Annotated in this window: 55 protein-coding genes, 1 tRNA gene, 1 pseudogene and 1 riboswitch (1 of these 58 running past the window's edge); of the genes and pseudogenes, 21 read left to right on the top strand and 36 right to left on the bottom strand. The window is 73.4% G+C overall.

The features are described from left to right. From IRY44_RS22710 to IRY44_RS22700, 3 genes are all read right to left on the bottom strand, one after another. Nucleotides 1-47, bottom strand: the beginning of a protein-coding gene (locus tag IRY44_RS22710; RefSeq protein ID WP_194802259.1) for a PIN domain nuclease. It extends 373 nt beyond the left edge of the window; the window shows 47 of its 420 coding nt (coding positions 1-47); its start codon is at nt 45-47; its stop codon lies beyond the left edge, outside the window. Beyond that, on the bottom strand, nt 44-253 hold the full coding sequence (locus IRY44_RS22705; protein ID WP_194802258.1) for a type II toxin-antitoxin system VapB family antitoxin: 210 nt from the start codon (nt 251-253) through the stop codon (nt 44-46). The genes IRY44_RS22710 and IRY44_RS22705 overlap by 4 nt, the downstream gene beginning before the upstream one ends. 88 nt (nt 254-341) lie before the next feature. After that, nucleotides 342-1,193, bottom strand: coding sequence for an alpha/beta hydrolase (locus tag IRY44_RS22700; protein WP_194802257.1), 852 nt, complete (start codon nt 1,191-1,193; stop codon nt 342-344). A 138-nt stretch (nt 1,194-1,331) separates the two neighbouring features. Here IRY44_RS22700 and IRY44_RS22695 point away from each other — a divergent pair, with 138 nt between their 5' ends. Continuing rightward, on the top strand, nt 1,332-2,075 hold the full coding sequence (locus IRY44_RS22695) for an SDR family NAD(P)-dependent oxidoreductase (protein ID WP_194802256.1): 744 nt from the start codon (nt 1,332-1,334) through the stop codon (nt 2,073-2,075). 42 nt (nt 2,076-2,117) lie between these two features. Here the strand turns inward: IRY44_RS22695 and IRY44_RS22690 are convergent, their stop codons facing one another. Then, complete coding sequence (locus IRY44_RS22690) at nt 2,118-3,008, bottom strand: L,D-transpeptidase (protein WP_194802255.1); 891 nt, start codon at nt 3,006-3,008, stop codon at nt 2,118-2,120. Between the two features lie 98 nt (nt 3,009-3,106). Further along, nucleotides 3,107-4,552 (bottom strand): alpha-amylase family protein, encoded by a 1,446-nt coding sequence (locus tag IRY44_RS22685; RefSeq protein WP_194802254.1) that lies wholly within the window; start codon nt 4,550-4,552, stop codon nt 3,107-3,109. 237 nt (nt 4,553-4,789) lie between these two features. On the opposite strand from IRY44_RS22685, the gene IRY44_RS22680 reads away from it, so the two are divergent. From IRY44_RS22680 to IRY44_RS22665, 4 genes are read left to right on the top strand one after another with little or no spacing between them, the layout of a single operon-like run. Further along, complete coding sequence (locus IRY44_RS22680; protein WP_281599983.1) at nt 4,790-6,481, top strand: hypothetical protein; 1,692 nt, start codon at nt 4,790-4,792, stop codon at nt 6,479-6,481. Further along, nucleotides 6,478-7,944, top strand: coding sequence for an NADH-quinone oxidoreductase subunit NuoF family protein (locus IRY44_RS22675; protein WP_194802253.1), 1,467 nt, complete (start codon nt 6,478-6,480; stop codon nt 7,942-7,944). Before IRY44_RS22680 ends, IRY44_RS22675 begins: the two co-directional genes overlap by 4 nt. Nucleotides 7,945-7,959: 15 nt before the next feature. Beyond that, entirely contained in the window at nt 7,960-8,547 is a 588-nt protein-coding gene (locus IRY44_RS22670) for a redoxin family protein (protein ID WP_194802252.1), read from the top strand. Beyond that, nucleotides 8,544-9,488 carry a cytochrome c biogenesis CcdA family protein gene (locus tag IRY44_RS22665; RefSeq protein WP_194802251.1) on the top strand — a complete coding sequence of 315 codons (945 nt, stop codon included), beginning with the start codon at nt 8,544-8,546 and terminating at the stop codon, nt 9,486-9,488. Before IRY44_RS22670 ends, IRY44_RS22665 begins: the two co-directional genes overlap by 4 nt. Here IRY44_RS22665 and serS read toward each other — a convergent pair. From serS to IRY44_RS22640, 5 genes are all read right to left on the bottom strand, one after another. Beyond that, nucleotides 9,475-10,758 carry a serine--tRNA ligase gene (gene serS / locus IRY44_RS22660; RefSeq protein WP_194802250.1) on the bottom strand — a complete coding sequence of 428 codons (1,284 nt, stop codon included), beginning with the start codon at nt 10,756-10,758 and terminating at the stop codon, nt 9,475-9,477. The two genes, IRY44_RS22665 and serS, sit on opposite strands and share 14 nt — an antisense overlap. A gap of 428 nt (nt 10,759-11,186) precedes the next feature. Beyond that, nucleotides 11,187-12,281 carry a MerR family transcriptional regulator gene (locus IRY44_RS22655; protein WP_194802249.1) on the bottom strand — a complete coding sequence of 365 codons (1,095 nt, stop codon included), beginning with the start codon at nt 12,279-12,281 and terminating at the stop codon, nt 11,187-11,189. Nucleotides 12,282-12,312: 31 nt separating this feature from the next. Beyond that, nucleotides 12,313-13,488, bottom strand: coding sequence for a trans-acting enoyl reductase family protein (locus IRY44_RS22650; RefSeq protein WP_194802248.1), 1,176 nt, complete (start codon nt 13,486-13,488; stop codon nt 12,313-12,315). A gap of 31 nt (nt 13,489-13,519) precedes the next feature. After that, on the bottom strand, nt 13,520-14,656 hold the full coding sequence (locus IRY44_RS22645; RefSeq protein WP_194802247.1) for an alcohol dehydrogenase catalytic domain-containing protein: 1,137 nt from the start codon (nt 14,654-14,656) through the stop codon (nt 13,520-13,522). Then, nucleotides 14,653-15,096, bottom strand: a complete 444-nt coding sequence (locus tag IRY44_RS22640) for a hypothetical protein (protein WP_194802246.1) — start codon at nt 15,094-15,096, stop codon at nt 14,653-14,655. The genes IRY44_RS22645 and IRY44_RS22640 overlap by 4 nt, the downstream gene beginning before the upstream one ends. A 152-nt stretch (nt 15,097-15,248) precedes the next feature. Between IRY44_RS22640 and IRY44_RS22635 the strand changes: the two genes are divergently transcribed. Beyond that, complete coding sequence (locus tag IRY44_RS22635) at nt 15,249-18,011, top strand: LuxR C-terminal-related transcriptional regulator (RefSeq protein WP_194802245.1); 2,763 nt, start codon at nt 15,249-15,251, stop codon at nt 18,009-18,011. Between the two features lie 3 nt (nt 18,012-18,014). Here IRY44_RS22635 and IRY44_RS22630 read toward each other — a convergent pair whose 3' ends face one another. The 4 genes from IRY44_RS22630 to IRY44_RS22615 form a co-directional block, all read right to left on the bottom strand. Continuing rightward, complete coding sequence (locus IRY44_RS22630) at nt 18,015-18,569, bottom strand: DsbA family protein (protein WP_194802244.1); 555 nt, start codon at nt 18,567-18,569, stop codon at nt 18,015-18,017. Continuing rightward, on the bottom strand, nt 18,566-19,063 hold the full coding sequence (locus IRY44_RS22625) for a redoxin domain-containing protein (protein ID WP_194802243.1): 498 nt from the start codon (nt 19,061-19,063) through the stop codon (nt 18,566-18,568). Before IRY44_RS22625 ends, IRY44_RS22630 begins: the two co-directional genes overlap by 4 nt. 59 nt (nt 19,064-19,122) lie before the next feature. Beyond that, nucleotides 19,123-19,797 (bottom strand): BON domain-containing protein, encoded by a 675-nt coding sequence (locus IRY44_RS22620; RefSeq protein ID WP_135241477.1) that lies wholly within the window; start codon nt 19,795-19,797, stop codon nt 19,123-19,125. Between the two features lie 159 nt (nt 19,798-19,956). Then, nucleotides 19,957-20,361: a hypothetical protein gene (locus IRY44_RS22615; RefSeq protein WP_194802242.1), complete on the bottom strand. Its 405-nt coding sequence runs from the start codon at nt 20,359-20,361 to the stop codon at nt 19,957-19,959. Nucleotides 20,362-20,780: 419 nt separating this feature from the next. On the opposite strand from IRY44_RS22615, the gene IRY44_RS22610 reads away from it, so the two are divergent. Beyond that, on the top strand, nt 20,781-21,140 hold the full coding sequence (locus tag IRY44_RS22610; protein WP_013475611.1) for an STAS domain-containing protein: 360 nt from the start codon (nt 20,781-20,783) through the stop codon (nt 21,138-21,140). A gap of 101 nt (nt 21,141-21,241) precedes the next feature. Beyond that, nucleotides 21,242-21,694 (top strand): SRPBCC family protein, encoded by a 453-nt coding sequence (locus IRY44_RS22605; protein WP_194802241.1) that lies wholly within the window; start codon nt 21,242-21,244, stop codon nt 21,692-21,694. A gap of 25 nt (nt 21,695-21,719) precedes the next feature. Here the strand turns inward: IRY44_RS22605 and IRY44_RS22600 are convergent, their stop codons facing one another. From IRY44_RS22600 to IRY44_RS22585, 4 genes are all read right to left on the bottom strand, one after another. Further along, complete coding sequence (locus IRY44_RS22600; RefSeq protein WP_194802240.1) at nt 21,720-22,799, bottom strand: hypothetical protein; 1,080 nt, start codon at nt 22,797-22,799, stop codon at nt 21,720-21,722. A gap of 4 nt (nt 22,800-22,803) precedes the next feature. Beyond that, nucleotides 22,804-22,934, bottom strand: a riboswitch (cyclic di-AMP (ydaO/yuaA leader). 144 nt (nt 22,935-23,078) lie between these two features. Next, the gene (locus tag IRY44_RS22595) at nt 23,079-23,993 is read right to left on the bottom strand and encodes a cation diffusion facilitator family transporter (RefSeq protein ID WP_194802239.1); all 915 of its coding nucleotides are present in this window, start codon (nt 23,991-23,993) and stop codon (nt 23,079-23,081) included. Between the two features lie 91 nt (nt 23,994-24,084). After that, on the bottom strand, nt 24,085-26,202 hold the full coding sequence (locus IRY44_RS22590) for an AAA family ATPase (RefSeq protein WP_194802238.1): 2,118 nt from the start codon (nt 26,200-26,202) through the stop codon (nt 24,085-24,087). Nucleotides 26,203-26,326: 124 nt separating this feature from the next. Next, nucleotides 26,327-27,241, bottom strand: coding sequence for an alpha/beta fold hydrolase (locus IRY44_RS22585; protein ID WP_194802237.1), 915 nt, complete (start codon nt 27,239-27,241; stop codon nt 26,327-26,329). Nucleotides 27,242-27,388: 147 nt separating this feature from the next. Here IRY44_RS22585 and IRY44_RS22580 point away from each other — a divergent pair, with 147 nt between their 5' ends. Further along, nucleotides 27,389-28,012 (top strand): carbonic anhydrase, encoded by a 624-nt coding sequence (locus IRY44_RS22580; protein ID WP_194802236.1) that lies wholly within the window; start codon nt 27,389-27,391, stop codon nt 28,010-28,012. Between the two features lie 37 nt (nt 28,013-28,049). On the opposite strand, the gene IRY44_RS22575 is transcribed toward IRY44_RS22580, so the two are convergent. Beyond that, complete coding sequence (locus IRY44_RS22575; RefSeq protein WP_013287842.1) at nt 28,050-28,379, bottom strand: hypothetical protein; 330 nt, start codon at nt 28,377-28,379, stop codon at nt 28,050-28,052. A 328-nt stretch (nt 28,380-28,707) separates the two neighbouring features. Here IRY44_RS22575 and IRY44_RS22570 point away from each other — a divergent pair, with 328 nt between their 5' ends. From IRY44_RS22570 to IRY44_RS22560, 3 genes are read left to right on the top strand one after another with little or no spacing between them, the layout of a single operon-like run. Next, the gene (locus tag IRY44_RS22570; RefSeq protein WP_194802235.1) at nt 28,708-29,199 is read left to right on the top strand and encodes a DUF3145 domain-containing protein; all 492 of its coding nucleotides are present in this window, start codon (nt 28,708-28,710) and stop codon (nt 29,197-29,199) included. A gap of 33 nt (nt 29,200-29,232) precedes the next feature. Then, nucleotides 29,233-30,957 carry a glycoside hydrolase family 3 protein gene (locus tag IRY44_RS22565; protein WP_194802234.1) on the top strand — a complete coding sequence of 575 codons (1,725 nt, stop codon included), beginning with the start codon at nt 29,233-29,235 and terminating at the stop codon, nt 30,955-30,957. A gap of 54 nt (nt 30,958-31,011) precedes the next feature. Continuing rightward, nucleotides 31,012-31,233 (top strand): hypothetical protein, encoded by a 222-nt coding sequence (locus tag IRY44_RS22560; protein WP_194802233.1) that lies wholly within the window; start codon nt 31,012-31,014, stop codon nt 31,231-31,233. 51 nt (nt 31,234-31,284) lie between these two features. Here IRY44_RS22560 and fabF read toward each other — a convergent pair whose 3' ends face one another. From fabF to IRY44_RS22535, 5 genes are all read right to left on the bottom strand, one after another. After that, complete coding sequence (gene fabF / locus IRY44_RS22555; RefSeq protein WP_135241466.1) at nt 31,285-32,511, bottom strand: beta-ketoacyl-ACP synthase II; 1,227 nt, start codon at nt 32,509-32,511, stop codon at nt 31,285-31,287. Nucleotides 32,512-32,513: 2 nt separating this feature from the next. Further along, complete coding sequence (locus tag IRY44_RS22550) at nt 32,514-32,753, bottom strand: acyl carrier protein (protein ID WP_007072348.1); 240 nt, start codon at nt 32,751-32,753, stop codon at nt 32,514-32,516. Between the two features lie 82 nt (nt 32,754-32,835). Continuing rightward, entirely contained in the window at nt 32,836-33,780 is a 945-nt protein-coding gene (locus IRY44_RS22545; protein WP_194802232.1) for a beta-ketoacyl-ACP synthase III, read from the bottom strand. Then, nucleotides 33,781-34,950 (bottom strand): acyltransferase domain-containing protein, encoded by a 1,170-nt coding sequence (locus tag IRY44_RS22540; protein ID WP_194802231.1) that lies wholly within the window; start codon nt 34,948-34,950, stop codon nt 33,781-33,783. A 97-nt stretch (nt 34,951-35,047) separates the two neighbouring features. Continuing rightward, the gene (locus IRY44_RS22535) at nt 35,048-36,322 is read right to left on the bottom strand and encodes a CdaR family transcriptional regulator (protein WP_269697424.1); all 1,275 of its coding nucleotides are present in this window, start codon (nt 36,320-36,322) and stop codon (nt 35,048-35,050) included. A 105-nt stretch (nt 36,323-36,427) separates the two neighbouring features. Here IRY44_RS22535 and IRY44_RS22530 point away from each other — a divergent pair, with 105 nt between their 5' ends. Further along, the gene (locus tag IRY44_RS22530; RefSeq protein ID WP_194802229.1) at nt 36,428-36,757 is read left to right on the top strand and encodes a hypothetical protein; all 330 of its coding nucleotides are present in this window, start codon (nt 36,428-36,430) and stop codon (nt 36,755-36,757) included. Nucleotides 36,758-36,775: 18 nt separating this feature from the next. On the opposite strand, the gene IRY44_RS22525 is transcribed toward IRY44_RS22530, so the two are convergent. Further along, a complete protein-coding gene (locus IRY44_RS22525; RefSeq protein ID WP_194802228.1) occupies nt 36,776-37,438 on the bottom strand; it encodes a hypothetical protein in 663 nt (220 codons plus the stop codon). A 213-nt stretch (nt 37,439-37,651) separates the two neighbouring features. On the opposite strand from IRY44_RS22525, the gene IRY44_RS22520 reads away from it, so the two are divergent. After that, a complete protein-coding gene (locus tag IRY44_RS22520) occupies nt 37,652-38,233 on the top strand; it encodes a copper resistance CopC family protein (protein ID WP_228532612.1) in 582 nt (193 codons plus the stop codon). Nucleotides 38,234-38,399: 166 nt separating this feature from the next. On the opposite strand, the gene gltX is transcribed toward IRY44_RS22520, so the two are convergent. The 3 genes from gltX to IRY44_RS22505 are packed head-to-tail and all read right to left on the bottom strand — an operon-like array spanning nt 38,400 to nt 42,446. After that, nucleotides 38,400-39,809 (bottom strand): glutamate--tRNA ligase, encoded by a 1,410-nt coding sequence (gene gltX, locus IRY44_RS22515; RefSeq protein ID WP_194802226.1) that lies wholly within the window; start codon nt 39,807-39,809, stop codon nt 38,400-38,402. Between the two features lie 49 nt (nt 39,810-39,858). Next, on the bottom strand, nt 39,859-41,136 hold the full coding sequence (locus IRY44_RS22510) for an MFS transporter (RefSeq protein ID WP_194802225.1): 1,278 nt from the start codon (nt 41,134-41,136) through the stop codon (nt 39,859-39,861). Then, nucleotides 41,133-42,446 (bottom strand): GH1 family beta-glucosidase, encoded by a 1,314-nt coding sequence (locus IRY44_RS22505; RefSeq protein ID WP_194802390.1) that lies wholly within the window; start codon nt 42,444-42,446, stop codon nt 41,133-41,135. The genes IRY44_RS22510 and IRY44_RS22505 overlap by 4 nt, the downstream gene beginning before the upstream one ends. A 201-nt stretch (nt 42,447-42,647) precedes the next feature. Here IRY44_RS22505 and IRY44_RS22500 point away from each other — a divergent pair, with 201 nt between their 5' ends. After that, a complete protein-coding gene (locus IRY44_RS22500; RefSeq protein ID WP_013287829.1) occupies nt 42,648-43,094 on the top strand; it encodes an SRPBCC domain-containing protein in 447 nt (148 codons plus the stop codon). A 132-nt stretch (nt 43,095-43,226) separates the two neighbouring features. On the opposite strand, the gene aceE is transcribed toward IRY44_RS22500, so the two are convergent. Next, nucleotides 43,227-45,971: a pyruvate dehydrogenase (acetyl-transferring), homodimeric type gene (gene aceE / locus IRY44_RS22495; RefSeq protein ID WP_194802224.1), complete on the bottom strand. Its 2,745-nt coding sequence runs from the start codon at nt 45,969-45,971 to the stop codon at nt 43,227-43,229. Between the two features lie 189 nt (nt 45,972-46,160). Here aceE and IRY44_RS22490 point away from each other — a divergent pair, with 189 nt between their 5' ends. From IRY44_RS22490 to IRY44_RS22465, 6 genes are all read left to right on the top strand, one after another. Further along, nucleotides 46,161-46,565, top strand: a complete 405-nt coding sequence (locus IRY44_RS22490) for a secondary thiamine-phosphate synthase enzyme YjbQ (RefSeq protein WP_194802223.1) — start codon at nt 46,161-46,163, stop codon at nt 46,563-46,565. 117 nt (nt 46,566-46,682) lie between these two features. Then, a complete protein-coding gene (locus tag IRY44_RS22485) occupies nt 46,683-47,153 on the top strand; it encodes a MarR family winged helix-turn-helix transcriptional regulator (protein ID WP_194802222.1) in 471 nt (156 codons plus the stop codon). Nucleotides 47,154-47,215: 62 nt separating this feature from the next. Further along, nucleotides 47,216-49,648, top strand: a complete 2,433-nt coding sequence (locus IRY44_RS22480) for a transketolase C-terminal domain-containing protein (RefSeq protein WP_370584990.1) — start codon at nt 47,216-47,218, stop codon at nt 49,646-49,648. Between the two features lie 110 nt (nt 49,649-49,758). Then, nucleotides 49,759-50,193 carry a DUF3052 domain-containing protein gene (locus IRY44_RS22475; protein WP_013287823.1) on the top strand — a complete coding sequence of 145 codons (435 nt, stop codon included), beginning with the start codon at nt 49,759-49,761 and terminating at the stop codon, nt 50,191-50,193. Between the two features lie 81 nt (nt 50,194-50,274). Continuing rightward, the gene (locus IRY44_RS22470; protein ID WP_194802220.1) at nt 50,275-50,742 is read left to right on the top strand and encodes a peroxiredoxin; all 468 of its coding nucleotides are present in this window, start codon (nt 50,275-50,277) and stop codon (nt 50,740-50,742) included. Between the two features lie 83 nt (nt 50,743-50,825). Next, nucleotides 50,826-50,900: transfer RNA gene (locus IRY44_RS22465), tRNA-Val, on the top strand. A 40-nt stretch (nt 50,901-50,940) separates the two neighbouring features. On the opposite strand, the pseudogene IRY44_RS31350 reads toward IRY44_RS22465, so the two are convergent. The 7 genes and pseudogenes from IRY44_RS31350 to IRY44_RS22435 form a co-directional block, all read right to left on the bottom strand. Further along, a pseudogene (locus IRY44_RS31350) lies at nt 50,941-51,120 on the bottom strand (hypothetical protein); the annotation flags it as partial. Nucleotides 51,121-51,554: 434 nt separating this feature from the next. Then, nucleotides 51,555-51,908 carry a hypothetical protein gene (locus tag IRY44_RS22460; protein WP_194802219.1) on the bottom strand — a complete coding sequence of 118 codons (354 nt, stop codon included), beginning with the start codon at nt 51,906-51,908 and terminating at the stop codon, nt 51,555-51,557. A 131-nt stretch (nt 51,909-52,039) separates the two neighbouring features. Beyond that, on the bottom strand, nt 52,040-52,843 hold the full coding sequence (locus IRY44_RS22455; RefSeq protein ID WP_228532611.1) for a hypothetical protein: 804 nt from the start codon (nt 52,841-52,843) through the stop codon (nt 52,040-52,042). A 101-nt stretch (nt 52,844-52,944) separates the two neighbouring features. Further along, nucleotides 52,945-53,151 (bottom strand): hypothetical protein, encoded by a 207-nt coding sequence (locus IRY44_RS22450; protein ID WP_194802218.1) that lies wholly within the window; start codon nt 53,149-53,151, stop codon nt 52,945-52,947. Nucleotides 53,152-53,196: 45 nt separating this feature from the next. Beyond that, nucleotides 53,197-53,709, bottom strand: coding sequence for a hypothetical protein (locus IRY44_RS22445; protein WP_194802217.1), 513 nt, complete (start codon nt 53,707-53,709; stop codon nt 53,197-53,199). Nucleotides 53,710-53,772: 63 nt separating this feature from the next. Next, nucleotides 53,773-54,330, bottom strand: a complete 558-nt coding sequence (locus tag IRY44_RS22440; RefSeq protein ID WP_269697417.1) for a hypothetical protein — start codon at nt 54,328-54,330, stop codon at nt 53,773-53,775. Between the two features lie 136 nt (nt 54,331-54,466). Further along, on the bottom strand, nt 54,467-55,225 hold the full coding sequence (locus IRY44_RS22435) for a DNA-binding transcriptional regulator (protein WP_194802216.1): 759 nt from the start codon (nt 55,223-55,225) through the stop codon (nt 54,467-54,469). Nucleotides 55,226-55,448: the final 223 nt, after the last annotated feature.

Genomic DNA, 55,448 nt, shown 5'->3' with positions numbered 1-55,448 from the left:
CACCGGGCCAGCGCCGACTTGTCGAGGAGGTAGCGCTCCCGCGTCATGCCGCTTCGGGCTTCGACGCCTGCCCCGGGTCGGTGAGGTCCGGCAGGCCGCCGCTCTTGAGCCAGTCGGCGAACTCCCGCCGTTTCTCCCGGTTGACCACTTCCTGAAGCGCGGCGTTGACGGTGGCCTTCTTGGTGCCGGTACCGAGGATCTCGGCGGCCTCGGCCAGGAGTTCATCGTCGACGTCGAGAATGGTGCGGGACATGGCATGCCTCCTCGTCCAGCGGGCGAACGAGGTGATGATATCAAGTTTTCGGTTTCTTGATATACGCATGCGGAGGTGTCGGGCTGGGTCAGCGCCGTCGCGGGGCCTCGGCGACCACCGTCGGGGAGAACTCGTTCGCCGCCTCGACCGCCCACTCCAGCGCGAAGTCCGCCTCCTCCTCCCAGCCCGGTTCGCCGCCGACGAAGTGCGACCGGCCGGGGAACTCCCGGTAGCCGGTGAGCGCCGTCGAACTCCGGTAGAGGTTGGCGATCGAGCTGGCCAAGGTTGCGGGCACCACGTGGTCCTCGCCGCCCGCGGTGATCAGCAGCGGGGCGCGGTCGCTGCGCTTCTTGTCGATCTCGGTGGCCGAGTTCGGGTCCAGGTTGGCGAACGCGGCCTCGAACAGCACGTGCCCGGCGCCCGGTACGGCGTACCGCTCCCAGGCCGCGTCGGACTGCTCCTGGCTGATGGTGTTGCCGAAGGCGTACCGGAAGTCCTCCGGGGTGAACGGCACGGCGCGGTGCCGGTTCGCCGGGTTGTGCAGGATCGAGTACCCGGAGCGCAGCGTGCTGGGCGGCAGCTTCAGCACACCCCGTACCGGCGCGGGGTGCACGGCGACCACCGCGGCGCCGAGGCGGCGGTCCGCCAGCAACTGGGCGATCAGGCCGCCGAACGAGTGGCCCATGATGATCGGCGGGCGCGGCAGGTCCCTGATGATCGCCGCGTAGTGGTCGGCGATGTCGGCGATGCGCTGCGCGGCGATCGGCGCGGGGTCGGCCCGCAGCTCCTCCACCTCGCGGTCCATCCCGGGCCAGGCGGGCGTGAGCACCTGGAAGCCGCGCGCTGAGTACCGCTGCGCCCAGTGCTCCCAGCTCCGCGAGGTCATCCAGAGCCCGTGGATGAGCACTATCGTGTCGACCCGTCCCGTCGGTGCGCTCATGTCCGCCTCCCCGTTTCGCCGCCGGCTGGCCCGCGCGTACCCGGCCTGGGGTGCCGGCAATCCTGTCTGATCGAACAGTCGGGGAACGGCCGGTGACCCGGGTGATCGCTGTCCTGAGTCGACTGTCAGGATGAGGACATGACGGTCAGACTTGCCGACAGGGTCGCCCTGGTGACGGGTGGGAGCCGGGGAATCGGCGCCGCCGTCGTGCGCCGGCTGGCCGAGGACGGCATCCACGTCGCGTTCACCTACCGCACCGCGGAGGACAGCGCGAAGTCCGTGGTGGCCGAGATCGAGGCGTACGGGCGGACCGGCCTGGCGATCAACGCGGACAGTACCGACGCGTCGGCCGTGGTCGGCGCCGTGGAGCGGACCGTCGCCGAGTTGGGGCGGCTGGACATCCTGGTCAACAACGCCGGCGTGTTCGCGGGCGGGCCGATCGAGTCGGTCAGCCTGGACGCCCTGGACCGGGCGATCGCGGTGAACGTGCGCGGGGTCTACCTCGCCACCCAGGCGGCGGTGCGCCACATGGGTGCGGGCGGGCGGATCGTCAACATCGGCAGCAGCTTCGCCAGTCGTGTCCCGGCGCCCGGGGTGAGCGCCTACGCGATGACCAAGAGCGCCGTGAACGGGCTGACCCGGGCGCTCGCCCGGGAACTCGGTCCGCGTGGGATCACCGTCAACCTGATCCTGCCCGGCTCGACCGACACCGACATGAACCCGGCGGACAGCGTCGGCGCGGACGGGCAGCGGTCGCACATCGCTCTCGGCCGGTACGCGGAGCCGGACGACGTGGCGGCTACTGTCAGTCACCTGGTGGGCGTCGGCGGACGGCACATCACCGGCGCGTCGATCGCGATCGACGGCGGCGCGACGGCCTGATCGGACCCCCAGGCCAACGGCCGGTTGCTGGGGTGAGTCCGGTCAGGGCAGGCGGTCGACCACCACGAAGGCGGTGCCCGGCTCGACCTCGGTCAGCAGTAGGCGCTGGGCGCTGCGGGTCAGCCGGATGCAGCCGTTCGTGACGTTCCTGCCGAGCGTCTCGTCGTTGTACCAGCTGTGCAGTCCGATGTGGGCGCCGCGCAGCCCGGTCGGCACCGCGCCGGGGTCGTCGGGGATCGCCCCGAGGGCGAAGATGTCGACGCCGCCGTAGACGGCCTGCGGGGGCGGGGTGCGGCCCAGCACGAACGTACGGCCCAGCGGGGTGAGCTGCCCGGACATGCCGAGGCTGACCGGCCAGGTGCGCATCGCGCGGCCGTCCCGGCTCCAGGTGAGGCGGTGGGTGCGCCGTTCCACCACGATCTGGTCGCGCAGCACCACTGTGGTCCAGCCACCCGACGGCAGCCAGGCGATGGTGCGGTTCGCCGACGGCAGCAGCACCGCCGTCCAGCCGGAGCGGCGGTCGACGATCGGCACGGTGAGCCGTACGCCGCTGATGGTCGGCGCGAGGAACGCCAGCGGGCGGCCGCCCGGTGCGTCGTAGGCGGCCACGTTTCGGTTCGGGCGCAGCCCCTCGCTCAGCGGGCGGGTGTCGGCCGGGTCCGGGTCGGGCGGGAAGCCGCGCGGCGCCGGGTCGTAGGTGACCACCGGCAGGTCGTCCGGCGGCGGCGCGGCGGGCGGCACCGACTCCACCGGCGACGGGCTCGGCGCGGCGGTCGTGGCAGGGGGTGCGGCGGCGGGTGGCGTCGCCTGGCGCGCGGGCGCGGCGGTGAGCGCGCGGCCGACCAGCAGCGCGGTGACGAGCAGCAGCGGTACGGCGAGCGCGGCGATCAGCCAGCCGGGAGGCCGACGTGTGGCGAACCGGTCGAACAGCACGAAACCGACTGTAACCGACCGGAAGCCCCCGTACCCGGTACTACGGGTACGAGGGCTTCGCGGCCCGGGTGGCTCAGCTCAGCTTCGCGCCGGTTGGATCAGCTCAGCTTCGCGCCGATGTGGAGGGCGATCCCGTCGTGCGCGGGGACGTTCGCGGCGAACCAGCCGGACGAGTCCACCGTGATCACCGGCCCGCTGCACGAGCCGTTGCTGAACGTGCCGTGGACGACGTCGCAGTAGCGGCCCGCCGGCAGCCCGGTGTAGTACGAGCGGCCGTTCACCGCGCTGTCCTCGTCGTTTATGGTCAGATATCCCTTGCCGGTACGGCTGAACGCGATGTGCTGGTAGCCGTTGTCGTACCAGTTGGAGACCCCGGCGCCCTCGGTGGCGTTGCGGAAGCCGACCATGTTGGCGATCACCGGCCAGCGGTGCTCGCACTCCCAGCCCGAGTAGCAGGTGACGTTGGTGATCCGGTTGCTGCCGTCGGCGGGCGGGCCCTGGTCCCGGCCGCTGTAGGTGAAGCTCGACATGACCGCCGGGGTGCCGTACGGCCAGGCGAGCATGAACGCGTTGGCGAGCGCGTACGTGCCACGGTTGCGGTAGGTCAGCACGCCGCCATCACGCTGCGTGTCGTGGTTGTCGGTGAAGACCACCGCCTTCGCGCTCGACAGGTAGCCCCAGGACTCGCCGAAGTTCTTCAGGTACGCGAGCCGCTCGTTGTTGAACATCCGGGCCAGGTCCTTGCCGTACCGGAACTCGTGCACGTCGCCGTTGCCGGTGTACTCGGTCGGCTGGATCGGCTCACCGGCGCCGTAGATGACCTCCTGCACCAGGTACGCGCTGCGGTTCAGCTTGGCCTTGATCGCGGCGATGTCGGCGGCCGGCATGTGCTTGCTGCCGTCCAGCCGGAAGCCGTCGACGCCGAGCGAGAGCAGGTCGTTGAGGTACGCGGCCAGCCGGCCGCGCACGTAGTCCGACTCCGTCTTGAGGTCGGCGAGGTTGACCAGCTCGCAGTTCTGCACCTCGTACCGGTCGTTGTAGTTGGCGATGTCGTTGTTGCCGTTGCGGCCGCAGTAGTGGAAGTCCTGCGCCGAGTAGACGCCCGGGTAGTTGTAGTGGCCGTACGACGAGCCGGCCCAGCCGGTGCCGCCGTTCTCCTGGCCGGACATGTGGTTGACCACGGCGTCGACGATCACCTTGACGCCCGCGGCGTGGCAGGTGTTCACCATGGACTGGAACTGCGCCCGGGTGCCCTTGCGGGACTCGATCCGATAGCTGACCGGCTGGTACGACACCCACCACGGGCTGCTGTTGACGTGCTCCTGCGGCGGGGACACCTGAACGTAGCCGTAGCCCTTCGGGCCCAGGGTGCTGGTGCACTCGGCGGCGACCGAGGTCCAGTTCCACTCGAAGAGCTGGACGATGACCTTCTTGGCGCCGGGGGTGGCGGCGGCGGCCGGGGGTGCCGCCGCGGTGAGGGGAACGAGCAGGCTCGCGGCCAGGCTCAGGGCGAGCGCCGCGGCGCGGCATCGGCGTCGATGCATCAGGACTCCTGCGGGGTGCGGGGGATGCGGGGGAGTGGAGCCTGTATCAGTGCCGGCTTCTTGCAACCGGACTGAAATTTTGCGGCAAGGTTACGAGCCTGTTGCAAAGTCTGTCAACGCATGGGCATCCGTCGTTGCGTCAGGCGCTACACGCGCGTCCGGTCCGGACGGTTCGAGAAACCGGCCGAGAAATTCGCCACCGGAGGTGATCCGTCCGCGCCGTCCCTCCGTACCTGAGTGGGGAGCAGGGTCGGCCGGTGGGGGCGCCGCCGCGAGACGATCGAGGAGCAGATGGCCCGGGCACAGCAGAACGAGAAGGCGACGACCGTCCGGACCACCAGCACCAGCCGTGGTGCCCGGACGATGTCGAAGTCCGCGATGGTGGCGCTGACCGCCTCCGCGCTCGGCCTCGCGTGGGCGGGTGTGGAGCTGGCCGGCGCCGGCGGCGTCATGTACTCGTACGGATTCTTCTTCACCGAGTTCTTCGCCGGGGTGGTCGCCCTGGTCTCGCTCAGCATCACCGTGATGCTGGGCCTGCTCGCCACCGACCGCCTGGTGCTGCTCATCCGGCACCGCGTGCTGCTCCAGTCGGCACACCGCGCCACCGGCGTGCTCGGCGTGGCCGGGCTGGTCTTCCACGTCATCACCAAGGTCGCGATCGGCCGGGCCGGACCGACCGACGCGGTGGTGCCGTTCCTCAGCGGCAGCGGCCTCTACGTCGGACTGGGCACCGTCGCCGCGCTGCTGATGGTGGGCGTGCTCTGGACCGGGCTGGTCCGGGTCCGGTTCGCCGGCGTCGGTCCGAAGTGGTTCTGGCGCGGACTGCACTCGATGGCGTACGTGTCCTGGCCGTTCGCGCTCGTACACGGCCTCAACGCCGGCCGGCCCGCCGCCGGCTGGGTGGTGCTGAGCTACCTCGCCTGCGTGGTGCTCGTGGTGATGGCGTTGCTGGTGCGCGTCTCGGTCCACCTCGGCAAGCGCAGCCGCGAGCAGCACCAGGCCGTCGCGCTCAACAAGGCGATGGCCGGCAAGGGCGAGGAGCGTACCGGCGTGTTCGCCGCGCTCACCCGCAAGAAGGCCGCCGACAAGGAGGACAAGGGCGCCGGCCGGGGCCGCTGGGCCGAGGCGAGCGCCACCTGGACCGCCCCGGCCGGCACCGCCCGGCGGCGCGACCCGGAGCGGTTCGCCGTACCCGTGGTGCCGGAACCCGGGTCGCTGCGCGAACCGGTCCGCGCAGCAGCCGCCCGCCGCCGCGACGAGGAGCGCGAGCCCGTCGCCCGCGCCCGCGACGAGGAGGTGGCGCCGGCCCGCCGGACCGGCGGCGAACGGCCCCGCCGCCGTCGCCGCGACGACGAGGAACGCGTGACCCGCCGCTCCCGGACCGAGGAGCGGGTGAGCCGCCGCTCCCGCGACGACGAGGACCTGGTGGCCCGGTACTCCGCGCCGCCGGAGAGCGGCGGCCGGCACTCGGCGCCGCCGGACACCGGCGGCCGCCACTCCGCACCCCCGGACAGCGGCCGGTACGCCACCGCCGCCGAGGTGGCCCGCTACTCCGCGCCGCCGCGCGCCACCGACGAGCCGGAGGAGCCGTGGGACAGCCCGCGCCGCTGGGAGACCCGCACGGTCTCCGGTGAGCCGATCTCGGCCGGCCCCATCTCCGGCACCCCGGTCACGGCCGAACCGCTCAGCGGATCCGGCCGCCGCTACCGGGACGAGGAGGACGTGCCGGAGGAGCCGGACTACTGGCGCCCGCCGGCCCGCTACGCCGCCGACGAGGCGTTCGTCGACGACACCCCGACGCTCGTCGACCTCGCCTCCCGCCGGGCGATGCGCGCGGGCAAGGAGAGCCGGTCCAGCCGTCGCAAGCGGGCCGACGCGGACGCGGTCGACGGCGCGTACTGGGCCGGGCTGCGGGGTGAGGCGCGGTGACGCGTACGACCGTCCCGCCGGTCGCCTGTGTCGGCGAGCCCCGCCTGACCGCCGGGTTCGCCGAGTTCGGCCGGCTCGACCTGCTCGCCCACGAGGAGGTGCACGGCCCGATCGGCCCGATGGAACCGGCCGCGCTGCTGCGGCTCGCCGAAGCCATCGACCTCAAGGGCAAGGGCGGCGCGGGTTTCCCGTTCGCCCGCAAGCTGCGCGCCGTGCTGGAGTCCTGCGAGCGGCAGGACCTCGGCGCCGTGGTGGTGGTGAACGCCACCGAGGGGGAGCCGGCGAGCTGGAAGGACAAGGTGCTGCTCACCCGCGCCCCGCACCTCATCCTGGACGGCGCCGCGCTCGCCGCGTTCGCGCTCGACGCCGAGGAGATCGTGATCGGGGTCGCCGACGACGACGTGGGCCGGCCCTCGCTGACCGAGGCGCTGCGGGAACGGCGGATGCCGGTGCCCACCACGATCGTCACCGTGCCGCACCGGTTCATCTCCGGTGAGGGCGGCGCGCTCGTCAACGGCATCAACGGCCTGCCGCACATCCCGCCCGGCACGAAGAAGCGCTCCAGCGACTCCGGCGTCGGCGGGCTGCCCACGCTGCTGTCGAACGCCGAGACGTACTCCCAGCTCGCCGTCGCCGCCCGGATCGGCCCGTACGAGTACGCCGCGCTCGGCACCGACGACGAGCCGGGCACCGTGCTGCTCACCGTCACCGGGTCGGCGAAGCGTCCGGCCGTGGTGGAGTGCGCCGCCGGCACCCCGCTGCGCGAGATCCTCGACCTGTGCGAGGTGCCGCCCGGCCCGGGCATCCTGATGGGCGGCTACCACGGCAAGTGGATCACCGCGGCGGCCGCCGAGCGGGCCGAGGTGTCCCGCAAGGGGCTCACCGCCGTGGGTGGCACGCTCGGCGCCGGCATCATCGTGCCGCTCGGTGCCGACACCTGCCCGCTCGGCGAGGCCGCGCAGGTGGTGCGCTACCTCGCGGGCGAGTCCGCCGGGCAGTGCGGCCCGTGCAAGATGGGCCTGCCCGACCTGGCCCGCTCGGTCGACCTCGCGGTCTCCGGCAGCGCACCGGTCGAACTGGTCCGGGCCGCGGCCGGCGACGTCAAGGGACGCGGCGCGTGCAGCCACCCGGACGGCACCGCCCGGTTCGCACTGTCCGCGATGGAGGTGTTCGCCGACGACCTGCGGCTGCACGCCACCGGCGAGGGCTGCGGAAAACGGGTCAAGGGCATGATGGGCCTGCCCGGCGCGCCCGACGCCAACCCGCAGAAGCTCACCCTGGACTGGTCGCGCTGCGACGGTCACGGACTCTGCGCGCACGTGGTGCCGGACTTCATCCGGCTCGACGGCAACGGCTACCCGGCGTTCCCGCCCACCCCGGTGCCGACGTGGCTGCGTGAGGGCGCGCTCAAGGCGGTAAAGGTCTGTCCCGAACTCGCGCTCCGCCTCGTCCGGGCCGAGTAGAACCAGGAGCCGCCGATGCGTACCGCCGTTCGTGTCACAGCCGCCGCCCTGCTGGCCGCCACGCTCGCCGCCGTGACCGCCTGCGCCGCCGGGCCTGAGCCCGGCGCGCGGGACGCAGCGGTCGCCCCGGCGCCCCCGGCCGCCGCCTCCCCGTCCGGGTCGGCATCCGCACCGGCGTCCGCGTCACCGGCCGTGGTGCCGGCCGCGCTGTCGTTCACCGGCAAGACCCTCGACGGTACGGCGTTCGACGCCGCCGCCCTGGCCGGGCGGCCGGTAGTGCTCTGGTTCTGGGCGCCCTGGTGCGCCACCTGCGCCAGCCAGGCGTGGACGGTGGCCGAGATCGCCCCCGCCTACCGCGACACCGTCCCCATCGTCGGCGTCGCCGGACTCGGCGAGCAGAAGGCCATGAAGTCGTTCGTCAGCGAGTTCGACCTGGCCGGCACGACACAGATCGACGACCGGGCGGGCGCGCTGTGGCGCCGGTTCAAGGTGGCCGAGCAGAGCACGTTCGTCGTCCTGGACCGCACCGGCCGGGTCGTCCACCAGGGATTCCTGGACGGCGAGGCGTTGACCCGGCAGGTCGAGACGCTGGCCCGGGGATGACCGGCGCGCTGCTGCTCGCCCTGACCGCGGGCATGCTCGGCGCGGTCAACCCGTGCGGCTTCGCGATGCTGCCCGCGTACCTGTCGTTGCTGGTGGCCGGCCCCGACGGCGGGCGCGGCACGGTCGGCCGCGCGCTCACCGCGACGGCCGGGCTCACTCTCGGGTACGTGCTGGTGTTCGGCGCGTTCGGGCTGGCCCTGGCACCGGCGGCGGACTGGCTGCGGCCCCGGTTGCCGTGGCTGACGCTGACGCTCGGCGTGCTGCTGGCACTGGCCGGATGCTGGCTGCTCACCGGCCGGCGGCTGCCCGCGCCGCGCCCGTTGCGCGTCGCGCCCCGGCTCACCCGCACCTGGCCGTCCACGGTGCTCTTCGGTGCGGCGTACGCGCTCACGTCGCTGACCTGCGCGATCGCGCCGTTCCTGGCGATCGTGGTGACCAGCCTGCGGGCCGGGTCGCCGCTGCGCGGGCTGGCGCTGTTCGGGGCGTACGCGCTGGGGATGGCGCTCGTGGTCGGCGTGGCCGCGCTCGCCGTGGCGCTGCTGCGCGGCCGGGTCGTGGCGCTGCTGCGCGGCGCGGGCGCGTGGGTGCCGCGGCTGAGCGGCCTGGTGCTGCTGGTCGCGGGCGGCTACGTCGCCTGGTACGGCTGGTACGAGGTACGCCTCGCCCAGGGCCGCTACGACGCCTTCACCGACCCGGTCATCCGCACCGCCGCCCGCATCCAGCAGTCGTTGGTGAGCGCCGTCGACACGCTGGGCCCCGCCGTCCTCGCGGCGCTGCTCCTGCTCCTCCTCGCCGCCCTCACCCGCCCCCGCCCCCGCCCTCGCTCCCGCGATCTTGCAGTTGGCGCCCGGGCAGAAGGGGTGAAGCGGACTTCTCGCGGGCCGGAAGTGCAAGATCGCGGGGGAGCGGCGGGGGCGGGGGAGCGGGTCAGCGCGCGGTGAGGCGGTCGGTGCCGAGCTTGTCGCGGAGGACCTCCGGGACCACCACCGAGCCGTCGGGCTGCTGGCACTGCTCCAGGATGGCCGGGAACAGGCGGCTGGTGGCCAGCGCCGAACCGTTGAGCGTGTGCACGAAACGGGTCTGCTTCGCGCCCGGCTCGCGGTAGCGGATCGCCGCCCGGCGCGCCTGGTAGTCGCCGGCCCAGGAGACCGACGACACCTCCTTGTACTTGCCGGTGCTCGGCATCCACACCTCGACGTCGAGCGTCTTCTTCATCGAGGCGCTCGCGTCACCGGCGGCGAGCAGGCTGGTCTGGAAGTGCAGACCGAGCTTGCCGACCAGGCCCTCGACGTGCCCGACCATCGCCTCCAGCGCCTCGCCCGCCTGCTCCGGCAGCGTGAACTGGAAGATCTCCACCTTGTTGAACTGGTGGCCGCGTACGGTGCCCCGCTCGTCGGAGTGCGAACCGGCCGCCTCGCGCCGGTAGCACGGCGTGTACGCGAACGCCTTCAACGGCAGCTTCGGCGTCTCCAGGATCTCGTCCTGGTACGCGCCGAGGATCGCCGTCTCCGCCGTGGGCAGCAGGAACTGGCCGCGCGAGGACGACTGCTTGTCGATGTGGTAGACGTCGTCGTGGAACTTCGGGAACTGCCCGGCGGCGAAACCGGCGCTGTCCAGCAGCAGGTGCGGCGGGAGCAGGAACTCGTAGCCGGCCTGGATGTTCTGCTCGATCAACCAGTTCACCAGCGCCCACTCCAGCCGGGCGCCGAGACCGGTGTACATCCAGAAGCCCGAGCCGCCGAGCTTCACGCCCCGCTCGTGGTCGACCAGGCCGAGCGCACGGCTCAGCTCCACGTGGTCGCGTACCTTCTCGATGGCCGGCGCCGCACCGAACGTCCGCACCACCCGGTTGGCCTCCTTGCCCCCGGCGACCACGTCGTCGGCGGGCAGGTTGGGCAGCTCGCTCATCGCCGAGCGGAGCCGGGACTGCACCTCGTCGAGCTGGGACTCCAGCTCCGCGAGCTGCTTGCGCTCGGCCTCCGGGGCGACCGGCTGCGGCGTGCCGCCGGACCGTTTCGCCTCCGCGTACGCGCGCGCCTCGGCCTTGCGGCGCTGCCGCTCGGCGTCGATCTCCGTGATCAGGGCGCGTCGTTCCTGGTCGAGCCGCTGGATGTCGTCCAGCGCCCGGGTGACCTCGGCGGGATCCAGACGCTTCGCCAGCGCGGTCGCCACCGCCTCGCGATCCTTCCGGATCAACTCCATGTCGAGCATGCTGCTCGTACGCCTCCGTCCAGGCAGTCAGGTGGGACCTCCAGATGCTACCGTCGCGCCCCCGCCGCCCTGGCCCGGCCCGCGCAGCCCGCCGCCGCGAGGCCCTTTCCGGTGACGGTGTGTGGTGGTTCAGCCGTCGACGGGGCGTGCTCACGTTCCGTGATGGTGCTCCGGTGCCCGTGCGGCCTCGCTGCGGATCGCCAGCCCGCTGACCTGGTCAACCTCGCGGCTCCGCTCTCCGGCGGACATGCCTCTCCGGCGACTTTGCTCTGCAGCCACCGACGCGGCGTTCGACGGAGCGTCAGCGTCGCGCGGATGGCTGCAGAGCAAAGTGCGCAAGGGGTGAAGCACGCGGGAGGGCAGCGGCGTCACGCACGGTCACGGATCGCTGTCGCTATGCGGGTGCCGGCACCGGTGAGCGCGCACCGTCAGAGGCGTACCGGCATCAGGACCGAGAAGGCGTGCGCGTCGTCGGGCCGCCGCACGGCCAGCGGGGCGATCGGGCCGTCCAGCTCCAGCACGAGCTGGCCGTCGCCGGACCCCAGGGCGTCCAGCAGGTACTCCCGGTTGACCGCCACGCGAAGCGCATCCGCGCCGCCGCCCGCGCCGTTCGGGTCGACCAGGCGCAGCTCGCCGCGGCCGTCCAGACCGAGCGCCACCACCTCGTGCTCGGCGCCCTCGTGCGCGCGGTGACAGACCGGGACGCCGTCGGCGGTGAGCGCCGCCCGCAGCGCCGCGCCGTCGAACGGGATCCGGTACGCGGGTACGTCGCCGAGCTGCGCCCGCAGCAGCCGCCGGTAGTCGGGGAAGTCGTACGGCAGCGGCACCGCGGTGAGCGGCCGGCCCGCCACCGTGACGGTCACCCGGTCGGTGGCGACGACGACGTCGGCGGATTCGGCGCCGTCGGCGTCCAGCAGCGCGCGGAGGTCGTCCACAAATGCGACCGGCAGCAGCGCGCTCACCGGCGGGCCGTCGACGGTGCCGCCGACCCGGGCCACTGCCAGCCGGTGCCGGTCGGTGGCGACCAGCCGGACACCGTCCGGCTCGACCTCTACGAGCACGCCGGACAGGACCGGCAGGCCGGGGTCGGCGCCGACGGCGAAGCGTACGGCGTCCACGGCGGCGGCGAGGTCGGTGCGGGACAGCACGAGGCGGGTGGTCACGATGGTCTCCTCCGGGTCGATCAGGCTACGGATCCGGGAGAGTTCGCGACGCGCGTCGGCCAGGCCGTCCTCCAGGCGGCGCAGGTGCGCGTCCAGCAGCCGGTGCACCTCGGCCGGCCGGTGCCGGTTCCGCAGCGCCTCGGCGATGCCAGTCAGCGGCATCCCGACCCGGCGCAGCCCGGCCACCAGGCGGGCCGGGCCCACCTGCTCCTCGGTGTACCAGCGGTAGCCGGTCACCGGGTCCACCCGGGCGGGGGCCAGCACCCCGGAACGGTCGTAGAACCGCAGTGCGCTGACCGTCAACCCGCTGGCCCGGGCCAGTTCGCCGATGCTGCGAAGCTCGCTCTCCACAGCCGTCATCCTGTGACCTCAAGCGGGTCGAGGGTCAACCTCACGCCGGCAGCGTGCGGAACGTGATGCCCGCTCGTACCAGCCGGTCCAGCAGCGCGTCACCCATAGCCGCAACCGGCGTGACCTGCCCGGCGGTCTCCGGCAGGTCGTCGAAGGCCAGGCAGAGTGCCGACTCGGCCAGCATCTTGGCCGTCTCGTCGTAACCCGGGTCGCCGCCGGCCACCTCGGTCACCACCCGCCGGCCGCCGCCGGTGCCCACGAACCGCACCCGGAACCACGACCTGGCCCGCTGCTCGGCGGTCGGCCCCTGCCCGGAGGCGAGCCGCCCGAGCAGCCACCGCCGCGTCGGCGCCACCTTCACCAGCCCCACCACACCGGCCAGCCCGACGCCCGCGACCAGCACCGTGGGCAGCCGCTTCATCGCCGCGAAGTGCCGGTAGCGGAAGTCCGGGCCGTACTCCGGGCGGGCCGCCGCGGATCGGCGGACCACCTGCGGGTCGATGGTGGGCAGCGGCACCGCCCACTGGCCGAACTCGCGTACCCGGCCGACCTTGCCCGGGACCGCGCGGACCCGGCGTCCGTCCGGGCCGGGCTCCATCGCCCGGCGGGCCCGCGCCGCGCGGCTCATCTCACCGGTACGGGAGAACGCGGTGAGCGCCGAGTGGTACGTCCCGGCGGAGAACCGGCCACCGGCCCGGACGTACCCGTCCACGGCGATCGGCCCGTCGGCCGGCAGTTGCTTGACCGTGTACCAGACGCCCAGGTCGTGCGGGATCGAGTCGAAGCCGCAGGCGTGCACCAGGCGTGCCCCGGTGCGCACCGCCTCGGCGTGGTGCCGCACGTACATCCGGTCCACGAACTCCGGCTCGCCGGTGATGTCGAGGTAGTCGGTGCCGGCCGCGGCGCATGCGGCGACCAGCGGCTCGCCGTGGTGCACGTACGGGCCGACGGTCGTGGCGACCACCCGGGCGCTCTGCGCCACCGCGCGCAGCGACGCCGGGTCGGTCACGTCGGCGGTGAGCAGCGGCAGCTCGGCCAGGGCCGGGTCGATCGCGGCCAGCCGGTCCCGTACCGCTGCGAGCTTGTCCGGGTTACGCCCGGCGAGGGCCCAGCGCAGCCGGTCCGGCGCGTGCCGGGCCAGGTATTCGGCGGTCAGCCCGCCGGTGAAGCCGGTGGCGCCGAACAGGACGAGGTCGTACGGACGGTCTGCGCGCATCCGCCGAGTGTGCCATCCACGGCGCTCACCTTCACGGTGTGAAGACCACCCGGACGCAGCCGTCGGCCCGGTCCCGGAACAACGCGTACCCCTCGGCGCCGCGCTCCAGCGGCATCCGGTGCGTGGCCAGGTGCTCGGTGACCAGCTCGTCGCGGGCCATCCGTTCCAGCAGCGCCGGGATCGCGGCACCGCCCCGGCGCCGGGCGGCGCGGACGGTGAGCCCCTTGTCGGCGAACGCGCCGAGCGGGACCCGGTCCACGAAACCGGGCCGGGCGCCGAGCACCACCACCACGCCGCCCTTACGGCAGGCGTGCACCGCGTCGCGCAGCGCCGCCCCGCCGTCCGGCTCGGCCACCGGCCACCGGCCCGGCGCGGCCGGCACCCCGGAGGCGTCGACGCACACGTCCGGGCCCCGGCCGCCGCTGCGTTCGCGCAGCTCGGCGAGCACGTCCACGTACCTGTGGTTGAGCGCCTCCACGCCGTCGTGCCCGGTGACCATCCGCAGCCGGTCGTCCCGGTCGTCGACCACCACCACCCGGTCCGCGCCCCGGGCCACCGCCGCGTCGGCGGTGAGCTGACCGACCGCGCCCGCACCCCACACCGCCACCACGTCGCCGGGGGCGACCTCGCCCAGCTCGGCGCCGTACCAGCCGGCCGGCGCGGCGTCGGCGGCGAACACCGCCCGCTCGTCGCTCACCGACTCCGGCACGGCGAACGCGCCCACATCGGCGTACGGCACCCGCACGTACTCGGCGTGACCACCGGGGAAGCCGCCCAGCCGGGCCGGGCGGCCGTAACCCCCGGCGGGCGGCTGCCCCCACTCCGGCTCGGCCGCCACGCCGCTCGTACCGTTGTCGCAGCACGCCGGCAGCCCCTGCCGGCAGAACCAGCACGCACCGCAGGCGACCGCCGCGCCCACCACCACCCGGTCGGCGACCCGGTGCCGGCGTACCTCCGGCCCGACCTCGACCACGTCGCCGAGGAACTCGCGTCCGAGCACCTCTCCGGCGGACGCCTCGGGCACCTGCCCATCGAGAAGCGGCAGGTCCGCGCCGCACGTCGTGCTGCGCCGGACCCGGACGATCATGTCCTGGGCGTTGCGCAGCTCCGGATCCGGGACGCGGCGCACCTCCACCAGGCCGGTACCGGCCCAGCACAGCGCCCTCACGTCGCGATCCCCGGCCGGTCCAGCGGCGAACGGTCCGCCCGCAGCACCTCGCCGGTCTCCAGCAGCTGCTTGGTCTGCCGCAGCACGTGGCGCAGGAACCGGCCCGGGTCGTCGCCGACCAGGTGGGCGGCGAACCCCGGGAGCGTGCACTCCCCGCCCAGCGGGCGGACCGCCAGCTCCGTACCGCGCCCGCCGGGAGCCGGACGGGCCCACAGCTCGACCGCGCCTTCGAGGCGGCGCAGCGGCTCGGGCCACCGCCCGGCCGGGAGCACCTGCTCGGGCGCCCCGGCGATCGTCACCACCTGCCACCGGCCCGGCCGTGGATCGGCGCCGGACCGCCGTACCCGGCGGCGGGCCAGCACCCGCGCGCCCGCCGGAGCCAGCACCCGTGCCCCCGCCAGCGCCAGCGCGCCCGCCGCGAGCCGTCTGCTCCGCGCCACCTGACCTCCCGCCGTCCCGAGGGCGCCGACACCCGGCCGCCGCTCCGCGTGCCTACAGGGTGCGCGGCGCCCGGGTGAGCGGGGTTCGCCCGGAAGGGGTGAACCGGCGCGGTGCGGGTAACCGCTGCCCGCACCGACGGGGGGAGGGACGCATGCCGGAGGAGGCAGACCAGGTCGTCACCGCACCGAGCGGCACAAGCGACATCACCGGTACGCCCGATCTGCTCACCACCGGCCTCGATTCGCCCGATGTCGCCGGTGGTGCGCTGCCGGGTGGCCCGCCGCTGCTGGCGTCCCGGTTGACGCCGCCCGTGCCGCCGGAGCCGGTCCTGCTGCGTCCGCGGCTGCTCGACCGGCTGGAACAGGGCGCGTCCGGCCCGGTGACGCTCGTCTGCGCGCCGGCCGGCTGGGGCAAGACGACGCTGCTGTCGACGTGGGCGCAGGGGGAGCGGGCCGGGCCGGCCCCGGCCTGGGTGACGGTGGCCGAGGGGGAGACCACCCGGCGGCTCTGGGGCTACCTCGCGGCGGCCCTGCGCACCGCCGCCGCCGACGACCCGGACGACGGGCCGCCGCCGGTGCCGGACGGGCCGCCCCGGCCCGAGCAGCTCGAAACGCTCGCCGCCGCGCTCGCCGCCCGGGAGCGGCCCGTGCTGCTGGTCCTGGACGACCTGCACCGGGTCACCGACCCGGCCGCCCTGACCGGGCTGGAGTTCCTGCTCCGGCACTCCGACGGCCGGTTGCGGCTGGTGGCCGGCGGGCGTGGCGAACCACCGCTGGCGCTGCACCGCTGGCGGCTGGCCGGTGAGCTGACCGTGATCGGCGCCGACGACCTGGCGTTCACCGCCGACGAGGTGGCCGACCTGCTCGTCGCGCACGGCGTGGCCGTACCCGCCCCGGCCGTGGCCCGCCTGGCCGAGCGCACCACCGGCTGGCCGGCCGGGCTGCGCTTCGCCGCGCTCGCGCTCGGCGACGCCGCCGACCCGGCCCGCGCGGTGGAACGGTTCGCCGGTGACCAGCCGGACGTCGCCGCGTACCTGCGGGACGAGGTGCTGGCCCCGCTGGAACCGGCGACCCGCGACGTCCTGCGCCGGGTGGCGGTGGCCGTCGCGGTCCACGCCGACCTGGCCGCCGCGCTGACCGGGCGGCCCGACGCCGGGCACCTGCTCGCCGAGGCGGCCCGGGAGGGCGGTTTCCTGCACCGGGACGGCGGCAGCCCGCAGTGGTACCGGCCGCACCCGCTGCTGGCCGACGTGTTGCGCGACGAGCTGGACCGGCTGCCCGCCGACGAGGTGCGGGAGCTGCACCGGCGCGCCGCCGGGTGGTACGGCACCCATGACCGTCCGGCCGAGGCACTGCGGCACGCGCTTCTCGCCGGTGCGTGGGCCGACGCCACCGACCTGCTCGTCACCCGCTGGCCCGAGCTGGCACCGGACGAACCGGCCGCCGTACCCGCCCCACCCGAGCCGCCCGCCGAGGCGATCCGCCGGGATCCGGAGCTGGCGCTGGCCGCCGCCGCCGAGCGGGCGTACGCCGGGGATCGGGCCGCCGCCGACGTGCAGCTGCGGCGTGCGCTGGCCGCCGCCGCCGACCTGCCCGCGCCGCGCCGCGACCGGTTCGGCCGGCTGGCCGCCGCCGTGGAGCTGAGCCTCGCCCGGCTCGGCGGCGACCACGAGGAGGTACGCCGGGCCGCCGACCGCCTGCTCGCCACTGCGTCCGGCCCGCCCGCCGACGCGGGAGCCGATCCGCGCGCCGGGGCGGCCGAGCGGGACGACGTGCGCGCGGTGGCCGGTGCCGCGCACGGGCTGGCCGCGCTGGCCGAGGGGGAGCTGTCCACCGCCCGGGACCGGTTCGCCACGGCGCGGGAGGCGGCGCGGCGGGCCGGGCGGCCGCGTACCGAACTGCTCTGCGTCAGCCGCTCGGCGCTGCTGGAGGCGGCCCGGGGCGCGCTGCGGGCCGCCGAGGAACTGGCCCGGGAGGCGCTGGCGATGCCGCCGTGTCAGGGCTGGTCGTCCCGGTCCGACTGCGGTTACGCGTACCTGGCGCTGGCGATCGTGGACTGGCAGCGGGACCGGCCGGCGGAGGCCACGGCCCACCTGGCGCTCGCCGGGCCGGCCGGCGCGGAGCCGGGCGGCGCGGCGCTCACCGCGCTGTGCCGGGCCGGGCTGCTCGCCGACGGCGGGGATCCGGGCGGCGCGCTGCGCACGCTCGCCGAGGCGCGGACCGCCGCGCCCGGCCCGCAGCTGGGCGCGTGGCTCGCCGCCGACGAGGCACAGGTACGCGCCGTCGTCGGTGACGTCGACGGCGCCCGGTCGCTGCTCGACGCGGCGGGCGACGGGCCGGCGCCGGCGCTGGCGGACGCCCGGCTGCGGTTGCGCGCCGGTGACGCCCGTGCGGCCGAGCGGGCCCTGCCCGACTGGACCGGGCCCGGCGCGGCGGACTGGCCGCTGCCGGTGCGGCTGGGCGCCGGGTTGCTCGACGCGGCGCTCGCCGACGCCTCCGGTGACTCCCGGCGCGCCGGGCGGCTGCTGGAGGAGGTGCTGGCGCTCGCCGAGCCGGACGGCTTCCGGCGCGTCTTCACCCGCGCCGACCCGGGGGTACGGGATCTGCTCGCCGCGCGCCTGGATTCCGGCACCGCGTACTGGGCCACGGTGAGCGAGCTGGTGCGCGGCGTGGACGCGCAACCGGTGGCCGCGACCGCCGACGGTCCGGCCCGGACGCTCGACGAGCCGCTCACCGAGCGGGAGCTGACCATCCTGCGCTATCTCCAGAGCATCCTGTCCAACGTGGAGATCGCCGCCGAGCTGTCCCTGTCGGTGAACACGGTGAAGACGCACGTGCGCAACATCTACCGCAAGCTCGACGCGACCCGCCGGCGTGACGCCGTCCGGCGGGCGCGCGAGCTGCGGCTGATCTGACCGTCAGCCGTCGTCGGTGGCGGCGTCCACCACCGCCAGCAGTTCGGCCAGGTCGTAGCCGCCGTCGTGCCGGACGTCGTTGACGAACAACGTCGGCGTGCCGTTGACGCCGCTGCGGATGCCGCCGACGAAGTCCTGCCGGACCCGGTCGGCGTACTCCTGCCGGCCGACCTCCGCGGCGATCTCCTCCGGCGACAGGCCGATCTGCTCGACGCCCAGCGACAGGTGCACCGGGTCGAGCTGGTCCTGGTGCTGGTAGAGCCAGTCGTACATCTCCCAGAACCGGCCCCGGGCGGCGGCGGCCTCGGCGGTCTCCGCGGCGCTCTCCGCGTACGGGTGGACGTTGGTGATCGGGAAGTGCCGGTACGCCAGCCGGACCGTGTCGGCCCGCTGGCGCAGCACCTCGGCCAGGTTCGGGTACGCGGCGCCGCAGAACCGGCACTGGAAGTCGCCGTACTCGACGATGGTGACCGGCGCGTCCACCGGCCCGCGGACATGGTCCCGGTCGGTCACCGGGATCCGCAGCCGCGCGGTGGTGACCTGAAGTGGCGTGGTCATCGGGCACTCACCCGCCGATCCGCGTCCAGCCGCGCCAGCGCGTCGAGGATGCCGTCCACACCCGGGTTGACCTCGGGCGGGGACAGGTGGCTCCAGACCACCCGGCCGTCCGGGCCGACCACCACGAGCGCCCGGTCCGACTGCCCGTGCGGCGCGTACGCGCCGTACCGGCGTGACACCTCACCCTTGGGCTCGAAGTCGGCGAGCAGCGGGAACCGGATGCCCCGGCTCTCGGCGAACGCCCGGTGCGAGTCGACGCTGTCCACCGAGATGCCCAGCAGCACCGCGTCGTACCGTTCCAGCTCGGGCAGGGCGGCCTGGTAAAGGGTCATCTGCTCGCCGCACACAGGTGACCAGTCCGCGGGGTAGAACGCCAGCACCACGGGACGGCCCCGGAACTGCCCGGGGCCCACCTCGCGTCCGTCCGGCGCCGCCGGCAGCGTGAACCCTGGCGCGTCCGTGCCCGGTGTGATCAGCCCGTTCGGATCACTCATGCCGCCCACGATGCCCGCGGCCCGGGTGAGGCGGGCTCACCCGGGCGGGGTGGTTCCCGTCAGCGCACGGCGAGGTGGTTGCGCACCTCCCGGATGCCTGGTGCGTTCCACACCACCCGCTCGATCTCCTCGCGTTCGCCGGGCGAGTGGACCCGCCCGTCCAGCAGCACCGTGTCGCCGTGCACCCGCACGTCGACCTCCTCGGCCTCGGTGGCGCGGTTGCGGGCCAGCGCGTCCACGATCCGCTCGGCCAGGTCACCGCCGTCGGCGCGCACCGCGGGGCGTACCGCGATGCCGTTGCTCACCCCGCACACGCCGGTGAGCCGGGCGACCGAGCGTTCGGCGGCCCGCCGCTGGTACTCCCACTCGACCTCGCCGTGCAGCGTGACCCAGCCGTCGGCCACCGTCACCTGCAACGCCTCGATCGGCACGAACGCGTCCCACTCCAGCGCCCGTACGGCCGCGACGGCGATCTCCGGGTCCTCCCGCCCGGCCGCGGTGTCGATCCGGACGGCGAGGTCGTTGGCGACCGCGCGGACCCGGGCGACCCGGTGCGCGGCCCGCTCGGCGGCCCACTTCTTGGCGTAGCTGTCGACCCGGCCGGTGAGCGTCACCACGCCCTCGGTGACGGTCACCCCGATCTCGTCCGCGCCGACCCGCGGTTCCCAGGTCAGCTCGTCGAGCACGGCGGACTGGATGTCCCGGTCGGTACGGGTGATCGTGTCGGTGGTCATCCGGCTCTCCCTCCCGTCGATCGCGGCACGGGCACGTGGTCCCGCACCCGCGATCCTGCGCGCGTCCCGGGTGAGCGGCCCTCGCCCGGTCCGGGTGAGGCAGCACGACGGCCGCCCCGGAACCTCCCGGGGCGGCCGTCGTCGAGTCGTACGGGCGGGTCAGCCGTCCAGGCCGGCGGGCGAGTTCGGCCGGTCCACGTCCACGAACTCGATCTCCTCGGCGGCGCGGTCCCGGCTGCCGGCAGCGCGCGCCGCGGTGCCGGCGGCCCAGCCGATCGCCGCGCCGGTGAGCGCCGCCGCGATCAGCAGCGTCCAGGGCAGGGCGGGCCGGCGGCCGGCGAGCGCGTCGAACGCGAGGGACGCTCGGCGGCGTGCCTCGTCGGCGGCGGAACCGACCAGGTCGGTGGCGTCGTCGGCCAGGCCGGAGGAGCTGCGGCGGGCGGTCCGGGTGGCGTCGCGCACGCTGTCACCGGCGGAACCGACGGCGGAGAGCAGGTTCTGCCACGCCTGGTCGGCGACCCGCTCGGCCTTGCCCCGGCGGTCCAGCAGGTTGGATCCGAACATCGTTCTACCTCCTCGGGTGCCGAAGGCCGGCGGCCACTTCGGACTCCGGTGTCCATCCGGCGGGTTCACTGTCTCGGGCAGTGCCCCACCGGCGCACGCGGCAAACCCACGGGGTGGTGCCGGGCCGTGAGCAGCGAACGGGACGAACCACCCGAACGCGCCGGGACCGGTGCCGACGGGACGTGCGTGCGCCAGCTACCCTGGTCGGCGGATCGGCGGGCCCGCCCGGTCGCACGGTTGGCCGCGGCCCGCCGTACAGGGGAAACTGGAACCCGGAGGTCCGGATTGGGTACGCCCAGGTGTGCCCAGTTCGCGAATTGCTCATCCCGGGGGGTGGCGACCGGGCCGTTGGAGGAATACTCTCGGTCGCGGCCCGCGTACTGATGAGGCGCCCGTCATGGGCGAGTGGAGGTGCTCGCGTGAGCCTGTCGATCGTGAAGTCGGTGCGGCCGGGTGGTGTCGTCCAGATCGCGCCCCGTGGGGAGATCGACGTCGACACCGCGTACGAGGTGCGGGAAGCGATCGCCGAGGTGCTCGCGAAGGGCCGTCCCGCGCGGATCGAGCTGAACATGCGGCTCGTCACGTTCATCGACTCGGTCGGTATCAGCGCCATGGTCGCGGGTTTCCAGACCTGCGAGGTCAGCGGCGTCAAGCTCGTGGTCACCGAGCCGAGCCGGTTCGTGCACCGGCAGCTCTGGGTGACCGGCCTGCTCGGCCTGTTCGGCGCGCCCGAGCCGTGGTTCGCCGACGACACCCCCGAGGTGCTGCCCGGCGCCTGAGCGCCGTTCACACCCCCTGCGGCCAGGGGACCTTCTACCCGTTGCCAGTCCGGCGTCGGTACGGGACGATCGTCGCGACGCACGACGGCGAGGGGGCCCGCTTGCAGAGCAGCGACAGCTTCAGCTACACCGTGCAGGCCCGGTGCACCCGGGCCGAAGCGGTGGCCCTGCTGGGTGACCTGAGTCGCCAGGGTGAGCTGCATCCGCTGATCGTCCGGGTCCGGAAGCTGCCGGCCCGGCCGGGCGCGCTGGCCAGCTATGCGATCACCGACCGGCTGCAACTCGGCCCGCTGCACTTCCCGGTCACGTACCAGGCGGACGTGCTCGTCGCGGGCGAGGACGAGGTCGTCACCGTGGCGCGGCAGCAACCCGCGACGACCGTCCGCAACCACACCCGCCTGCGCGACGAGCCGGACGGCACGGTACGCATCGACGTGGAGATCACGCTCACCGCGCCGGCGCCGCTGTTCGGGTACGCGTTCCGCCAGGCCCGGGCGGCTCACCTTGGCCTGGCGGCTCGCCTCGGCGCGACCCTGGAGGGCCGGCCGGTCTGATCCGGCCGACCCTGCAGGGGCGTGCTCAGTACACCGACAGGTGCACGTGGTTGGTGTGGTCGCTGGACGGGTCGCCGTTGCCGCCGCTGTACGACTTCCACCCGCTGCTGGGCAGCCAGATCTGCTTGAACCAGATCACGTAGAGCACGGCGAGCGGGTCGGCGTTGCGCACGAAGTACGCGGCCAGGTTGTTGCCGTACGTCCGGTCACCGCCGGTGGCCACGCCGCCGAAGCCGCTCTTCTGCGCGGCGAAGTCGCAGGCCCGCCCCTTCGGATGCTCACCCGAGCCGCTCGGCCGGTGGCACGAGACGTACCTGGTGAAGCCGGCCGCCTTCGCCTGTTGCAGCGCGTGCAGCGTGCGCGGCGTGATGCAGCCGTTCGCCGGCGTCGGGTCGTTGACGCTGCACGACTCCGACGGCCAGGAGCCGTCCGAGTTGCGCGGCGCCGGCTTCGCGTTCTTGCTGGAGGTGCCCTGGACGCTGCCGCCGCCGCCGCTGCTGCTGCGCGACGCGCGGTCGTTCGCCACCTCCAGGGCGCGCTCGGCCTGTTCCTTGCGCTTGGCCATCACCGTCACCTGCTTGCGCTGCTCGAGGATCTCCCCGTCGAGCTGGGCGCGGGTGCGGGTGGCCTCGTCGCGGGTGGCGATCAGGTCGCGCAGCGTGCGGTCCTCGTGCGCGGCGACCTGTTCCAGGGCGGCGGCCCGGTCCATGAAGCCCTCCGGGCTGCTGCTGCCGAGCAGCGCCCCGGCGGTGCCCAGGCGGCCGTTGCGGTACGCCACGACGGCGATCTCGCCGACCTTGGCGTCGCGGACGGCAAGCTCGGCGCCGACCGTCTTGAGCTGGTCGTTGAGCTGTTTCTGGCGGGTCACCGACCGGTTCAGCGCGGCCTTCGCCTCCAGCCAGCCCTTGCTGGCCGCGTCGAGCTGGGCGCGCAGTTCCGGCGTGCCGCCCTCGTCGTCGCCGCCGGGCGCGGCGGCGAGCAGGCCGGTCGCCGGCGCCGCGGAGGCGGGGGAGACCGGAACGGTCGCGACGCCGAGGGTCAGCGTCGCGACGAGCAGGGCCGCCAACCGGGCGGCCGTCCGTCGTACAGGTGCCACTGGGGGCATTCACACGTCCTTCCGTCAACGCCGACCGGGTTAGCTGACGGGTTCGGGACGGAAGATCCCTACCGCTGACGCGGATGCACCCCACGTACGTGGTTCCCCGGCTCGTCCCTGCGGACGATTAGGCGACGGCCGCCCCACCGGGGCCGGGTGGCGTCCGCGGGTGCGGCCGCGACCGAGACTACCGGCGCTGCCCGGGCGCGGCTCCGTCGAGCAACGCCACTAGGCGGGGCAAAACCGGCATAAGACTACATTAGTCCCAGTGATTTAAGCGTGTCCTAATCACCACTCGGTCTTGCCGCACACTCCGGCCGACGCTCCGGGTTCGACCTGCAACGTGGCGTGATCGATGGAGAAGTCCTCGTGCAGGGCGGCCCGCGCGGCGGCCAGCACCCCGGCCGGGTCCGCGCCCGGGTCGGTGGTCAGGTGCGCCGAGGCCACCTCCATGCCCGAGGTGAGGGTCCAGACGTGCAGGTCGTGCACCTCGGCCACGCCCGGTACGGCGGCCAGCCGGTCGTGCACGGCGGTGACCTGGAGGTGCTCCGGCGCGGCCTGCACCAGGATGCGCAGCGCGGCCCGGCCGAGCCGCCAGGTGCGCGGCAGGATGAACACGCCGATGCCGACGGCGACGAGTGGGTCGGCCCACCACCAGTCGGTGACCGCGATGACCAGCGCGGCGGCGATCACGCCGAGCGAGCCGAGCAGGTCGCCGAGCACCTCCAGGTACGCCCCGCGCAGGTTGATGCTCTCCTTCGACCCGGCGCGCAGCAGCGCGAACGCGACGATGTTGGCGAGCAGGCCGAGTACCGCCACCACGAGCATCGGTCCGGCCAGCACCTCCGGCGGCTCGCCGAACCGGCGTACCGCCTCGACCAGGACGTAGATGGCGACGGCACCGAGCAGGACGGCGTTGGCGAGGGCGGCGAGCACCTCCAGCCGGTAGAGCCCGAACGTGCGCTGCGGGTCGGTGCCGGCCCGGCGGGTGGCGGTGATCGCCGCGAGGGCCATGCCGATGCCGAGGACGTCGGTGAACATGTGCCCGGCGTCGGAGAGCAGCGCCAGCGAGCCGGTGGTGAAGGCGGCCACCGCCTCGACCACCATCAGGGCGGCGAGCAGCGCGAACGCGGCCCAGAGGCGGCCTGCGTGGCGGTGTGCCGCATTGGCCACCGCGCCGCTGTGGTCATGACCTGCGCCCACGCCAACACCCTCCCTGCCGCGTACCGGCCCGGCCCAATGTATGTTCACATCGCTATGTATGCAAGTGAACTGTGGGTGGCGGCGGGGCCGGTCACCCCACCGGGTCGAGCGTGGTGAGGCGCTGCGTCGCCCGGGACAGCGCCACGTAGAGCGTGCGGACGCCCGAGCCGGGGTCGGCCCGGATCTCGCCCGGCGCCACCAGCACCACGCCGTCGTACTCCATGCCCTTGGCCTGGAGGCTGGTGACGACCTGGAGCCGGCCCGCGCCGAGCGCGCCCAGCCAGCCGGCCACCTCGTCCCGGCGCGGCACCGGCGTGATCACGCCGACGGTGCCCTCCACCTGCGCGAGCAGCGCCTCGGCCGCCTCGACGGTGGCCGCCGGCAGGTCGGCGGCGGGCACTGTGCGCTCGACCGGCGGCACGCCCGTGGACCGCACCGCGTCGGGCAGCGGCAGGTCCGGGTAGAGGCGGCGGATCTCCGCCGCCGCCACCGCGAAGATCTCCGCCGAGTTGCGGTAGTTGGTGGTCAGCTCGTAGCGGTGCCGCTTACGCCGGCCCAGCGCCTGGTCACGGGCCCGGTCCAGCTCCTGCGGGTCGCCGGTCCAGGCGGTCTGCGCCGGGTCACCGACCACCGTCCAGGACGCCAGCCGGCCGCGCCGGCCGATCATCCGCCACTGCATCGGCGAGACGTCCTGCGACTCGTCCACCACCACGTGCGCGTAGTCGCGGTAGTCGGCCGGACGCTCCCGCGCCGCCGCGCGGGCGGCGCGCTGCCGGTCGGCGTACGTGCTCAGCTCGCGCACGCCACCGGCGAGCTGGTACGGGTCGCGCTTGGGCCGGGCCCGCTGCACCGGCTTGCCGAGCAACGCGTCCAGCTCGTCCAGCAGCGCGATGTCGGCCACCGTCAGCCCCTCGGTCGCAAGCGTCCGGTACGCGTCGCCGAGCAGCCGGATCTCCGCCGAGGAGAGGATCCCCCCGGCGTAGCGGCGCAGCCGGTCCGGGCGGGCCAGCCAGTCCAGCACGTGCCGCGGGTGCAGCCGGGGCCACCACGCCTTGAGGAACTCGCGGAACTCGGGCCGCCCGATGATCTCGTCCTCGAATGCGGGCTGCTCCGGCAGGCGTCCCACCCGCAGCGTGCGGGCCTGCGCGTAGAGCGCGGCGAGCACCGCGTCGAACGCCGCCCGGCGTACCTCGTTGCGGCGCGCCCCACGGCCCAGCGTCCGCTCCCGGATCGCGTCCAGCGCGGGACGTTCCAGGCGCAGCAACTCGCCCCGGTACAGCAGGCGCAGCTCGGCCGGGGAGTCCGGCACCGCGTCGCGGACCGCGCGTTCCAGCACCCGGCGCATCCGCAGCGATCCCTTCACCGCCGCCACGTCCGGCGGGTCGGTGCGGGACGCGGACAGGCCGGGGAACAGCGAGCCGAGCGAGTGCAGCGTGGCGGTCTCCTCGCCGAGCGAGGGCAGCACCGAGGCGATGTACTCGACGAACACACCGGACGGGCCGACCACCAGGATGCCGCCGCCGGCGTACCGGGCCCGGTCGGAGTAGAGCAGGTATGCCGCCCGGTGCAGCGCCACCGCCGTCTTGCCGGTGCCCGGGCCGCCGGAGACGATCGTGACGCCGTTGCCGGGGGAGCGGATCGCCTCGTCCTGCTCGCGCTGGATGGTGGCGACGATGTCCCGCATGCCCCGGCCGGTGGCCCGGGACAGCGTGGCCAGCAGCGCCCCGTCGCCGACCACCGCCATGTCCGGCGGCGCGGCCTCCGGGTCCAGCAGGTCGTCCTCGATCCGGGTGACCTTCTCGGAGGCGGACTGGATCGTGCGCCGGCGCACCACGCCGCGCGGCTCGGCCGGTGTCGCCTGGTAGAACGCGGCGGCAGCGGGCGCCCGCCAGTCCACCACCAGCGTCTCCGCGTCCACGCCCCGCACCCCGAGGCGGCCGACGTGCAGCACCTGCCCGGTACGCAGGTCCAGCCGCCCGAACACGAGCCCCTCGTGCTCGGCGTCCAGCACGTGTCGGCGCTGGGCGGCGTGGAAGACCATCGCGTCCCGCTCGACAAGCGCGCCGAAGTTCCCGACCCGGGCCAGCCGGTAGCCCTCCCGCTCGGCGTCGGCCGCCGACCGGCGCAGTTCGGCCAGCCGGGCGTACACCCGGTCGAGGTGGCGCTGCTCGGCGGCGATCTCCCGGTCCAGCGTGGTCTGGTCGGTCAACGCGGATGCTCCTGTGTTCGGAGGGCACGACGGGCTGAATGAGGGTACGGGCCGCCGGCAACCGGCACGCCGGGGCATGCCGCGCACGTGGCGTACGTCGGTGCCGCCCGGAGGTGGGGAACGCTCAGAGGCGGGTCGCGGGACGGGCGGCCAGCACCCGGTCCAGCACGCCGGTGAGGGCCGCGTTCACCTCGTCGGGGCGCTCCATCATCAGCATGTGCCCGGCACCCGGGCAGACGGTCAGCTCCGTGCTGGGCAGCGCCGACGCGATCGACTCGGCGCAGGGCGGCGGCGTGAGCCGGTCCCGGTCGCCGACCAGCGCGGCGGCCGGCAGCCCGCCGAGCGCGGCGAGCGTATCCAGCCGGTGCTGGGCGCCGATCGAGGCGCGGAAACCGCCGATCGAGCGCAGCGTGGCCCGGGCCACCGCGGAGGTGACCAACCGGATGTCCGCCGGGTCGCAGCGGTCGCCGAACAGCATCCAGCGAATGCTCGGGCGCAGCGCGCGCAGCAGCGCGTGCGGGGGCCGCCAGCCGCCGCAGCGGGCCAGCACCCCGGCGCCTGTCGTCTCGGCCAGGCGGATCAGCCGGGTGATCCGGGGGGACAGACCGTACGCGGTGTGCGTGTGTCCCTCGGCGGTGGTGGAGACGAACACCAGACCGGCGGTACGCGCGGCGAACCGGTCGGGGTGGCGGTGGGCGTACTCCATCACCGTCATCCCGCCCATCGAGTGCCCGACCAGGACGACCGGACCGGACGGGACGATCTCGTCGACCACCGCCGCCAGGTCGTCACCGAGCTGGGCGAGGGTGGCGTCGCGCAGCGCCAGGCAGCTCGACCGGCCGTGGCCGCGCGCGTCGTAGGTGACCAGGCGGACCCGGCCGCCGAAGCGTTCCCGCAGCTCGGCGACCTGACGGTGCCAGCTGCGCCCGTCGAGCGTCCAGCCGTGCAGCAGGACGGCGGTGACCTCGGCGTCGACCGGCCCGGTGACGCTGACGTGCAGGCGTACGTCGTCGGGGAGCCGCAGTTCCAGGTCCGGCATCGTCCACCTCCCGGCCCGCCGATGTGTGTCCACCGGATGACCCGGCGGTGACACCGGCGTTACCCGCCATGAGACCACGGCAACCGGCCCGGAGAGAAGATTCCGGTCCGGCCCCACGGCGTCGGATCGGTGACCAGGCTGGGAGGCATGCCGTACACCAGTCCGCGCGCCGCGCTGGCCGAGCTGCTCGCCGGCAACCGCCGCTTCGTCAGCGGCCGGCCGGTGCACGGGCACGACGTCACCGCCGCCGCCGCGGTGGCCTCCGGCGACCAGCAGCCGTACGCGGTGGTGCTGGGCTGTATCGACTCGCGGGTGCCGTTGGAGGCGATCTTCGACCAGACGTTCGGTTCGATCTGCGTGATCCGTACCGGCGGGCACGTGCTGGACCGGGCCGTCCGGGGCTCGATCGAGTACGTGGTGGAGCAGCTCGGCGTACGCCTGGTGATGGTGCTGGGCCACGAGCGCTGCGGCGCGGTCGGCTCGACCGTCGAGGCGCTGCGCACCGGGCGGCGGCCCGGCGGCGACCTGGCGTACGTGGTGGACCGGATCGCCCCGGCGGTGACCGACGTCGGGTTGGACGACCCGGACGCGCATCCGCTGGCGATCCGCCGCCACGTCCGGCGCACGGTGGCCGCGTTGCGCGCCGACGACCGGCTGGCCGGGCCGGTGGAGGCCGGCGAGTTGGCGGTGGAGGGCGCGCTCTACGACCTGGCCACCGGCGAGGTCACGCTGTTGCCGCAGGAGGAGACGCGAAACCGCCCGCCGGGATGATCCCGGCGGGCGGTCGCGGTGGTGCGGGTGAGGGCGCTCAGCCCTCGAAGACGCCGGCCTCGACCAGGCGCTTCTCGGTGGCGTCCCAGCCGTGGTCCGGGTAGGACGCGGCCAGGCCGTTGATCTCGGCGCGGATCTTGGCGGCGTGGCCGGCGGCGGCCAGCACCCGGATCTCCTCGACGAAGGCGTCGGAGTCGGTGCGCAGGTGCGCGGTCTTGCCGTTGGTCAGGTTGCGCACGTAGGCGTGCTTGCCGCCGTTGAGCGGGATCAGGTACTTGAACTCGCCCAGCACGCTGAGGGCGCCACCCTGGCCAGCCTGGCCGGCCCGGACGGACGCGCGCGCGGTCTTAGAGGTGTTGCTCGCCACGGAGGTACTCCTTGCAGACGTACGGTGGGGACGGAAGGCCGTCCGGGGGCTGTGCGAGTGACGCCCGGGTGGGCGCCGGCCCGCGAAGATGTACGGCGGCACAGAGAACCGCCCAGAGAACTGTACACGACCACGACACCTGGCTGGTCGTCGCGGCGTCAGAGGGCATAACCGGGTCCGCCACCCGGGTATTTCCCGCTCCGGGGCCCGGCGAATTTTCCGATTCGCTGGCGCACCACCAGTCACACGGGTCATCATGTGTGCCAGGTACCACTCGGTAGGACGAGGTCGTAGGGGAAGACGCACCTCGGCTCACCGGGAGGTCACCGTGCCAACGCGTGGCGTCGTATACGTCCACTCGACCCCGCTCGCCGTGTGCTCGCACGTCGAGTGGGCGATCGCGCGCGTCCTCGCCGCGCCGGTCAACCTGCACTGGACGGCGCAGCCCGTCGATCCGGGCGCCCGCCGCGCCGAGTGCGGCTGGACCGGCAGCCCGGGGACCGGCGCGGAGCTGGCCGCTGCCCTCCGGCAGTGGCCCATGATCCGTTTCGAGGTCACCGAGGAACCCAGTCCCGGCGTCGACGGCGAGCGCTTCATGTACGTACCGGGCCGGGGCCTGTTCCGGGCCGCTGTCGGCGCGGCCGGCGACATCCAGCTCGGCGAGGACCGCCTCCGCAGCCTGATGACCGCCGCACGTGGCCCGGAGGCGCTGGCCCACGCCCTGGACAAGGCGCTCGGCACCGCCTGGGACGCCGAGCTGGAGCCCTACCGGTACGCCGGCGACGGCGCGCCGGTGACGCTGCTCACCCGGGTCGGGTGACGGCGGCCGAGTTGCCCCGATACGGTGGGCCGCGTGTCGATTTCCCCGCGGCGCTCCGCCGTCGCGCTCGCCGCACTGACCGCGCTGCTCGTCTCCGGGTGCTCGGACGGGCCGGACCGTCCCCGGCCCGCCCCGACGAGCCCGGCGCCGTCGTCCGCAGCGCCCGCGCCGAGTGACTCGCCGGCCGCCGATCCGGCCGCCCGCGCCGTCGCGCTCGTCGGCACGCTGAGCGACGAAGACCTGGTCGGGCAGGTGCTGATGCCCTACGCGTACGGCAGCTCGGCCACCGAGGTCTCGGCCGGTTCGGCGGCCGGGAACCGGGCGCTCGCCGGGGTCGACACCCCCGCCGAGATGGTGGCGAAGTACCGGCTCGGCGGCGTGATCCTGGTCGGCTTCAGCGCCGACGACCCCACCTCGGGCAACCAGGCCACCACGAACGTGGACAACCCGAAGCAGGTCCGTGCGCTCACCGACGGGCTGCGCGCCGCCGCCGGCAAGCTGCCCGCCGGCGGCGCGCCGTTCCTGATCGGCACCGACCAGGAGTACGGCGTGGTCACCCGGATCACCGACGGGGTGACCCTGCTGCCCAGCCCGCTCGCCGCCGGCGCCGCCGGGAACCCGGCACTCACCGAGGCCGCCTGGCGGGCCGCCGGGGCCGAGCTGGCCGCGATGGGCATCAACCTCGACTTCGCCCCGGTCGCCGACGTGCTCGCCACCCGCAGCACGGTGATCGGCTCCCGGTCCTTCGGCGCCGACCCGGCGAGCGCGTCCCCGCAGGTGGCCGGCGCGGTACGCGGCCTGCAGGCCGAGGGCGTCGGCGCCGCGGTCAAGCACTTCCCCGGGCACGGCCTCAGCGCCGAGGACTCGCACACCGAACTGCCGGTGATCAAGCAGTCCCGCGCCGAGCTGGACCGTCTCGCGTTCCCGCCGTTCCGGTCCGGCATCGGCGCCGGAGCGATGGCGGTGATGTCGGCCCACCTGGACGTCAAGGCCGTCGACCCGGGCACCCCCGCCACGTTCTCCCGCAAGCTGCTCACCGACGTGCTGCGCGGCCAGCTCGGCTTCCAGGGCGTGGTGATCACCGACGGGATGAACATGGCCCCGGCGAAGAAGTGGTCGCCGGGCGAGGCCGCCGTGCGCGCGCTCAACGCCGGCAACGACCTCATCCTGATGACCCCGAACGTCACCCAGGCGTACGACGGGCTGCGCGCCGCACTCAAGGACGGCTCACTGCCCCGCGCCCGCCTGGTCGAGGCGGTCACCCGCGTGCTGACCATGAAGTTCCGGCTGGCCGGACGGGACACCCCCGCGCTGTCCACGCTCGACGGCGCTGCGCACCGCAAGGCCGCCGACGACCTGGCGACCGCCGCCGTGACGGTGCTGCGCGGCAAGTGCGGCGGCGCGGTGACCGGCCCGGTGAGCGTGACCTCCTCCGGCGGCCGGGAGCGCACCCGCAAGCTGCTGACCGAGGCGCTCACCGCGGCCGGGGTCAAGGTCGTGCCCTCCGGCGGCACAGTGGTGCACCTGGTCGGGTACGGCGACGGGGCGAAGGACCTGAGCGCCGGCGCCGCCGTGACGGTGGCGATGGACACGCCGTACGTCCTGTCCGGTGCGAAGTCCCCGACGCTGATGGCGACCTACTCGTCCACCCGCGCCTCGATGACCGGGCTGGCCGCGGTGCTCGCCGGCAAGGCCCGCCCGGCCGGCCGCTCCCCGGTGCCGGTCTCCGGCCTGCCCGCCACCACCTGCCGGACCTGACCGCCGTCGTAACTCGGGTGCGGCCCGGGGTGGCCGGCTGGCAGGGTGGCGCACATGGGACAGGCGGCACAGGGCTTCCGGTACGTCGAGCGCGGCGACGGCACGGTGGTGATCACGCATCACGGCCGGGTCGCCGGCACGTTGCGCGGCGGCCGGGCCGCGCAGTTCCTGGCCGAGGTGGACGACGATCCGCAGCTGACCATGGCCCGGTGGACCGGCAACTACCGGCACGGCAACGAGCGGACCGCCCGGCAGCACCCCCGCAACCGCGGCTGAGACGTGCGGAAGGGCCCCTCCTCGAACGGAGAAGGGGCCCTTCGCGTCCGCTCAGGGGCGGGTGAAGACCAGCGCCACGTTGTGCCCGCCGAAGCCGAACGCGTTGTTCAGCGCCGCCGGGATCTCCATGTGACGCGCCTTGTGCGCGGCGACGTCCAGCGTCAGGCCCTCGTCCGGGTCGTCCAGGTTGATCGTCGGCGGGATCACGCCGTCCCGGATGGCCAGGATGGTGGCGATCGACTCCAGCGCGCCGGCCGCGCCGAGCAGGTGCCCGGTCATCGACTTCGTGGCGGTGAGCACCGGGTGGTCGCCGACCGCCTGACGCAGCGCGCCGATCTCCAGCATGTCCCCGACCGGGGTGGAGGTGGCGTGCGCGTTGACGTGCACGATGTCGGTACGGGCCACGTCCGCGTCGGCGACCGCCCGGGCGATGGCGCGGATGGCGCCCTCACCCTCGGCGTGCGGCTGCACGATGTCGTACGCGTCCGAGGTGATCCCCGCGCCGGCCAGGCGCGCGTACACCCGGGCGCCCCGGGCGGCGGCGTGGTCGGCGCGCTCCAGGATCACCACGCCCGCGCCCTCGCCGAGGACGAAGCCGTCGCGACCGGAGTCCCACGGCCGGGAGGCCCGTTCCGGCTCGTCGTTGCGGGTCGACATGGCCCGCATCGAGCTGAAGCCGGCGATCGGCAGCGGGTGGATGACCGCCTCGGTGCCGCCGGCCACCACCACGTCGGCCCGGCCGGCGCGGATGATGTCAAGGCCCAGCGCGATCGCCTCCGCGCCGGTCGCGCAGGCGCTGGCCACGGTGTGGACGCCGGCCTTGGCGCCCAGCTCCAGACCGACCCAGGCGGCCGGGCCGTTCGGCATCAGCATCGGGATGGTGTGCGGGGAGACCCGCCGCGGTCCGGACGCCTCCAGGATGTCGTCCTGGGCGAGCAGGGTGGTGGCGCCGCCGATGCCCGAGCCCACGCTGACCGCCAGGCGCTCCGGGTCCGGCGCGGCCTCGTCCAGACCGGCGTCGGCCCACGCCTGCTTGGCGGCGATGATGGCGATCGCCTCCGAGCGGTCCAGCCGGCGCAGCTTCACCCGGTCCAGCACCTCGGACGGGTCGACCGCCAGTTCGGCGGCGATCCGGACGGGCAGTTGCGCGGCCCACTCCTGGGTGAGCGCACTCACCCCGGAGCGGCCGGCGAGCATGGCGTCCCAGGTCGACGCGACGTCCCCGCCGAGCGGGGTCGTCGCGCCGAGCCCGGTGACGACGACGTCGGGACGACTCATGATCAGGACTGCGCCTCGATGTAGCTGACCGCGTCCCCGACGGTCTTGAGGTTCTGCACCTCGTTGTCCGGGATCTTGACGCCGAACTTCTCCTCGGCCGCCACCACGACCTCGACCATGGAGAGCGAGTCGACGTCGAGGTCGTCGGTGAAGGACTTCCCCTCGGCCACGTCGTCCGGGTTCACCCCGGCAACCTCTTCGAGGATCTCGGCGAGGCCGGCGGTGATCTCGTCACGGGTCATTGCGGTTGGTTCCTCTCATCGGGGGTTCCGGTGACCGGCGTCGCCGGTCACGCACCTCGGCGCGTTCGCGCCCGAGGGGGTCTCAGGGGCAGCGCACGACCTGACCGGCGTAGGTCAGGCCGCCGCCGAAGCCGAACAGCAGCACCGGGGCGCCCGAGGGCACCTCGCGCCGCTCGACAAGCTTCGACAGCGCCAGCGGGATGCTCGCCGCCGACGTGTTGCCGGACTCGACGATGTCCTTGGCGATGATCGCGTCCGGGATGTTCAGCCGCTTGGCGATGCCGTCGATGATCCGGGCGTTGGCCTGGTGCGGCACGAACGCGGCCAGCTCCGACGGGTCCACCCCGGCGCGTTCGCACGCCTGCAGCGCGAGCGGGGCGATCGCGGTGGTGGCCCAGCGGAACACCGACTGGCCCTCCTGGGTGATGTACGGCTGCCAGCCCTCGATCCGGACCGCGTCGCTCTTCTCCGGCGCGGAACCCCAGACCACCGGCCCGATCCCGGCCGGCTCGTCGTCGGCGGTCGCGCTGACCACGGCCGCCCCGGCGCCGTCGGCGAAGATGATGCAGGTCGAGCGGTCGGTCCAGTCGGTGAAGTCGGAGAGCTTCTCCGCGCCGATGACGATCGCGTTGCGCGCCGCGCCGGCCCGGATCGCGTGGTCGACAGTGCCCAGCGCGTACGCGAAACCGGAGCAGGCGGTGTTGAGGTCGAACGCCCCGGGCGCATTGATGCCCAGCTTGGCCGCGACCCGGCAGGCCACGTTGGGGCTGCGGTCCACCGACGAGCAGGTGGCCACTACGACCAGATCGATGTCGGCGGCGGTGAGGCCGGAGTTGGCGAGCGCCTTGCCGGCGGCGGCGGCGGCCATGTCGGCCACCGTCTCGTCGCCGGCGATCCGCCGGGTGACGATGCCGACCCGGTCCCGGATCCACTCGTCGTTGGTGTCGACCATCTGGGCGATCTCGTCGTTCGTGACGACGCGGGAGGGCTGGTAGTGCCCCATCGCGACGATCCGGCTGCCGGCCATTTAGTGCGTTCCTCCGATACGGACGAGGGGCTGGCCCGGTGCGACCGGGTCGTCGTGGTGTGCGAGCCACTCGACGAGCGGCCCGTTGTCGTGTGCGGTCACCTCGACCGGGCCCCGGCCGGTGGTGACGTGGCCGAGGACCGCACCGGCGCGTACCTCGGCGCCCTCGGCCGGTCCGGCCGACCGGTCGAGGCGTCCGGCGGCGGGGGAGACGACCACCCGGAACGACGGCGCGGTCGGGCGGGCGGCGGGGCCGGCGTGCCGGGCGATCAGGCGGCGCGCGGCGGGCAGGTCGGCCGGGGTGTTCAGGGCGACGATCTCGGGTGCGCCCTCGCCCTTGAGTTCCCGCTTGACCAGCCCGGCGAGCGTGCCGGCGGGCGGCAATTCGATCACGCCGGTGACGCCGAGGTCGGCCAGCGTACGCATGCACAGATCCCAGCGGACCGGGGCGGTCACCTGCCGGACCAGCCGGCGTACCGTCTCGGGGCCGTGCCCGACCGGTGCGCCGTCGAGGTTGGACAGCAGGATCCGGGCCGGGGCGGAGGCCGGGACACCGGCGGCGATCGCGGCGAGCGCGGTCTCGGCCGGCGCCATGTACGGCGTGTGGAACGCGCCCGCCACCTGGAGCCGGATGACCCGGGTGCGGGCCGGCGGCTCGGCGGCCAGCTTGTCCAGCGCGTCGACCGCGCCGGCGGCGACGATCTGACCGGCGCCGTTGCGGTTGGCCGGGTGCAGCCCGTGCGACTGGAGCGCGGCGAGCACCTCGTCCGGGTCGCCGCCGAGCACGGCGGCCATCCCGGTCGGCTCCAGCGCGCAGGCGGCGGCCATCTCCCGCCCGCGTACGCCGGCGAGCGTCACGGCGGCCTCGGCCGGGAGCACTCCGGCCAGCGCGGCGGCGCCCAGCTCACCGACGCTGTGCCCGGCGACCAGGCCGACGTCGTGCATCGGCAGGTGCTCGGCGGCGAGCAGCGCGGCGGCGACCAGCAGCGGCTGGGTGCGGGCGGTGTCCTTGATCTCGTCCGCGTCCGCCCGGGTGCCCAGGTGGATCAGATCCACCCCGGCGAGCGCCGACCACCAGCGCAGACGTGCCTCGGTGCCGGGGAGGTCGAGCCACGGCGTGAGGAAGCCGGGCTTCTGCGAACCCTGTCCGGGAGAGAGTACGGCGAGCACGTGTACGACTCTGACGGATCCGGGCGTGCCGCGCTGTAACGTACGGCACCAAACCGCACTAGAACCTTTAGAGGAAACCTACAAAGATCGCTGGCGATCATCGCCTGTCGGAGACCGACGGCACCACCGGGTCGAGCCGTCCCACTGTGAGCGCGACCTGCAACGCGAACGCGTCGCGCGGGGCCAGTGGGGAGAAACCGGTCACCTCGGCGATCCGCTTCAGCCGGTAGCGCACGGTGTTCGGGTGCACGAACAGCGCCCGGGCCGCGCTCTCCAGCGTGCCGCCGGCGGCGAAGAACGCGTCGAGCGTCTCCAGCAGCTCACCGCCGGAGCGGGCCAGCGCCGCGTACACGTCGTGGCGCAGCCGGCGACGGGCCTCGGTGTCCCCGGCCAGTGCGCGTTCCGGCAGCAACTCGTCGGCGGCGACCGGGCACGGCGCGGTCGGCCAGGCCGGCGCGGCCCGGAACCCGGCCAGCGCGGCCCGCGCCGACTCGGTGGCCTCGTCCAGGCTGGGCACCGCCGGGCCGACCACCACCGGCCCCTCACCGAAGGCGGTACGCAGCTTCTCCGTGGCCGCCACCGGATCGGCCGCCCCGCCCAGCACGATGACCAGGCGGTCGCCGTGCACGCCGCCGATCACCTCGACGCCGATCCGGCGGGCCTGCCGGTAGACGGTGTGCAGCACGGCCGCGACCTCGCCGCCGGGGGAGCGGCCCACCGCCACCGCCACCGGCGGCGCGTCGGTCCAGCCCAGCGCGGCGGCGCGGCTGGCCAGCACGTCCGGGGAATCGCCCCGCAGCAGCGCGTCGACAAGCAGCGCCTGCAACCGGGCGTCCCAGGAGCCGCGGCTCTCGGCGGCCCGGGCGTACACCCGTGCGGCGGCGAACGCGATCTCCCGGGAGAAGCGCAGTACCGCCTCCCGCAGCGACTGCTCCTCGCCCGGCACGGCCAGGTCCGACACCTGTTCCTCGACCACGTCGATGGTCACCTTGATCAGCGCCACGGTCTGCTGGAGGCTGATCGAGCGGGCCAGTGCCTGCGGCGCGGCGGCGAAGACCTCGTCCGACACCTCCTGGGTGCGGTCGGTCGCGCCGCCGCCCTGACGCAGCCACTGCACCAGGGAGCGCACGCCGGCCTGGGCGACGAGCATGACCCAGGAGCGCTGGTCGGCGGGCAGCTCACGGAACCACGGCAGCGTCTCGTCCATCCGGGCCACGCTTGCGGTCGCCAGGCCGCCCGCCGCCCGTTCGATGCGGCGCAGCGTCGCCGACGTCTCCGTTCCGCCCGGTTCGCTCACCGCACCAGCCTGACACGGCGTGACCAGCGGATCCACTTCGAGCCGGCGGGCCCGCGGTGGCGTGACGATCTCCACCGGTACGCGCTGACGATCTCGTCCGGCCGGGCCAGTACGGTGTCAGGGCACGCCGGGCCAGACTCCGGCCGGGCGGGCGAGGGCGACGCGTGAGGGGGGCCGGGGATGGCGCAGGGGGAGGCCGAGCACGGTTGCGCCCAGGGTGAGGCCTGCCGGCGGGGCCACGACCAGCCGGCGACTGCCACGCACCCGCGCCGGCCGTGCCTGAGCCATCAGGGCGAGCAGCCTGCGGGCCGGGTGCCGGAGCGCGCCGAGGACGAGCCGGGCGTGCCCCGGCAGCGGGCGGCGGAGCCGGCGCACCCGGCCGACGACGAGCCGTTCGACCGGAACTGCCGCAGCGATCTCGCGGGCTGGGCGGGCGCCCATCGGCACGGCGCGGTACGCCCGCGCAACCGCACCACCCGCCGGGAGCGCCCGCCGCGCCGCTGGTGCTGACGCGCCGCCGGGTGCGGGTCAGCGCGTGCGCCGCCGGACCAGCAGCGCGATGCCGGCCAGCCCGGCGGTGATGACGACCACGATGCCCACGTTGAGCAGCAGCAGCCGCTGGAGTTCACCGAGCGCGGTGTCGATGTTCTGCACCGGGTCGAGCGCCTCCTCCGGAAGCACCCGCTCGCCGCCGCCGATGCCGCCGGCGAGCGTGTCGAACTGCGCCGGCATCGGCACGCCCACCGAGCGCAGCGTCTCGGGCATGTTGAGCCGGCCGAAGAACCAGCCGGCGCGGGTGCTGCTCAGGTCCGGCTGCTTGCCCGGCCGGTAGATCCGGGGACCGCCCTTGGCCAGCGGGAACAGGTCGTAGGTGCGCTGCGGGCCGGCGGCGGCGAGCACCACCACCGTGTACTTCGGACCGAGGTCCTTGGCGGCCGGGCCGCGCAGCTGACCGGTCGTGCCGAGCCACTTGACCTGGTCGACCACCAGGTTGACCTCGTTCGGGCTGACGTCGGCGCGCAGCTGCAACGGCGCGTCGAGCCGCTCGCCGGTGATGTCGACGCCGGTCGGGGCCGGCTTGGGCTTCGGCGCGGCCTGAACCGCTGCCGTGCCGGCCAGGGCCAGCGTGCACGCCAGGGCCGCTACGCTCCCGGTCACGGCGACAAGCAGCCGTCTCACCCTTCGGACCATCGCCGCCTCCTCGCCCCGTTCGATGGCTGGCTTCCGCTGCAGGTCACACTGGACCGGTGTCCACCACAAAGACTCCGCAGAACGGCGCTCGGTTGCAGCTGGTGGAAGAGTATTTGGAACTATCTGCGAGCTGAGACCGACCAACGAGCGGTCGATGATCATCGGCCGGATCCTACCCGGACGGAGGGAATCATGGGGGGCAGGGTCGCCCGTATGACACGTACCTGGGTGGTGGTGCTCGGGGTGGTGGCGGCGTTCGCACTGCTGCCGGCCGCGCCGGCCGCCGCGCACAACTCGCTGACCGGCAGCGATCCGCGCGACGGGGCCCGGCTGGCCGCTGCGCCGGAGCGGATCGAGCTGCGGTTCCTCGCCACGCCGAAGGAGGCGACCACCGAGGTCACCGTCACCGGCCCGGACAACGTGGCCGCTACCGGCGGCGCGCCGACCTTCTCCGGCAAGCGCGTGATCGTGCCGTTCCGGCCGGGCGCGGCCGGCCTCTACATCGTGACCTACCGGCTGGCCTCCGACGACGGACACCCGATCAAGGGGGAGGTCCGGTTCACCCTGACCACCGGCACCCCGGCCGAGTCGCCGTCGGCGACGGTGCCGCCCACCAGCGCCGCGCCGACCGCCGCGCCCACCAGCGCCGCGCCGTCCCCGGCGAGCCCGACCCCGGCCGCCGCCGGGGCGGACGACGACTGGGGTACGGGCTGGCTGTGGGCGGCCGGCGCGGTGGTGGTGCTCGCGGCGCTGGGTGGCGGGCTGCTGTGGCGGCGCCGGGCCACCCGCCGGTGATTGTGGCCAGCGCGCTTCACTCTGCGTGACACTGCTGGCGCAATGTTCGCCGAAAACGCATATGCCTCTGAGTCATAACTATGACTCAGAGGCATATCGCGCAATAGAGGTACCGCTCTCCGGCCACGACACGCCCGAGCGTCGGAACGGGCGCCGGGCCCGCGGCTCAGACCAGGCGTACGCGGGCGGCGCGCAGCCGGGTCAGCGTACGGTCGCGGCCGAGCACCTCAAGCGACTCGAACAGCGGCAGGCCGACGGTGCGCCCGGTGACCGCGACGCGTACCGGTGCCTGCGCCTTGCCGAGCTTCAGCCCGCGCTCCGCGCCGACCGCCTCCAGCGTGGCCTTCAGCGACTCGGCGTCCCAGGACTCCAGCGCCTCGAACGCGACGATCGCCGCGTCCAGCAGGTCGGCGGCGCCCTCCTTCATCGCCTTGGCCCAGGCCGCCTCGTCGATCAGCGGGTCGGCCAGGAACAGGAAGTCGACGTTCGGCACGATCTCGCTGAGCACCGCGATCCGGGTCTGCGCCAGCGGGGCCACCGCCGCGAACGCGGCCGGGTCGAACTCCTCGGGCTGCCACGGCGGCGGGGCGATGGTCCCGGTGCCGGTGAGCCACGGCCGGCACGCCTCGACGAAGTCCGCCACCGGCAGCGCCCGGATGTAGTCGCCGTTGAACGCGCGCAGCTTCTTCTCGTCGAAGAACGCCGGGGACGGGTTGACCTCGTCCAGCCGGAACTCCTCCTCGATCACCGACCAGGGCACGATCTCCCGGTCGCCCGAGGGCGCCCAGCCCAGCAGCATCAGGTAGTTGCGCATCGCGTCGGCGAGGTAGCCCTCGTCCCGGTACGCCTCCAGTGCGACCTTGTCCCGCCGCTTGGACAGCTTCTGCCGCTTCTCGTTCACCACCACCGGCACGTGCGCCCAGACCGGCGGCTTGACGCCGAGCGCGTCCCACAGGAGTTGCTGCTTCGGGGTGTTCGGCAGGTGCTCCTCGGCCCGGATCACGTGGGTGATGCCCATCGACATGTCGTCGACCACGTTCGCCAGCAGGAACACCGGGGAGCCGTCGCCGCGGGCGATGACGAAGTCCTCGATCAGCTTGTTCTCGAACGTCGGCTCGCCGCGGACCAGATCGACGACCACGGTCTCGCCCTCGTCCGGCGTGCGGAAGCGCAGTGCCCGTCCCTCGCCCGGCTCCAGGCCGCGGTCCCGGCAGAAGCCGTCGTAGCCGCGCTGCTGCGGGCCGGTACGCGCCTGCACGTCCTCGCGGGTGCAGTCGCAGTAGTAGGCCCGGCCGCCCTCGTACAGCCGCTGCGCGGCGGCCCGGTGCTCGCCCGCGTACGAGGATTGGAAGTACGGGCCCTCGTAGCTGCCCCGGGCGATGCCGATCCAGTCGAGCGCGGAGAGGATGCCCTCGGTCCACTCGGGCCGGTTACGTGCCGCGTCGGTGTCCTCGATGCGCAGCACGAACACCCCGCCCTGCTGCTTGGCGAAGATCCAGTTCTGCAGCGCCGAGCGGGCACCGCCGACGTGGAACATACCGGTCGGGGAAGGGGCGAAGCGTACACGTACCGTCACGCCCCCCAGCCTACGGCTGACCGCGACGGGTTTCCGGCAGGGGGCCGGGTCAGGGCACCGACTTGATCTTCACGACCAGGGCGCTGCCGAGCAGGGTGACCGCCGCGGTGACCGCGTACAGCGTCGGGTAGCCGCCGAGGTGCACGACGATCGGCGCGGACAGCGCCGGACCGAGCACCTGCGGCGCCGAGTTGGCGATGTTGATCACGCCGAGGTCCTTGGCCCGGTCGGTGGCGGCGGGCAGCACCTGCGTGATCAGCGCGGCGTCCACCGACAGGTAGACGCCGTACCCGGCGCCGAGCAGCAGTGCCGCGACGATCGCCATCGGCCAGGTCGGCGCCGCCGCGAGCAGCACCGCCGCCACCGCCATGATCAGCCCGGAGGTGATCACGAAGACCTTGCGCCGGCCGGAGCGGTCGGACATCCGCCCGGCCACCACTGCGGTGAGCATCATGCCCACCGTGTAGAGCAGGATCAGCACCAGCAGGGAGCCCTCGGGGTCGGCTACCCGTACCCCGTCGGTGAGGAAGTAGAGCAGGTAGAGCGTGCCCAGCGCGTTGCCGGTCTGCACCAGGAACCGGGTGAACCAGGCCCAGGCGAAGTCGGGGTGGCGGCGCGGGCTGATCCACATCGAGGCGAACAGCGAGCGCAGCCGCAGCGGGGAGCGGTGCTCCCGGGGCAGGTGGTCGTCCTGGGTCAGCAGCGCGAACGGCAGCGACAGCAGCAGTACGGCGAGCGCGATCGCGGCGTACCCGGCGGCGTTGCCGGTGACCACGGCGGTCACCAGCACCGCGCCGAGCACCAGGCCCAGCGCCTGCGGGATGCCCACCCAGCCGGACACGCCGCCGCGCTGCGCCACCGGCACCCGGTCCGGGATCGCGGCGGTGAGGCTGGCGAGCATCGCGTTGAAGCAGACCTGCGCCGCCACCCAGGCCACCGCCACCCCGGCGATCGTGTTCTGCCGGGCCAGCAGCACCAGGGCGAGCGCGCCGACCACCGCGCCGAGCGCGGTCCAGACGTGCCGGCGGCCGAAGTGCCGGTTGGCCAGCCGCAGCGAGGTGCGGTCGGACAGCGCCCCGGCGAGCGGGTTCGCCAGCACCGCGGCGAGCGCGCCGATGCCGGTGACCACCGCCAGCATGGCCTCCTTGTCGGCCGGGGCGATTCGTTCCACCTGCTGCGGCAGCAGCACCTGGATCGGGGTGAAGAACGCCATCCAGACGCCCAGGTTCGCCGCGAAGATCAGCGCGATCCAGCCCCGCCGTACCGGGACGGTCGGCTCCGCGAGCGCCGCCGGCAGCGAGGCCGGCGTCGGGTTGACGGTGGTCACCGCCGGACCAGATCCCGGAACCAGGTGTACGACGACTTCGGCGTCCGCCGCTGCGTGGCGAAGTCGACGTGCACCAGGCCGAACCGCTTGGTGAAGCCCTCGGCCCACTCCCAGTTGTCCAGCAGGGACCAGACGAAGTACCCGGTCACCGGCACGCCCCCGGCCATCGCCTCGCGCACCGCGCGGATGTGCCCGTCCAGGTACGCGATCCGCTCCGGGTCGTGCACCCGGCCGTCGGCGTCCGGCGCGTCGTCGTACGCGCAGCCGCTCTCGGTGACCTGGATCGGCGGCAGCGCGTCGCCGTACCGCTCGTGCAGGAGGAGCAGCAGTTCGCGCAGGCCGTCCGGGGCCACCGGCCAGTCGAACGCGGTACGCGGGTAGCCCTCCAGTGGCACGATCTCGAACGGCAGGGGCGAGTCCGCCTCCGGCGCGCGGATGCCGGTCGGGTTGTAGTAGTTGACGCCGAGCACGTCGATCGGGGCGGCGATGACGGCCAGGTCGCCGTCGCGTACCACGCCCGGCTCGGGGCCGAGCGCATCCGGGTAGCCGCGTCCGAGCAGCGGATCGGTGAACAGCCGGTTGTGCAGCGCGTCGTACGCCGTGGCGGCGGCCCGGTCCGCGTCGGTGTCGCCGGCCAGGCGCACCGGGGAGTAGTTGTTGGCGATCGCCACCGGGGACGCGCTGCGGGCGCGCAGCGCGGCGACCGCGAGGCCGTGCCCGAGGAGCTGGTGGTGGGCCACCGGGAACGCGTCGAACAGCAGCGTCCGGCCGGGCGCGTGCTCGCCCGTGCCGTGACCGAGGCTCATGTGGATGAACGGCTCGTTGAGCGTGATCCAGAGCTTCACCCGGTCGCCGAGGCGGGCCGCGGTCAGGTCGGCGTACTCGGCGAAGCGGGCTGCGGTGTCCCGGTTGAGCCAGCCGCCGGCGTCCTCCAGCGCCTGCGGCAGGTCCCAGTGGAACAGCGTGGCGACCGGGTCCACGCCGGCGGCGAGCAGTCCGTCCACCAGCCGGTCGTAGAAGTCCAGCCCGGCGGCGTTGGCCGGGCCGGTCCCGGCCGGCTGGATCCGGGGCCAGGCGATCGAGAACCGGTACGCGGACACCCCCAGCCCGGCCAGCAGCGCGGTGTCCTCGGCGTACCTGTGGTAGTGGTCGCACGCCTGGTCGCCGGTGCTGCCGTCGGCGATCCGGCCCGGGTCGTGGGCGAACGTGTCCCAGATGGACGGACCACGTCCGTCGACCGAGGTCGCGCCCTCGATCTGGTACGCGGAGGTGGAGACCCCCCAGCGGAAGCCGGCGGGGAACTCGGGCATCGGCGCGGTCGTCAAGTCACCCTCCAGAACGTGAAGCGTGCTCGCGACTCTAGGGCTCCGCGGACCGCCGCGCCATAGGCCGAGATGACTGGGTGGCGCAAGGGAGTTCGGCGTGTCTTTTCCGAACCCGTCCGCTTAAGTCCGATTTACACATAGAGTGCCAAATATCGCGGATGTGATTTAAGTGGGGGAAAGATACTCATGATCCTCGTGGAACGAAGCGCGCACGTGGCGGCGCCGGTGGATGTGGTCTGGGACGTCGTGCAGCGCGCCGAGCAGCTGCCGGCCTGGCTGGCGGGAGTCCGCGCGGCCGAGGTCCTGTCCGGGGAGGGATTCGGGCGGCGGCAGCTGGTCCAGGCCGGACGCGGCGCCGCGCACGAGGCCGAGGTGATCGCCTTCCAGGAGCCGACCCTGATCGGCTGGCGCGAACGCGCGAAGGGCGCCGGCGCCCGGGCCGAGGCGCGCACCGAGATCTACGTCCAGCTGACCCCGGACGAGGAGGGCGGCGGCACCGTCGTACGCCTGATCGTCGTGCGGTGGCCCGCCGGACCCGTCAAGGCGGCCCTGCTCCGGCTCGGCCTGCGCCGGGTCGGCGCCGACCTGGAGGACTCGCTGGCCCGGCTGACCGACCTGGCCGCCGTCGGCTGACCGAGCCCGTCCCGGCGTCGCCCGCGATGGTGACGGCCCGGCGTTCCCGCCAGGGACGCCGGGCCGTCGTCGCATCGGGGGACGAGAAGGGCCCGGCGCGCCTGGCGCCGGGCCCTTCTCGCGTGAGGCGTACTAGCTGTCGCCGCCGGTCTCGCCGACCGGGGCGGCGTTGACGTCGTCCAGCGCGTACTTGCGGGCCGCGTCGGCCGGCACGTGCGCCGGCACCACGCCGCGCAGCGCGAGCTGGCGCAGCGTGGCCACCGCCACCGACTCGGCGTCCACGTGGAAGTGGCGGCGCAGCGCGTGCCGCGTGTCCGACATGCCGAACCCGTCGGTGCCGAGCGAGGTGTAGTCCCCGGGTACCCAGCGGGCGATCAGGTCCGGTACCGCGCGCATCCAGTCGCTGACCGCGACCTTCGGCCCGTCGGCGTCGGCCAGCTTCCGCGCGATGTACGGCACCCGCGGCTCCTCGCCCGGGTTGAGCAGGTTGTGCTCCTCGCACTGGACCGCGTCGCGGCGCAGCTCGGTCCAGGACGTCACCGACCACACGTCGGCGGCCACGCCCCAGTCCTCGGCGAGCAGCTGCTGGGCCTTGAGCGCCCACTGCATGCCGGTGCCGGAGGCGAGGATGTTCGCCTTCGGCGCGTCCTCGCCGACCTGCGGCGCGGGGGAGTAGCGGTGGATGCCCTTGACGATGCCCTCGACGTCCACACCCTCCGGCTCGGCCGGCTGGAAGATCGGCTCGTTGTAGACGGTGAGGTAGTAGAAGATGTTCTCCTGCGCCTCGCCGTACATCCGGTGCAGGCCGTTCTCCACGATGTGCGCCAGCTCGAAGGCGAACGCCGCGTCGTAGGAGACCACCGCCGGGTTGGTGGCGGCGAGCAGCAGCGAGTGGCCGTCCTCGTGCTGGAGGCCCTCACCGTTGAGCGTGGTCCGGCCGGCGGTCGCGCCGAGCACGAAACCCCGAGCCATCTGGTCCGCCGCCGCCCAGAATCCGTCGCCGGTGCGCTGGAAGCCGAACATCGAGTAGAAGATGTACAGCGGGATCATCGGCTCACCGTGGGTGGCGTACGCCGTGCCCGCGGCGGTGAAGGAGGCCACCGACCCGGCCTCGTTGATCCCCTCGTGCAGGATCTGGCCGGTCGTCGACTCCTTGTAGGACAGGAACAGGTCCCGGTCGACGGCGGTGTAGCGCTGGCCGTGCGGCGAGTAGATCTTCTGCGTCGGGAACAGCGAGTCCATACCGAAGGTACGGGCCTCGTCCGGGATGATCGGCACCCAGCGCTTGCCGAACTCCTTGTCCTTCATGATGTCCTTGAGCAGGCGGACGAACGCCATCGTGGTGGCGACCTTCTGCTTGCCCGACCCGCGCTTGACGTCGGAGAACCGCTCGCTACCAGGGATGGCCAGCGTCTTGCGCGCGGTGCTGCGCGTGGGCAGGTAGCCGCCGAGCTGCTGCCGCCGGTCCTTCAGGTACGCGATCTCGTCCGACTTCTCGCCCGGGGTGTAGTACGGCGGGAGGTACGGGTTCTCCTCCAGCTGCTTGTCCGGGATGTCCAGGTAGAGGCGGTCGCGGAAGAGCTTCAGGTCCTCCAGCGTCAGCTTCTTCATCTGGTGCGTGGCGTTGCGGCCCTCGAAGTGCGAGCCGAGCGTCCAGCCCTTGATCGTCTTGGCGAGGATCACCGTCGGCTGGCCGGTGTGCTCCATCGCCGCCTTGTAGGCCGCGTAGAGCTTGCGGTAGTCGTGGCCGCCCCGCTTGAGGTTCCAGATCTCGTCGTCGGTCAGCCCTTCGACCATCTTGCGGGTCCGCGGGTCGCGGCCGAAGAAGTGCTCCCGCACGTACGCCCCGGACTCCGCCTTGTAGGTCTGGTAGTCACCGTCGGGCGTGGTGTTCATCAGGTTGACCAGCGCGCCGTCGGTGTCCGCGGCGAGCAGCGGGTCCCACTCGCGGCCCCAGACGACCTTGATGACGTTCCAGCCGGCGCCCCGGAAGAACGCCTCCAGCTCCTGCATGACCTTGCCGTTGCCGCGGACCGGTCCGTCCAGGCGCTGGAGGTTGCAGTTGATCACGAAGGTGAGGTTGTCCAGCTCCTCGCGGGCGGCTACGCCGATCGCGCCGAGCGACTCGACCTCGTCCATCTCACCGTCGCCCAGGAACGCCCAGACGTGCTGCTGAGAGGTGTCCTTGATGCCGCGGTGCTGCATGTAGCGGTTGAACCGCGCCTGGTAGATGGCGTTCAGCGGGCCGAGGCCCATTGAGACGGTGGGGAACTCCCAGAAGTCCGGCATCAGCCGCGGGTGCGGGTACGACGGCAGCCCGCCACCGGGGTGCGACAGCTCCTGCCGGAACCCGTCGAGCTGGTTCTCGCTGAGCCGGCCCTCGAGGAACGCCCGCGCGTACATGCCGGGGGAGGCGTGGCCCTGGTAGAAGATCTGGTCGCCGCCGCCGGGGTGGTTCTTGCCCCGGAAGAAGTGGTTGAAGCCCACCTCGTAGAGGGACGCCGAGCTGGCGAACGTGGAGATGTGGCCACCGACGCCGATCTCCGGGCGCTGCGCCCGGTGCACCAGCATCGCGGCGTTCCACCTGATGTACGCCCGCAGCCGCCGCTCGACGTGCTCGTCACCCGGGAACCACGGTTCGCGCTCCGGCGGGATCGTGTTGATGTAGTCGGTGGTGGTCAGTGACGGCACCCCGACCTGCCGCTCGCGGGCCCGCTCCAGCAGGCGCAGCATGACGTACCGGGCTCGCTTTGTCCCGCGCTCGTCGATGACACCGTCGAGTGACTCAACCCATTCGCTGGTCTCTTCAGGGTCGATGTCCGGAAGCTGGCTCGGCAGACCAGCGGTGATCACCGGGCGCTTGCGTTCCGTAGCCACAGGCGTTCCCTCGGTTTCGTGTGGGATAGGTCTCTAGCGCCATCCTGCCCCCTGGTGGCGCGTGTCGTCACCTCTCCCACCCCCAGACGCGACGCTCAACACAGGTACCCATCAGTAACTTTGCGCGATCGCCGGATGCGCTATCGGCGGACGCGGCGGGGATCCGGGCACTGCGGCAGAATGCGCCGTATGCGCAGTGAGGTGATCACCGTCCGGACCGGCTCCCGTCCGACCGTCCGGGACATCACGAGCGAGGCCGAACGGTTCGTCTCCGGCGCCGGCGACGGACTGCTGCACGTCTTCGTCCCGCACGCCACCGCCGGGCTGGCGATCATCGAGACCGGCGCCGGGTCCGACGACGACCTGCTGCGGGCGCTCGACGACCTGCTCCCCACCGACGACAGGTGGCGGCACCGGCACGGCTCAGCCGGGCACGGCCGCGACCACGTGCTGCCGGCGTTCGTACCGCCGTACGCGACGCTGCCGGTGCTCGGCGGGCGGCTCCAGCTCGGCACCTGGCAGTCGATCTGCCTGGTCGACACCAACGGCGACAACGCCGACCGCCAGGTCCGCTTCTCGTTCCTGGCCGGCTGACGCGCGGACGACCGGGCGGGAGTTTCCGCCGAACAGCGCTTCATGATCGGCAATCGGTTGCACGAGGTGCCTGACCGTTCGGATGAACGAAGATCGACTTCGCCATAACATGAACGGATGGCGCATTCCACCGTTCCCACCGCCCGTGACCGGGCCGGCCTGGCCGGGGAGACCGTGCGCCGGATCCTGCACGTCGCCGCCGCGATGCGGCACCACCAGCACGAGGGGATCGCGGCACTGGGCCTCACCCCGGCGGTCGCCCGGGCGCTGCACGAGCTGGACCCGGACCGCCCGCTCCCGGCCCGCGACCTCGCCGCGCAGCTCGGCTGCGACAGGTCGAACGTCACCGGACTGGCCGACAAGCTGGAGCAGGCCGGGCTGGTGGAACGGCGTACCGACCCGGCCGACCGGCGGCAGAAGGCGCTCGTCGTCACCGGGCGGGGGCGGCAGGTACGCGAGCGGGTCCGCCAGGTGATGTCGGACTCCCGACTCCTCGACGCCCTGAGCACCGAAGAACTGGCCACACTGCGGAACCTGGTGCTCAAGGTCTCCGACGGGGGCTGCCCGACGGAGTGTGGGCAGGTCTGAGCCACGCCGGGCGGAACGTGTCCGAGTGGGCGAGGCGGGCCCGAGTCGGTAATGCTGTCCGCGTGACCACCCCGCACGATCTCGACGACCGGCTCCGAGCCGAACTGGCCGCGCTCGGGGCGCCCGACCAGCGGCGCGACCTGGGCGAACCGCTGCCCGACGGCGGTGCGTTGACCGGGGCGCAGGCACTGGCCCTGTTCGACGCGCAGCTGACCAGCCGGCTGCTCGACCTGGCCGGCCGGTGGCTGTCCGGCTTCGGTGAGGGGTACTACACGATCGAGTCGGCCGGTCACGAGGGCGACGCCGCGGTGGCAGCCGCGCTGCGGCCGACCGACCCCGCGCTGCTGCACGCCCGCTCCGGCGCGTTCTACTGCCTGCGCGTCGCCCAGGCCGGCGGCGCCTTCCCCGTCACCTTCCCGGAGCCGGAGCCGGAGCCGGAGCCGGAGCCGGAGCCGGAGCCGGAGCCGGAACCGGAACCGGAACCGGAACCGGAACCGGAACCGGAAAAGACGGAGGCGGCCAGCCTGCCCGTGGGCGCCGGGATCGTCGTGGACGCGGACGGGGACGCGACTGTCGTCGTACCCGATCTGCCGCAGCCCGCGCCCGACGACGCGTTCGCGGCGGCGGCGCGCGACGTGCTGCGCGGCATCGTCGCCTCCGCCGAGGAACCCGCGGCCGGCGGGCGGGCGAAGGTCTTCGGCCGCGCCGACCTGGCGGTCGTGCCGACCATCTCCGCCGCCGGCTCGCACCTGCCGCGCGCCGTCGGCCTGGGGCTGGCGCTGGAGCGGCTGCGCCGCGGCGCGCGGCCCGCCGACGGCGAGGCCGAGGCGGCGCAGTGGCCCGCCGACGCCGTGGTTGTCTGCGCCTTCGACGACGGCGCGGTCGACCACGCCACGGCCACCGCCGCGCTGAACACGACCGGCTGGTACGACCACACCGGCCTGCGCATCCCGGTGCTGTTCGTCTGCGCGGACAGCGGCGCGTCCGCCGAGGGCTGGGTGGCCACCACGCTGCGGGCCCGGCCCGGCATCAGGTACTTCGCCGCCGACGGCACGGACGTGGCCGCGACCTACCGGGTCGCGGCGGAGGCGGCGGAGTGGGTACGCCGGCAGCGGCGGCCCGCCGTGCTGCACCTGAGCGTGGTCCGCCTGATGGAGCACTGTGACGGCGACGCGGCCCGCGACCCGCTGCTGGCCACCGCGCGGCTGCTGGTGACCTCCGGGTACGCCAGTGGCGAGGAACTGCTCGCCCGCTACGACGAGCGGGGCTGGCAGCTGCGCCGCGTCGCCGAGGAGGTGCTGGACGAGCCGAAGCTCGCCGCCCCGGTCGAGATCGTGCGGGAACTGGCGCCACGCCGGCCGGTGCGGGTGTCCCGCGCGGTGGCCGAGGCGGCGGCGCATGCGGCCGGGCCGGGCGCCGGAGCGCGGGCGGAGGCGTTCGGCGGCAAGCCGCCGGAGCTGACCGGCCCGCTCACGCTGGCGCAGAGCATCAACGCCGCGCTCGCCGACGGCATGCTGGACCATCCCGGTACGGCGGTGTTCGGCCACGACGTCGCCGCCGGGGGCGGGGTGTACGGGGTGACCGAAGGGCTGCGGGACCGGTTCGGGGCGGCGCGCGTGTTCGACACGCTGCCGGACGAGACCTCGATCCTCGGGCTCGGGCTGGGCGCCGGGCTGGCCGGTCTGCTGCCGGTGCCGGAGATCCGCCACCTGACGCTGCTGCACGGCGCCGAGGGCCAGCTCCGCGGTGAGGCGGCCACCATGCGGTTCCTCTCCCGGGGCGCGTTCCGCAACCCGATGGTGGTGCGGGTGCCCGGCCTGGCGAGCCCGGACGGACTCGGCGGCCACGACCGCAACGACGACTCGCTGGGGGCGCTGCGCGACGTACCGGGCCTGGTGGTGGCCGTGCCGGCCCGGCCGGACGACGCCGCGCCGATGCTGCGGACCTGCCTGGCGGCGGCCCGGGTGGACGGCAGCGTCTGCGTGTTCGTGGAGCCGATCGCGCTCTACCACGTGCGCGACCTGTACACGGACGGTGACGACGAGTGGACCGCCGAGTACGCCGAACCGGGCGCCTGGGCCGACCGGCACGTGCCGATAGGCCGGGCCCGCGTGTACGGGATCGGCTCCGCCGAGGACCTCACCATCATTACGTTCGGTAACGGAGTGCGGATGTCGCTGCGCGCCGCCGCCACGCTCGCCGAGGAGGGCGTGGGCAGCCGGGTGGTCGACCTGCGCTGGCTGGCCCCGCTGCCGGTGGCCGACATCATCAGGGAGTCCTCGGCGACCGGCCGGGTGCTGGTGGTGGACGAGACGCGGCGAACCGGCGGGGTGGGCGAGGGCGTGCTGTCCGCGCTCGTCGACACCGGGTACGTGGGCGCCGCGCGCCGCGTAGCCGCACTTGACTCGTTTGTACCATTAGGTCCGGCTGCCCGTCAGGTTCTGGTCTCCGCGGAAGCCATCACCCAGGGTGCCCGTACGCTGCTGGCACGGTAAATTCCGTTCCACCCGGTGCGCCACTTGCGCGGCGAGCCGCAACTGTGTGGACTGAGCCCGACGGTGTCACCCGACGCCACGAGCAGGGATAGATGAGGAGGCACTCGACAGTGAGCGCGACCGCTGGCCAGGCCGACGGGGTACGCAGCCTGGCGGACCGGTTCGGTATCGAGCCGGGCATGGTCGTCATGGAGATGGGCTACGACGACGACGTCGACACCGATCTCCGGGACGCCCTGACCGACCGCTGTGGGGAACTCGTCGACGAGGACACCGACGAGGTTGTCGACGCGGTTCTGGTCTGGCACCGAGACGGCGACGGTGACCTGTTCGAGCTCCTCGTCGACGCCCTCGGGCCGCTCGCGGACAACGGCGTGGTCTGGCTCCTGACCCCGAAGGCCGGCCGCGACGGCCACGTCGAGCCGAGCGAGGTCGCGGAGAGCGCGCAGACCGCCGGGCTCCAGCAGACCTCCACCATCAACGCCGGCCGCGACTGGAGCGGGGCCCGCCTCGTCATGCGTCGCGGGTCCAAGAGCAAGAAGTAGGGCGGCGCCGCACATCCGGCGACCGAGGTCGCCGGGTGTGGCAGGCTGATCATCTCCAGACCCGATCCCGAGGGAGCACGCATGCCCATCGAGGTTGGCGCCGAGGCGCCCGACTTCCTGCTCAAGGACCAGAACAACCAGGAGGTCCGGCTCTCCGACTTCCGCGGTAGCAAGACCGTGCTGCTGGTCTTCTACCCGCTCGCCTTCACCGGCATCTGCCAGGGCGAGCTGTGCGAGGTGCGGGACAACCTCAACGAGTACGTCAACGACGACGTCCAGGTGCTGACCGTCAGCGTCGACTCCGTGTACGCCCACAAGATCTGGGCCGACCGGGAGGGCTACCAGTTCCCGCTGCTGGCGGACTTCTGGCCGCACGGCGCGGTGGCGCAGGCGTACGGCGTCTTCAACGACGTCGCAGGCATCGCCAACCGGGGCACCTTCGTCATCGACAAGGCCGGCGTGGTCCGGTTCGCCGAGATGAACATGCCCGGCGAGGCGCGCGACCAGCAGGGCTGGCGCAAGGCGCTGGCCGAGGCCGTCGCCGCCTGAGTCCCACACCCCAGGCACGTCGTTGCGCGGGGCCGGAGGCGGGCAGGTAAGCTGGCCGCTCCGGCCCGCCGTACGGGCGTTCCGGGCGCGTAGCTCAGTGGGAGAGCACTCGCCTTACAAGCGAGGGGTCGCAGGTTCGAAACCTGCCGCGCCCACCATCTTTCAGCAGGCTGCCTCGGCAGCGTCCGTACGTGTGCCTCGGCGGACCTGCGCTGTGCTCGACCGCATGACGCGGATCAAGAACGGGAGGAAGGCCCAGTTGTCCTCGGTGGTCAACCTCTGACCAGCCGCCCACAGTTCGACGACGCGGAGTTGGTGCGGCTCGACCTCGCCGATCTCCACCGCGAACATGGCCCGGTCACCGATGCGCCGTGTCATCAGCCCGCGGGCGCAGTCATGTGGATGGTCGTGCCCGGCTGGGTAGGTTGCCATCCCTCGGCCAGCGCCTTCCGGACTATCGCCGCGACAGTCGACGGAAGTACGGGGACGACTGGCGTGCCGAACCAGTTGCTTGGATGATCCTGAGACAAGCGGACCAGCAACACCCTGCCCTTGCAGCCGACCTGTTCGACAGCGACAGCGAGTGGAGCCTCACACAGCGCTTGGGCATAGGTCGGTCTGCCGCGTACGCGCCACCTGTAGGTGACCCCGTCCACCGTGATGAGCCGAGAGCCCTTCTTGACCAACGTCATGACGACCCTCCTCGACGTCAGATGCCCGTACCCGCAGATGCCCCACGGCGGCGCGGACACGCTGCGGCCTCATGGCCGCAGAATGCCGTTACGCGGTGCGTCGTTCGTGCTTCGCCCGCGCTAGTGATCGTCGATCATCGGCTCGGCCCACGCGGCATGGTCGAACTCCCAGGTCCAGGTGATGCCGTCGGACCTGCCCGTGGCCGAGTCGACGGCAGCGGCGGTCAGATGCTGCCCTGCGGGCACGATGGCGACCCGTCGCCGGACTCGCTTCGTGTGACGGATCCGGTACTTCAGTCCCTCGATGGCCACCACTCCGCATTCGTTGCCCGGCTGGTCGACGGAGGACGAATCCACTGTCACAGGCCAGCCTTCCTTGTGGGCCTTGTAGAGCCAGACCTCTAGGGCCCGTTGCTTACCCTGGTTCTCTGATACCCGGGCGATGATTTCGATCGGGTCGGTACGGTTGTCCATTTCGTCCTCTGCCGTGGGCTGAGAATGCACCTTGTGGTTCGGGGTTGCGGTCTTTTGAGCGAACCTGGATGACAGTCGCTGATGCCAGTCACACGGCCGGCGTGTGTCGACGCCGGCGGGGCGGCTCGGTTCTAACCTGGCGCGGAGACGGTAGTGACGATCGCCGTTGCCAGGGACGTCGCCTTCTCCTGAGCGATTGCGGTGACCTCGGTGGCAGTGTTCAGTTTGGGCGGCCAGAAGGTGAGCGCCTCGACGCTGATGAGCAGCGAGCCGTGCGCGAAGATCAGCCGCGCGTTGCCGGGCAGGAACGGCATTCCTTCGGCGCTTTCCGGGTTCACCCGGCTCACCGTCGCCGTGGTCAGCCGCGCGCTCGTCGATCCGATGGGCATCGTGCGTGCGCCCCACCGGGCGGTGGCCATCCCGATGTTGAGTGGGAAATCCTTACTCGGGCAACGTGCGGCGCGCGCCGTACGCGCGGCCGCAGCGGCCGCCGAGGCATCGCCCAGACCGATCACCGTGACGTTCAGAAGGGTTGTCGGGGGCTGCACGTCGACGAAGATCCCTACGGGGTTGACCTCCAGGCCCGCGCCCCACACCTGGTCGAACTCCAAGCCGCTCCCGCTCGACCGGTCGGGGTCGGCAATGAGCAGGTCGCAGGGGTTGTAGGGCTCGCCGACCTCGATCGTGCGCTCCCGGATGTCGTCGCCGACATCGGCCCGCTCGACCAGCTGGCGAATCGTCGCCATCAGCGCCTCCTGCTCGGTGGGCGATGCCGACGGTGACGGATCCACGGAGGGTGCCGGAGGCGGTGGCGGGTCGGCTCGTGTGACGCAGCCGGCAAGGCCCAATACCACCAGTACGCCGGCGACGAAGGATCCGCCGCGAACCCGATCAACGATCCCCACGAATCCCCGCTTCCACTCGGGGTGCAGCATATGGCTCATCACGTCCGGCGTTTGCCCGTGCCGTCCGCGGCGAAGGTTTCGTCATCTGGAGTGCGGGAGAAGCGCGGACCGTCTGTGATCTGCCGGAGCGGTCAGGAACTCCAGCCGCCCACGCCGCCGCTGCCGGTGTTGCTGCCGTCCGTACGATTCCGATGGTCGTCGAGCCGGCGGCGTGCCTCGGCGGACGCCCGGAGGTCACGTACCTGGCGGCCGTCCACGCGTGTCTGCCGACGACGACGCAGCAGGCCGACGACGAACACGGCGGCCGCGATGACGAGTACGAGGATCACCCAGCGCATGTCGACCTCCCGGGTCAGATGCCTGCCCCCAGTGTCCGCAGCCGGTCAAGGGCTCGCTCCCTCGCGATCACCGCTGTTTGCGAGACTTTCGGGAGCCGTTGAGGCTGGATGGTCGTTCAGGAACGACTGGGCAGCCGCCTTCGTGGCCGCTACGGCCTCGTTTGTCTGGTCGTACGCCGCGCCCCATCCGACGTACAGCTCCAGGAAGCGATCGGCCACGGGGCGCAGCTCCGGCAACTGGGATTCGGCCGCCTGGCAGTAGATCTCGTGGGCCAGGTCCTCGGCGTCACCCTCTCCCGCAACGATGCTCGCCGCTACCTGACGCATCAGGTGCAGCCGAGCGCCGCGCTCGTCCGGCACCGGCGAGCCGAGTTCGTCCATCGCCTGCCGGAACAGATCGACGGCCTCCCGCGACTGGCCCTTCGACAGGCCGGCGAGCTCACGCAGGCTCGGCGAGTCGACGCCCCGGGTCAGAGCGTGAGCAGCCGCCATCGGCAGGTCGTCGCCGACCGGTGCGCCCATCGTCAGCCGGACGGCGAGGTCGCGCAGGTGCTCCACGCCCGAGAGGCTAGGCGATGGACGAGAGCGGCGTCGGCCGTCGCGGTGCGGTGTGGTGACGGGTCAGCGGATGCCTGCGGCGTGGAGGCGCCGGGTGGCGTCCGGGTCGATGCTGGTCCGCACGAGCGAACCGGGCGCATCCGCGGAACCGGTACTGAACGCGGTCACGACCAGCACGACGGACAGGACCGGCATGAACAGCGTCCGGACCAGCATGGCCCAGCACGCCTTGAGGCCGATCCGGCTGCCGTCCTTGACCCGCACGAGCTGCGTGCCGGTGAGGACCCCGCCGAGCGCCCGGCCGTTGCCGTAGCAGAGGCCGTAGAGCACCGGCACCAGTACGAACAACGCGAGCACCGCCCCGGCGAGGGCACCGCCGGAGAGGGTCACCGCACGGTCCACCACGGACAGGGCGACGACACCTACCGCGACAGCGAACAGGCACACCACGAAGTCGATGAGCCAGGACATGACCTGCGCCATCGTGCCGGCCTTGACATACAGCGTGCCGTTGCCGAACATCGCGATCCGCTTGGCCTTGCGGGCGCCGAGCGCGTGCTCTGCCTGCGCCTGGGCGGCTTCCAGTCGGGTCAGTGGGCGGCCCGCGGCGCGGACTGTCACAGCGTTCTCCTGTTGTATCGCGGGCACGACGTGCGGCTTCGCTGGAACTGGGCACCGTGCCCTGCCGTGTTCCGATGCAGAGTAGTCGACGCCGGCACCGCTCCTGTCCGACGTCGAGGCGATGGCGCGGCGCTTGCTACGTCGCCGGCGTGTTGTACCGGTCCAGCGTCGCCTTGGAGGTCGACGCGTCGCGGAAGACGAACTCCCACGGGCCGGTGTTCACGTCCATGTCCTTGCCGAATCCGACCCACTTCCCGGCCATCCGTCGGCCGGTCGGCTCGGCCAGGAGCTGGATCGCCCCGTGATAGCGGGCGCCCCGGTAGTAACCGGCCGGGTCCGTCTGTTCCACCCAGGTGCCGGTGATGACGGCGCCGTCCACGGTCAGGTCCAGCGACAGGGACGAGGACGCCGATCCGGGCAGGCTGCGCGCGGTCAGCCTGTCGCCGTGCTGCAGCAGGACGACGAAGTGCTGTCCGGCAAAGGACTCCTCCCGGCCGCTGGAGTAGTACTGGTAGCGGCTGAGCCACACGCCCTCGTACGACCTGTGGGCCGTGGCGGACTTCGATGTCGGCGTGGGCGTAGCCAGGCTCGATACGGGTGAGGTCAGGTCGTAGCCACCGTGTTGGTCGTCGGCCACGTGCCCACCGGGCACCGCGGCGAAGCCGAGCAGTGAGATGGGCAGGCCGGTCACGACCTCCAGCGCGCGAGCGTAGACGGGGCGCGGTGCGGCGATCGCACCGGACTCCCATCGCTGGACGAGTCGCTTGTTGGCGTCGTTGGGTTCGCCGACGCGGTGGCCGGCGGCTTGGAGCGCGCGGGCGAAGTCGTCCTGGCTCATGCGCATTCCGGTGCGGACGCCGCGCAGAACCGTGTTGGGGGCGGTCATGCCCGCCACGATAATGCTATGTCGCCTAAATGTCGCCACCTATGGAGTCGGACTGTCGGCTCTCGTGCCGTCGCGATCAGTGACACCCAGACGTCACTGTGGACTGGTGGCGGCTGAGAGGGCCGCCGCGTTTCTCCTGGCGGAGGTGGAGATGCCGAGCACTGGCGACGAACCGTCGATGAGCCGGAGCGAACAGATCCACGCGGTGGACCGAGGGGCGACAAAGAGGCGA

The sequence above is a fragment of the Micromonospora sp. ANENR4 genome (genome assembly GCF_015354395.1).
In the GTDB taxonomy this organism is placed as follows: Bacteria; Actinomycetota; Actinomycetes; order Mycobacteriales; family Micromonosporaceae; genus Micromonospora; species Micromonospora aurantiaca.
The sequence above is the reverse complement of the archived record's forward strand: the minus strand, read 5'-3'. Positions and strand labels throughout refer to the sequence as shown.

Excerpts from the sequence above, each read along its gene's own strand:
- IRY44_RS22705 (WP_194802258.1), bottom strand. The coding sequence starts at position 253 with ATGTCCCGCACCATTCTCGACGTCGACGATGAACTCCTGGCCGAGGCC.
- IRY44_RS22700 (WP_194802257.1), bottom strand. The coding sequence starts at position 1,193 with ATGAGCGCACCGACGGGACGGGTCGACACGATAGTGCTCATCCACGGG.
- IRY44_RS22695 (WP_194802256.1), top strand. The coding sequence starts at position 1,332 with ATGACGGTCAGACTTGCCGACAGGGTCGCCCTGGTGACGGGTGGGAGC.
- IRY44_RS22685 (WP_194802254.1), bottom strand. The coding sequence starts at position 4,552 with ATGCATCGACGCCGATGCCGCGCCGCGGCGCTCGCCCTGAGCCTGGCC.
- IRY44_RS22670 (WP_194802252.1), top strand. The coding sequence starts at position 7,960 with ATGCGTACCGCCGTTCGTGTCACAGCCGCCGCCCTGCTGGCCGCCACG.
- IRY44_RS22665 (WP_194802251.1), top strand. The coding sequence starts at position 8,544 with ATGACCGGCGCGCTGCTGCTCGCCCTGACCGCGGGCATGCTCGGCGCG.
- serS (WP_194802250.1), bottom strand. The coding sequence starts at position 10,758 with ATGCTCGACATGGAGTTGATCCGGAAGGATCGCGAGGCGGTGGCGACC.
- IRY44_RS22655 (WP_194802249.1), bottom strand. The coding sequence starts at position 12,281 with ATGACGGCTGTGGAGAGCGAGCTTCGCAGCATCGGCGAACTGGCCCGG.
- IRY44_RS22650 (WP_194802248.1), bottom strand. The coding sequence starts at position 13,488 with ATGCGCGCAGACCGTCCGTACGACCTCGTCCTGTTCGGCGCCACCGGC.
- IRY44_RS22635 (WP_194802245.1), top strand. The coding sequence starts at position 15,249 with ATGCCGGAGGAGGCAGACCAGGTCGTCACCGCACCGAGCGGCACAAGC.
- IRY44_RS22630 (WP_194802244.1), bottom strand. The coding sequence starts at position 18,569 with ATGACCACGCCACTTCAGGTCACCACCGCGCGGCTGCGGATCCCGGTG.
- IRY44_RS22625 (WP_194802243.1), bottom strand. The coding sequence starts at position 19,063 with ATGAGTGATCCGAACGGGCTGATCACACCGGGCACGGACGCGCCAGGG.
- IRY44_RS22620 (WP_135241477.1), bottom strand. The coding sequence starts at position 19,797 with ATGACCACCGACACGATCACCCGTACCGACCGGGACATCCAGTCCGCC.
- IRY44_RS22615 (WP_194802242.1), bottom strand. The coding sequence starts at position 20,361 with ATGTTCGGATCCAACCTGCTGGACCGCCGGGGCAAGGCCGAGCGGGTC.
- IRY44_RS22600 (WP_194802240.1), bottom strand. The coding sequence starts at position 22,799 with ATGCCCCCAGTGGCACCTGTACGACGGACGGCCGCCCGGTTGGCGGCC.
- IRY44_RS22585 (WP_194802237.1), bottom strand. The coding sequence starts at position 27,241 with ATGCCGGACCTGGAACTGCGGCTCCCCGACGACGTACGCCTGCACGTC.
- IRY44_RS22580 (WP_194802236.1), top strand. The coding sequence starts at position 27,389 with ATGCCGTACACCAGTCCGCGCGCCGCGCTGGCCGAGCTGCTCGCCGGC.
- IRY44_RS22560 (WP_194802233.1), top strand. The coding sequence starts at position 31,012 with ATGGGACAGGCGGCACAGGGCTTCCGGTACGTCGAGCGCGGCGACGGC.
- fabF (WP_135241466.1), bottom strand. The coding sequence starts at position 32,511 with ATGAGTCGTCCCGACGTCGTCGTCACCGGGCTCGGCGCGACGACCCCG.
- IRY44_RS22550 (WP_007072348.1), bottom strand. The coding sequence starts at position 32,753 with ATGACCCGTGACGAGATCACCGCCGGCCTCGCCGAGATCCTCGAAGAG.
- IRY44_RS22545 (WP_194802232.1), bottom strand. The coding sequence starts at position 33,780 with ATGGCCGGCAGCCGGATCGTCGCGATGGGGCACTACCAGCCCTCCCGC.
- IRY44_RS22530 (WP_194802229.1), top strand. The coding sequence starts at position 36,428 with ATGGCGCAGGGGGAGGCCGAGCACGGTTGCGCCCAGGGTGAGGCCTGC.
- IRY44_RS22525 (WP_194802228.1), bottom strand. The coding sequence starts at position 37,438 with ATGGTCCGAAGGGTGAGACGGCTGCTTGTCGCCGTGACCGGGAGCGTA.
- IRY44_RS22520 (WP_228532612.1), top strand. The coding sequence starts at position 37,652 with ATGACACGTACCTGGGTGGTGGTGCTCGGGGTGGTGGCGGCGTTCGCA.
- IRY44_RS22505 (WP_194802390.1), bottom strand. The coding sequence starts at position 42,446 with ATGCCCGAGTTCCCCGCCGGCTTCCGCTGGGGGGTCTCCACCTCCGCG.
- IRY44_RS22500 (WP_013287829.1), top strand. The coding sequence starts at position 42,648 with ATGATCCTCGTGGAACGAAGCGCGCACGTGGCGGCGCCGGTGGATGTG.
- IRY44_RS22490 (WP_194802223.1), top strand. The coding sequence starts at position 46,161 with ATGCGCAGTGAGGTGATCACCGTCCGGACCGGCTCCCGTCCGACCGTC.
- IRY44_RS22485 (WP_194802222.1), top strand. The coding sequence starts at position 46,683 with ATGGCGCATTCCACCGTTCCCACCGCCCGTGACCGGGCCGGCCTGGCC.
- IRY44_RS22470 (WP_194802220.1), top strand. The coding sequence starts at position 50,275 with ATGCCCATCGAGGTTGGCGCCGAGGCGCCCGACTTCCTGCTCAAGGAC.
- IRY44_RS22460 (WP_194802219.1), bottom strand. The coding sequence starts at position 51,908 with ATGGACAACCGTACCGACCCGATCGAAATCATCGCCCGGGTATCAGAG.
- IRY44_RS22455 (WP_228532611.1), bottom strand. The coding sequence starts at position 52,843 with ATGCTGCACCCCGAGTGGAAGCGGGGATTCGTGGGGATCGTTGATCGG.
- IRY44_RS22450 (WP_194802218.1), bottom strand. The coding sequence starts at position 53,151 with ATGCGCTGGGTGATCCTCGTACTCGTCATCGCGGCCGCCGTGTTCGTC.